Source organism: Pseudidiomarina donghaiensis (genome assembly GCF_900116895.1).
GTDB lineage: Bacteria > Pseudomonadota > Gammaproteobacteria > Enterobacterales > Alteromonadaceae > Pseudidiomarina > Pseudidiomarina donghaiensis.
In genome coordinates this window covers 113,351-159,176 of sequence record NZ_FPCF01000006.1, presented here as the reverse complement: position 1 = coordinate 159,176, position 45,826 = coordinate 113,351, and the positions used below count along the sequence as shown (strand labels likewise).

The window sequence follows — 45,826 nt, the reverse complement described above, 5'->3', positions numbered from 1 at the left end:
CGGTCCCTATCTGCCGTGGGCGTTTGAGAGTTGAGAGGGGTTGCTCCTAGTACGAGAGGACCGGAGTGAACGAACCTCTGGTGTTCGGGTTGTCATGCCAATGGCACTGCCCGGTAGCTACGTTCGGAATCGATAACCGCTGAAAGCATCTAAGCGGGAAGCGAGCCTCAAGATAAGCTCTCACTGACATGTAATTGTCCTGAAGGGTTGTTGGAGACTACAACGTTGATAGGCGGGGTGTGGAAGCGTAGTAATGCGTTGAGCTAACCCGTACTAATTGCCCGTGAGGCTTAACCATACAACACCGAAAGTGTTTAGGGCTGTATGCCAAAAGACACAAGTTCGAGCTTTTATTAAAATGGATGCTACGTCAGACGTAGCCCGGCGTTACACGCCGGGGAGCGATGCTCCAATCATGTAGAGTGGTCATCATTACCTTATACAGAATACAATCAGCCTTCATATTGTTTAACAGTTTATGCCTGGCGGCCATAGCGAAGTGGAACCACCTGATCCATTCCGAACTCAGCAGTGAAACGCTTCAGCGCCGATGGTAGTGTGGGAGTTCCCATGTGAGAGTAGGACACCGCCAGGCTTTAATTACGACGAGACCCCGAGCTAACGCTCGGGGTTTTTTCGTTTTGGGAAAGCCAAAAGCGTGATTCGTCCGCTGCGCTGCTCGCTAATATCCAATATCTAATATCGCCTTCGCTTTTAATTCATTCTATTTTTTCGAGCTTAATCATCTAAACTACTCGATATTACTAATTCAAAACTCCGCTAAAATGATCAAAGTCACAACTAACGAGCAGCGAACATGATCAAGAACACAACAGCAAGCTACGGCTGGCTAGCCATAGCAATTCACTGGCTTAGTGTACTACTCGTTATCGGGTTGTTTGCACTTGGCTATTGGATGCTAACGCTAAGCTATTATGACCCGTGGTATCGATTAGGGCCATGGTGGCATAAGTCCATCGGCATTAGCTTATTATTGCTTACCCTTGTGCGCTCAGCGTGGAAGTTCTACACCGTTTCTCCTAAGCCTTTAGGCGCGAGTTGGGAGCAAAAAGGTGCTCGGTGGGGACATGGAATTATTTACGCATTGTTATTTGTGACCATGATTAGTGGTTACTTAATTTCAACGGCGGACGGCCGGGGGATCTCGGTATTTGATTGGTTTGAAGTACCAGCGCTCATTACCGGGATACCCAATCAAGAAGACATTGCCGGTGAGGTTCACTGGTACACCGCTTTAGCGCTAGTTATCGCTGCTGCTGGGCACGCGTTAGCAGCGCTTAAACATCATTTTATAAACCGCGACGCCACTTTGAAACGTATGTTGGTTAGCAAACCAAATCACGATTAACGATATAACTTAGGAGATTTACCATGAAAAAATTAGCTTTAGCAACATTGATCACCGCGTCAGTATTGGGCGCAAGCCAGGCACAAGCTGCTGATTATGTTATTGATACAGATGGTGCGCACGCATTCGTACAATTCAAAATTAGCCACTTAGGTTATAGCTGGTTACTTGGTCAGTTTAATGACTTCGAAGGCACATTTAGCTATGACGAAGCCAACCCAAGTGCAGCGAAAGTCAATGTCACTATTGATGTTGCCAGCCTTGATAGTAACCACGCCGAGCGTGACAAGCATTTGCGTAGCGGCGATTTTTTTGATGTCGAAAAATACCCGCAAGCCAAGTTCGTTTCAACCAGCTATGCCCCAAATGGCGACGGCACCGGCGTACTCAAAGGTAACTTTACCTTGCACGGTACCACTAAAGAAATCGCCATTGATGTGAAGGAAATTGGCGCAGGACAAGACCCTTGGGGTGGATTCCGTCGCGGCTTTGAAGGCGCAGTGACGTTAACGCCGGCCGAGTTTGGTATGGACTATGACTTAGGCCCAGCTTCTGAAACGGTAGAAATTTTCCTATCTATCGAAGGTATTCGTCAGTAAGCCATCGGTTACCTGAATAAACAATGCGGGCTAGCTAAGCCCGCATTGCTTCACGGTAACACTGCAATGCGTTGGCGGTATCGCCAAGTGCATCGTAAGTCACCGCTAAATCTAACCACACCCGTTGTGAAGGCGCTAGTTCAGCAGCGCGGCGCAAAGCACGTTGAGCTAATGCGTAGTCTTTCGTGGTCAATGCCATTTGGCCAATGGCTTGTAGCAAAAATGCATCGTCGGGCTTTTTCTTCAAGCCGTCTTGCACAATGTCACGCAATTCAGGGCCGGCAACTAACAAATTATTCTGCAACAAGTCAGCAATATCGAGCTCGCCTCGCTTCAGTGCGCGTGCTGCAACTTTGTCAGCGGCTTTGGTGTGATCAAATGTGACCAAAGCACGTAAGTATGCCCGGCGAATAATCGCATCACGGCGCTCATCGCGGCGCAGACTTTGCCAGTAGTCTTGCAGTTTTGTGGCACCTTGGCGCCCTGCCGCTAACATCAAGGCGTAATAAGTTTCTTCCTCAATCGCTGCATACTGGGTGTCGCTAAATAGCTTCAACTCGCGTGCAACTGGTAATAAGCCGACTAAATCATCATAACGATGTAACCGTTGATACCCCATAATGGCTGCACGAATAAGCTCAGGATGTCGTGGGTAATCGCGCAGAAGGGCTTTTAAGTCGGTTAAACGTGACGAGATGCTGTCTGGATTGTCGCGTAACGCATAGAGCATTTCAGAGACGGCTAAGTCCGCGGTTTTACCACTATGAGTTAGCCATTCTCGCGCTTGTTTAAGGTCGCCAATGTGCTGCGCCGAATACGCCGCGAGTAGGGCATCGTTTGGCTGCTTGCGGAGCTGCCAAGCGCGATTTGCAGCACGCGAACTGCCTGCATAATCACCGTCATTCAATGCGACTAGAGCCTCGTGAAAGGCCGTTTCAGCTTTTTGTTGGCGGCGCTCACCAAACCAGCGCATGCCCCATTTGGTGCCGCGCACAAGGCGTGCGATAAAGGCAAAAACCACACGCAGAACGAGTATGGCAATAACCAGTAGAATAAGTGCTGCGACAACGCTGGTTTCAACGGTCCATTGGCCTATAGATAACAGAACGTAGCCAGTATTGCCCGACCACAATGGCCCCACCAATAAGCCAACGACCAGCAGTACAACAATAACGAGTGCGGTTTTCATACCATTAACCCCCTACGTTTTGTTGGCGAACAAGACGTTCCAGCTGGTTTGTTGCTTCTAACTGGGTTGGGTAATCGGGGCGCAGCGTTACTTGCGATAGCTCGGTAAGTTGCTTCACAACATCAGTAATGCTGGTATCTGTAATTTGCCCTTCAAGTACTTGCAATTGGTTGATCGCTTCTTCGAGCGTGGTTTCGAAAAGCGTTTGCTCACCTTGCATAGCGGCTTGTTGGGCCAACTGTAGTTGTAGCAAAAGGCGTTGTTGCACCACGTCAAAGTAAGCGTCAGCAATCAAGGGCTCAACGGGCGTGTCACGACGCTGTACTCGAACAAACTGCTGCAACAAGGTATTGGCGCTGCGCTTTAAGTTGGCTAACCAAGTGTCGTCTGCGGTTGGAGCCTGTTCCTTATCCGTCATGGCCAGTTGTTGATACCACGTACTGCGGCTAATGCGGTCACGCAGTGCACCTAAAGTTAAACTCACGTCAGTCACTTGCGCTTCTGGCAGTTGCTCAAGGGCAGCTATATCATTGGCTAACGCTTGGCGCGCCGCCATATGTGCTGGGTTATTCAAGGCGACCAAGTGTGATTGGGCCAACCGCAAGAATGCTAAACTTGCTTGTGGGTCTTGTTCTATCCACAGTTTGGTTGCGGCTCGGCCAGTCAGTTCGTGGGCTTCAAAAATGCGCCAATTTGACTCTTGCGACATATCTAGGTTGGCTAGCTCAGCTTGCACTGACTCTACCGCCAACCGATAGTCGGCAAGTTGTGATTGTTGTGCTTGCAACTGTTGACGCAGCTGCTGCTCTTGTGCGCTTAGCGCCTGTTCAAGCTGCTCATTAACTTGGCCCGACGTACTTTCAAGCGCTTGTTGTAATTGTTCCAATTCTGCTTGAGTTGCGGTTTGCTCGTTACGCAAGTTTTCCAGCGCTTGTTGATGCTGCGTATGCATAGGTACTAAATGACGGTAGCCAAACCAACCAGCGGCAGCAATGACAAGCAGAAGAATGAGTACCACCAACCAGGGCACTAGGCTGCTAGAGCGCGACTTAGTTGCGGTAGCAGATACTGGTGACTTGGTCGCCGTGTCGTCGTGATCAGCAACCGGCGTTGATGATTCTTGTTGTTCTAATTCGTTAGACGTGGACTCACTCATAAATCTTCCTTTTTTATTAACCTTTGCCAAGCATCGGCAAGCGCAAATGGCGTGGCGCTATCGGCAATAACAACTCGTTGCCGCATGGCAACCGGTAACAGCTTCGCAAGTCGCTCGCTAGCAAGCACCCAATAACACTGTGATAGCCAATGTAGCGCGTGCTGTGGTAACGCCGCAAGAAAATAACCCAACTGTTCAGCACTGCTAACCACAATGCCGTGAACCTGCTGCTGCCACTGTTCAATAGTCGACAGATCAACCTTGCTTGGCACGCGCTGGTAAACCTCTAAATAAGTTACTTGTGCGCCGCGTGCACGTAGGGTGTCGGCGACCAGCTCACGGCCACCGCGACCGCGAACCAGCAACCACTGTTGGCCTGCAACCTGTTGTAGCTCAGGTAACTGCAACAAGGCGTCGCTGTTGTGTATGCGCCATGGGCAGGTCACGGGCCGCTGCACAACGCGGGCTATGGCCTGGGCACTAGTTGGCCCCACCGCAAACCAACGCGCTATTGGCATGGCGTACTCTGGCGCCCAAGCCTGAGCTTGTTGCGCAAAGTAATTGGCAGCATTCACGCTAACCATTAAACCGCCGTGCCAAGTTTGCGACAAAATATTCCGTAAACTGTGATTGGGGTCGTCATAGCAACCAATGCTGACCATACTGTGTACCAAACAGTCCGCTTGAACGCCCGCCGCGGCGGCGCGTTGCTGCAGCATGGCGACTAACGAACCCGCTTGGTCTTCTGGGCGCAACAGCAGCAATTGATGCATCATGACTGCAAGTCATTCTCCGCATACACGTCTTTTAAAATTTTGCCGGCGCCGCGGGCGAGTAAGTACTCAGCGAGCTCAGTACCTAAAGCTTCCGCGTGGTCACGGTGCCCTTTAATGTCGCCTTCAACAATTTCGCTGCCGTCAGGGCGCCCAACTAAGCCGCGCAAATGAATTTGGTCGCCGTGCAACTCAGCGTAGGCACCAATGGGAACTTGGCAGCCGCCTTGCAAACGTCGATTCATAGCGCGCTCGGCAAGTACACAACTGCGCGTATCGGCGCAGGTTAACGGCGCTAGTAGTGCCTTTGTGGCTTTGTCGTCGCTGCGGCATTCAATGCCAAGTACGCCTTGACCATTTGCTGGCAGACACAAGTCCGCCGGAATACGTTGTTTAATGCGATCGGTTAGCTCCAGGCGAATCAGCCCAGAAGCCGCCAAAATAATGGCATCAAACTGGCCTTCGTCGAGTTTGCGCAAACGGGTTTGCACGTTACCGCGCAAATCATGCACCACTAAGTGCGGGAAGTTTGCCAAAATTTGGCATTTGCGGCGTAGGCTGCAGGTACCGACAATAGCCCCTTCCGGCAACTCTGATAATTGTGCGTAGTTATTGGACACAAAGGCGTCACGTGGGTCTTCGCGTTCGCAAATTCCGAACAGCTCTAGACCTTCTGGAAACTCAACCGGCAAGTCTTTCATTGAGTGCACAGCTAAATCAGCTTTGCCTTCTAACATGGCTACTTCGAGTTCTTTAACGAACAAGCCTTTACCGCCAATTTTGGCCAGTGGCGTGTCCAAAATAACATCGCCTTTGGTGCTCATCGGCAGTAACTCAACCGAAAGGTCGCTGTGCAACTGCTCTAAGCGGGCTTTAATATGTTCAGCTTGCCACATGGCGAGTAGGCTTTTACGGGTGGCAATCGTCAGTGTTTTACTCATGTACAGGGCCTATGAATCCGCAGGTGATAAAGAAATAGGGGTTTCGGCTTGCTTGCTTGCGGCTTCGCTTAGCAAACTCCATAGCTCACTGCCGGTGCGGTTATCAATCCACTGGCCATCGCGCCACTCAAAATGATGCCCATTAAACTTGGTAGCTACCCAGAGCTGGTGCAACGGCGGCTGCTTGTTGATCACCATTTTGGTGTTGTTTGGAAAGGTTAATTCCAAAATGTCGCCACCTGACTCACAATCAATGTCAACGCCGCAGGCTTCGACTGCTTCTTCAATGGCTAATATGGTTGATTCAGCTAATTCGTGGTATTCGTGCTCTTGCATGTCAACTCCTGATAATGACATTTGCGCGTCTCAATGCGATGATAGACACAACAACAATTTTAACCGTAATAATTAGGTACAGTTTACCGATGTTTAACTTGAAAGTAATGCGTCTGATCATTGTAGCAGGAACGCTCGGTTTTATCGCCGCGTGTGGACAAAAAGGGCCGTTAGAATTACCTCCTCCACCCGAGCAGAATCAACCCGCTGAGCAGGCTGAACAGGCATGAGTTTTGATTATGTAAATGGCATTTTGCATGCCGATCAATGCAACCTGAATGAGCTTAGCGATACCTACGGCACGCCTTTGTACGTGTATTCGCAAACTTTGATCACCGCCAACTGGCAAGGTTTCGCGGCGCATTGGCCTGCACCGCACAAGCTGTGCTACGCGGTAAAAGCCAACAGTAACTTGGCGGTTTTGAATTTATTGGCCCGTTTAGGCGCCGGGTTTGACATTGTTTCCGGCGGGGAGCTGGCGCGGGTGCTTGCGGCGGGTGGTAAAGCTAAAGACGTGGTGTTCTCTGGGGTAGCCAAAAGCCAAGAAGAAATGGCTTATGCCCTTGAGCAAGGTATTTATTGTTTTAATGTCGAGTCGGCCGCTGAACTTGAGCGTTTGAACCAGGTTGCCAACGCGCATGGCGTTATGGCTCCGGTATCGCTGCGGGTAAACCCAGATGTTGATGCGCAAACCCACCCGTACATTTCAACTGGGCTAAAAGCCAATAAATTTGGTATTGCGATGCAAGATGCGCGAGCCGTCGCTAAGCGCGCAATGGCACTGCCAAACATAAAATTACAAGGGCTCGATTGCCATATCGGCTCGCAAATTTTAACGCTAGAACCCTTTCTAGATGCCGCTGATATTATGCTAAACCTGATTCATGAACTTCGTGAAGAAGGTATTAAAATTACCCACCTAGATATGGGGGGCGGCATGGGCATTCCATACCAGCAAGAGCTTGCGCCAGATGTAAGTGTTTACTTACAAGCGCTTTTAGAGCGGGCGGAAAACATGGGTAACTTAACCATGCTACTGGAGCCAGGCCGTGCCATTGTTGGTAACGCGGGCACGCTAATCACCACGGTAGAGTACTTAAAGTCGGGCGAAGACAAAAACTTTGTGTTGGTTGATGCCGCAATGAATGACCTTATGCGCCCTGCTCTGTACCAAGCGTATCATGACATTATTCCAGTGCGTCAGCATGATGCCGACAAGGCTATTGTTGATGTGGTGGGGCCGGTATGCGAGACCGGTGACTTTTTGGGGCATGCGCGACATTTATCGGCGCAAGAAGGTGATAGATTGGCAGTGATGAACGCTGGCGCCTATGGTTTTACCATGAGCTCAAATTACAACACGCGCCCTCGTGCTGCGGAAGTGATGGTGAATGGGGGGCAAGTTCAAATCATACGTGAGCGTGAACGGCTAGAAGACTTATGGAAAGGTGAACACCTGTTGGAGACGCCTGAATGAATTTTGCCAAAATGCATGGGCTCGGCAATGACTTCATGGTGATTGACGGGGTAACCCAGAATATTTATGTGAACCCTGAGCAAATACGACACTGGGCCGATCGCCACCGTGGCATTGGCTTCGACCAACTATTGTTAGTTGAGCCGCCCTATGACCCCGACTTAGACTTTCATTATCGAATTTTTAATGCCGATGGCAGCGAAGTGTCGCAATGCGGTAACGGTGCACGCTGCTTCGCTTTGTTTGTGAAACTAAAAGGCCTGAGCAATCGCAATCATCTGCGGGTGAGCACCAAAGCTGGCAAAATGGTCTTGCACCATGAGCGCGATGGGCGTATTACGGTTGAAATAGGGCAGCCGCAGTTTAACCCTAGCGACGTGCCTTTTAAGGCCAACAAAGAAGAGCTGACCTATATTCTGCGCGAGCAAGACCAAACTATTTTGTGTGGGGTCATGGGCATTGGCAACCCGCATTGTGTGATTGAAGTGGACAATATCGACACCGCACCGGTAGCTTCCTTAGGGCAAGCGATTGCAACACATGAGCGCTTCCCTGAGGGTGTTAATGTCGGCTTTATGCAAGTGATTGATCGCCAGCATGTGAAGCTACGAGTTTATGAGCGCGGCGTGGGTGAAACCCAAGCTTGTGGAAGCGGTGCCTGTGCTGCTGCAGTAATTGGCATGCGCCAAGGTAAGCTCGATGAACAGGTCACCGTTGAATTACCGGGTGGGCAACTGAGTATTCGCTGGCAACCAGGCCAGCAAGTGCGTATGACAGGCCCTGCTGAGCATGTATATGATGGATACCTAAAATTATGACGACGGACGTTAAAGCAATACCGAACCCTGTGGTTGATGACACGCTGATAGCGCAGTATTTGGCCGAGAACCCAGACTTTTTTGAGCATCATCCGCAGCTACTTAAGCAACTGAGTTTGCGCCATCAAGAGCGCGGCGCGGTGTCGCTCGTTGAGCGTCAGCAGCAAGTATTGCGCCAACGCATTATGCAGCTTGAAGAAGAAATTACCGACTTGATGGTCACTGCACGGCGCAACGAAGAGCTATTTCGTGCGTACAGCGATTTGTATGTGGCATTGCTTGCTTGCACCCATTTGGCTGAAGTGATGGATGCACTGCAAGAAACGTTTTCAACGCAACTGAATATGCCAGCGTTGTCATTGAAGTTTTTTGATAGCCCAATTGAGTTGGACGAGCAGTTTACCTTTGCGGCCGACACGCACAAGAAACTATTGAGCAAGCGTTTTCAGTCGGCCAATGTGTACTTGGGCCGGTTAACCGAAGACGAAAAGAAATTACTCTTCCCCAATGAGCCAATTGCTTCAGTGGCACTGATTTTATTGGGCGACAAAGGCGAATTGGGTATGTTGGCCATAGGCAACCATGACGCTGGGCATTTTGAACCGGCAATGGACACCCTCTTAGTGCGTCAGCTACAAGCCTTACTCACCAAGATTTTGCCGCCATTGCTTGCTCATCAGGCAAGTTACCAGGCACAGAGCGATGACGCTTGATGCGCTAAGGCAATGCTTTCTTGATCACCTAGCCGGCGAGCGAGGGCTCGCCGAGCACACTTTACGCAGTTATGGCGCTATTTTAGCGGACGACCTGGTCGAGCTATCAAGCAGCCAAGTGACAGAACCGAAACAGCTTACATTACCGGTGCTCGAACGCTTATTTATTAGCTGGCGCCGGCGTGGCTTGGGCGATGCGTCGCTGGCATTGCGTTTAGCCGCATGGCGTACCTTTTGTAACTATTTAATGCGCGACCAGTGGTTGCTCGACAACCCAGCCGCACAACTTAAAGCTCCGCGCGCCGCCAAACGACTTCCGAAAAACCTTGATGTGGATAGCATTAGTCAACTGTTGCAGTTGCCCCAAGATGATCCGCTCGCCATACGTGATGCAGCAATGATGGAATTGCTGTATGGCAGTGGTTTGCGTTTGGCAGAATTAGTCGCTTTAGACATCGATGCCATTCATAGCCGTCACCGCGAGCTACGTGTGCTGGGTAAAGGCAATAAAACGCGCATTGTGCCCTATGGCCGTTGCGCTGCCGAAGCACTGGAGCGTTGGTTACCCGTGCGCGCGCAGTGGCTTGGGAGCAAACTAGACGAAGTGGCATTATTCATATCCCAACGCCAACAGCGTATTAACCCACGTACCGTGCAAGTACGCTTGAACTTTTGGGGGCAGCAACAAGGGCTCAAAGGCAACTTACACCCTCATAAACTGCGTCACTCGTTTGCTTCGCATATGTTAGAATCGAGCGGTGATTTACGCGCAGTGCAAGAGCTACTTGGGCATGCTAACTTGAGTACCACACAGGTATATACCCACTTAGACTTTCAGCATCTTGCCAAGGTTTATGATGGCGCCCATCCGCGCGCCAGAAAGAAAAAATAAAGGCTTAACATGCAGTTTTATCGACGCCTCATGCCGGTTCAAGCGCTAAGCTTTGATCTTGACGACACCCTTTATGACAACGTGCCCGTTATGCTGCGAGCCGAGCAGGCGGTGCGCGATTTTGTCGTGCGAGAATTTCCCCAAACCGCAACCTGGCAGGCTGCTGACTGGTCGGCACACCGCATGGCGCTTATGCGCCGTGAGCCCGATTTGGCAAGTAACATGACGCAATTGCGCTTACGAGCACTGACCGCTGGTTTGCAATCATTCGGTATTGGCGACGACGAGGCTCGTGCTGGCGCCGAGGCGGCCTTTGCCCACTTTATGGCGCATCGTAATGCAGTTGATATAGCGCCTGCGGTACATGGGCACCTTGCAGCGCTTGCTGAGCGTTATCCGTTGTACGCACTAAGTAATGGCAACGTGAATGTCGACGCTATTGGCCTGGGTGCTTATTTTCAAGGGGTATTGCAGCCTTCCGATAGCCTTCGCGGCAAGCCATTTGCGGACATGTTTCAAGCTGCGGCAGCCATGCAACCACAGCTAGCCCCCTATAATTGGTTGCATGTGGGTGATAGCCCAAGCGCTGATATACTTGGGGCGCACCGAGTTGGCTGGCAAAGCGCTTGGTTTACTGGCGGTTTGGGGCGTGCTGAGCACTTACACATATTGCCGACATTGGCCTATCACGACTTAGCGAAACTCACACAGTTTCTATTAAAAATGGCATGATAACTGGTTGCATATACAGTACTCAGCCACTACACTGCAATTTTGAATTTTTGGTGACTTTCCATGCATGAGCATCCTTTACTCGCCCCATTGAATGACAAACAGCGCGAAGCCGTTGGTGCTGATGAGCGCCATATGTTGGTGCTTGCTGGCGCTGGCAGTGGCAAAACACGGGTGCTGGTGCATCGTATTGCGTGGCTTATTCAAGAGCGCGGTTTGTCACCGCATAGCATTATGGCGGTAACTTTTACCAACAAAGCCGCGGCTGAAATGCGTGGGCGCGTTGAGCAGCTGTTAGGTAGTTCGGTGCGGGCCATGTGGATGGGCACCTTTCACGGATTGGCCCACCGTTTATTACGCGCGCATTATATGGATGTTGGATTGCCGCAGAACTTTCAAATTCTTGATAGTGACGACCAACAGCGCTTGATTAAGCGCACCATTAAAAGTCTAAACCTAGATGAAAAGCGTTGGCCACCTAAGCAAGCACAGTGGTTTATTAATGCCAAAAAAGATGAAGGCCTGCGGCCGCATCACTTAGACGGCTACGACATTAATGAGCGCACATTCAAAGAAATATATGACGCCTACCAAGTTGCCTGTGATCGCGCTGGGCTTGTTGATTTTGCTGAGTTGCTATTGCGAGCACAAGAGCTGCTGCGCGAGAATCGTCACGTCCGTGAGCATTACCAACGCCGTTTTCGGCATATTTTGGTGGACGAGTTTCAAGACACCAACACCATTCAATATGCATGGATTAAACTGCTCTCCGGTGTGGGGCAAGAAACCGAACACAATAATTATGTGACCATTGTGGGCGATGACGACCAATCTATTTATGGCTGGCGCGGTGCAAAAGTTGAGAATATTCATCAGTTTTTGCGCGACTTCCCGAATGTGCTGACCATTCGCTTAGAGCAGAATTACCGTTCTACCAATAATATTTTGACCGCAGCCAATGAAGTTATTGCCAACAATGACGGGCGCTTAGGCAAAGAGCTCTGGACAGAAGGTGCTTCTGGCGAGCCAATTGATCTTTACGCAGCGTTCAATGAAATGGACGAAGCGCGGTATATTGCCGGGCGCATTGAACAATGGAACGAACATGGTAATGCGCTACAAGATGTCGCCATTTTATATCGTAGTAACGCGCAATCACGAGTGCTCGAAGAAGCGTTGCTGCATGCGCGAATTCCTTATCGTATTTATGGCGGTTTGCGCTTCTTTGATCGCCAAGAAGTGAAAGACGCACTGGGCTATTTGCGCTTACTAGCGAGTCGCAATGACGACGCTGCACTTGAGCGCGTGATCAACACCCCCACACGCGGCATCGGTGACCGCACCCTAGATATTATTCGCAGTGGCGCGCGCGAACGCGGCTTACCCATGTGGGAGGCAGCGAAGCAGTTAGTGCACGAAAAAGTGTTGTCAGGTCGGGCCGGCAACGCGGTCAAAGCTTTTTTAGATTTAATTGACCAGCTTGAAGATGAAACCGCCGACTACCCACTTGGGCGCCAAGCTGACACCGTGATAAAAAGCTCTGGTTTAATGGCCATGTATGAATCAGAAAAAGGCGAGAAAGCTGAAACACGGGTAGAAAACTTAAAAGAGCTGGTAAACGCCTGTGACAACTTCAATACCTTAGATGATGTGATTGAAGATGATATGACACCGTTAAATGCCTTCTTGGCCCATGCTGCGCTTGAGTCTGGCGAAGAGCAAGCCGATGCGCACCAAGACGCGGTGCAACTGATGACCTTGCACAGTGCCAAGGGCCTCGAGTTTCCATTGGTGTTTATGGTGGGCGTAGAAGAAGGTTTATTCCCATCACAAATGTCGTTGGGGGAAAGTGGCCGCTTAGAAGAAGAGCGCCGCTTGTGTTATGTCGGTATGACGCGCGCTATGCAAAAGTTAGTGATTACCTATGCCGAGCAGCGCCGTATTTATGGCCAAGAACGTATTAACCGCATCAGCCGTTTTGTGGGGGAAATGCCGCCCGAAATGCTCAACCATGTGCGTTTGCAAGCCACAACCAAACACCATTCGCCGGCATTAGGGCGTTTTCATAGTGGCGCTAGCCATCAAGCCTTTGAAGAAACCGGCTACAGCTTGGGGCAACGTGTGCGCCACACTAAATTTGGCGAAGGCACGGTGTTGAACTACGAAGGCACTGGCCCACAAAGTCGTATACAAATTAATTTCGACGATGTGGGTAGCAAATGGTTGGTGGTTGCTTACGCGCGCTTAGAACGCTGCTGAAATAGCAGCGTGTCGACGCTGTAAATAGCTAACGCAAGCCAGATAATACCGAAGGTCACTAACTTATCCGTGGCTAACGGTTCGCCATAAACCCACACCGCCAGAATGAACATGATGGACGGCCCAATGTATTGGAAAAAACCAAGTGTTGAATAACGAATACGTTGGGCGGCGGCGGTGAAACACAACAGCGGAGCGGTGGTGACGACGCCAGCGGCAATGAGCAGGGTATTAATCTGCCAAGTGTTCTGGGTCATATCTGCGGCACTTGAGCTAGCAAAAAGTACCATGTAAATCAGCACTGCCGGCAATAAAATCAAGGTTTCTAGCCATAAGCCAGTCATTGAATCAATTGGCAAGCGTTTACGAATCGCACCATAAATAGCGAAGCTGCACGCGAGTGCCAATGCCACCCATGGCACCGAGCCAAACGATATCACCTGAATAAGCACCCCAGTTACGGCAAGTGCAATCGCAACTAGCTGCATATTGCGCATTCGCTCACCAAAGAACGCCATGCCAATCGCCACATTCAACAGCGGGTTGATGTAATAACCCAAGCTGGCGTCAAGAATATGGTCGTTATTAATGGCCCAGATAAACAAAAACCAGTTACCGCCAAGTAAGCAGGTGGCTAATGCTAAGCGCAACATTTGCTTTTTGTTCTGCAGTACGGGTTTTAAACGGCCACCACGACCTAATACCAGAATAAGTGCTAGCACCAGAATAAATGACCAAATAATTCGGTGGCTGAGTATTTCGAGCGCCGGGACAGACTCAAGCCACTTAAAATACACAGGTGCAATGCCCCACATAGTGTAAGCAGCGATCGCAAAAAACACTCCTTGGCGACTACGGGCAGCGTCATCGGTCATGAATATTACATCTCACAGTTGAATTGTACGAAAAAACAGCAGCCACCAGCAGAATATCACGGATTTACCATCATGTAGGTGGAGCTTCGCAAGCGGGATGCATACAATAGGGTTTTCCATAGCTTGCCGTCAATTGGAGACGCTATTTTGTCTGACTCTACGCTGTCACAACTTCTTGCCGATGTATTTGGCTATACCGCGTTTCGCGAAGGCCAATTACAGGTCATTGAAGCCGTGCAGCAAGGGCATGACGCGTTAGTGTTAATGCCCACAGGGGGAGGCAAGTCACTGTGTTACCAACTACCGGCGCTAGCTGGAAATGGCTTAACGGTGGTTATTTCCCCGCTGATCAGCCTGATGCAAGATCAAGTGGAAGCTTTGCAAACTATGGGGGTGGCCGCGGCGGCGCTGAATAACAGTTTAACGCCAGAGCAAAATACCACGGTGATGCAACAGCTACATAATAACGAGATTCGGTTGTTGTATGTTAGCCCCGAACGCGCCATGCAAAGCTTTTTTATGCGCCAACTGCAACAATGGCAAGTTAACCTAGTGGCCATTGACGAAGCGCATTGTATATCGCAATGGGGTCACGATTTCCGTCCAGAGTATGGGCAGCTTGGGCAATTGCGAGAAAGTCTGCCTAACGTCCCTTTTATGGCGCTAACCGCAACCGCAGATGCAGCAACCGAGTCGGATATCATTTCGCGCCTGCATTTGCATCAACCGATTGTTTATAAAGGCTCGTTTGATCGCCCCAATATTCGTTACGTGGTGGAAGAAAAGTACAAGCCTTATAAACAGGTGACCGACTATATTAAAAAACAACGCGGAGCCTCGGGTATTGTCTACTGTGGTAGTCGCAAAAAAGTTGAAGAGCTTGCCGAAAAGCTACAGCGCGAGGGGTTAAGGGCCGCGGGTTATCATGCCGGAATGGAGCATGAACAGCGCGAATTTGTGTTACGCGGCTTTGTGCGCGATGACATTGACGTGGTGGTGGCAACGGTCGCTTTTGGCATGGGTATTAACAAGCCGAACGTGCGCTTTGTGGTGCATTTTGACGTACCGCGCAGTGTTGAGGGCTATTACCAAGAAACCGGCCGCGCAGGGCGCGATGGCCTGCCCGCTGAAGCCGTGTTGCTGTATGACCCTTCAGATGCTGGTTGGATTCAAAGCATTATTTTACAAAACCCAGACGACGAACGCCGGCGTATTGAGCAGCACAAATTTGCAGCCATGCAGTCCATGTGCGAAGCACAAACTTGTCGCCGTTTGGTACTGCTCAATTACTTTAGCGAATACCGCGACAAACCCTGCGGTAACTGCGATATCTGTTTAGACCCGCCGCGTCAATATGACGGCACGGTAGACGCACAAAAAGTACTGTCTTGTGTTTATCGCGTTGGGCAAAGGTTTGGTGTTAACCACGTGATTGATGTTTTGCGAGGCAGCAAATCACAGCGCCTTATGGAGCTGGGTCACGATAAACTATCAACTTATGCACTGGGTGCTGAGCATAGTCACGAATATTGGCTTGGTGTGGTGCGTCAGCTCATTCACCGCGGTTTGTTAATTCAAAATGTGCAGCAATATGGCATTTTGCAGCTAACCGAAGCCGCGCGCCCCGTGTTGCGCGGTGACATTGCCCTGCAACTAGCAGAGCCGCGCATTAACTTGGTGGTTAGTAAACCCCGCGTGGCAGACCGTGGAGACTACGACAAGGTGTTATTCCGTCGCTTGCGGGCCTTACGAAAAACGATTGCCGATGCCGAAGAAGTGCCGCCATTTGTGGTATTTAACGACACCTCGCTGGTTGAAATGTCGATTAACTACCCGATAGACGAAACCGCAATGCTCGCCATTACCGGGGTTGGGCAAAAGAAACTAGAACGCTATGGCCACGAGTTTATCGCAGCCATTAGTGCTTATTTAGATGCCGATGACGAACCGGTTAGCCGTTTTTAACGAGATTTAACGCGCTAAGCCGCTGGCGCGAAATAAAAATGCCAAAGCTCAAGCACCACCGGCACAATAGATAGCACTAAAATAAGCGCCATGGTGATATTAAACACCCGCTGCATAATGGGGTTGGTTAGCAACTTGCGCAGTAACGAGCCAAATACCAACCAAACCCCAACGCACGGAAATGCCATTAAGAAGAACGCTAAGCTAATAGCCAATACTTCAAAAAACGGCGACCCTTGCACTGTGGTGAATGCCGCAACAGCCCCTGTCGCCATAACCCACGCTTTCGCATTCACCCATTGAAACAACGCCGCTTGCCAAAAGGTGAAGGGCTTTTTCTCGCCGCGCTTAATAGCTTGTGGCTCGGCCGTGCCAATGTGCCAAGCTAGCCACAGCAAATACAGCACCCCAAGCACTTTAATCAGCTGGTGCAAGTTGGGGTAACGATCAAAAATCACCCCAAAACCAAGCCCCACCAACAGCACCATGACAGGAAACCCAAAACAGATACCGAAAAAATGTGGCAAGCTGTTCTTAATGCCGTAGTTCATGCCCGAGGACATGATCATGACGTTGTTGGGCCCAGGGGTGATGGTGGTCGAGAAAGCAAAAAATAGAACCGCAATAAAAATCTCAAGCATGACAAGGCCGTTATTCGTTGTTCGAGCGCTACGCTTTTCGTCCGCTACGCTTTTCGTTGAAGATACAACACTATAAATCAATGACAGTCTATACTCCATTAACGAATAACGAACAGTGAACGAAGTGAACGCACGAACAGCGTAGCGTACGAACAACGAGGTGTTTATGTTGGCAATGACTTTGGCTTTAATGATGGCTGGTGATGCTCCGGCTTATGCAAAATTGGAGATCACCGAATGGCAAGTGCCGTGGGAGAATTCGCGGCCGCGTGACCCCTACGTGGCAGCGCCTGATGAAGTGTGGTTTGTTGGGCAGCGATCTGACTACGCGGCAGTGTTGAACCCAGAAACGGGCGAGTTCGAGCGCATTGATTTGCCCAAAGGTGCGGGGCCGCACAACATTATTGTTGACGATCGCGGTGCTTGGTACGCCGGCAATAAAGGCGCTCATATTGGCAAAATTGACCGTGAAACCTACGAAATAACCCAATATCCGTTACCAGGCGATGGGCGCCGTGACGTGCACACCATGGAGTTTGATTTCAATGGTGATATTTTTTTCAGTGCCCAAGGGGCTAATCAAATAGGCCATATGGACGCCGAAACCTATGATATTACCCTGTGGGATGTGCCGACAAAAAATGCGCGACCCTATGGGCTTGTGGTGTTTCAAGGAAAGCCTTGGGCGACCTTGTTTGGTAGCAGTAAGTTAGTCACCTTAACCGACGATAAGAAAATTCAAGAAATTGAATTGCCACGTAAAAATGCGAACCGCCCGCGTCGAATTGGTGTCGATGCGCAAGGGCATTTCTGGTACGTTGATTATGCGGGTGGTTATTTAGGGCGATGGAACCCTGCTACTGAGGAGATAAATGAGTGGCCGATGCCGGCTGGGGTACGTTCAATGCCCTATGCCATGGCGATTGATCATCGCGGCTATGTTTGGGCCGCTGAAACCGGCGTGCAGCCGAATCGGATTGTTGGCTTTGACTCGGTTAGCGAAACCTTTACTAAGCCATTTGAGGTTGAAAGCGGCGGCGGTACTATTCGACATATGGTGTTTGATCCACAGTCGCAAGCATTATGGTTTGGTACCGACGCAAATACGATTGGGCGCGCAACCATTCGCTATTATTAATGCGACCGGCAGGCACTTCAGTGCATAAACACAAGGACACGGCAATTATATGACCACGGAAAATTATTGGCGAGTCATTCGGCTGGCTGAATTTGAACGGCCTGATGCGCCGGCCAGTACTCGCTTGCAGCAATTTTTGCAGCACATTCGTAGCTTATTTCCGAAAAGTGAAGAGGTGGATGAAGACGAGCCAAAAGACGATTTTCCGGGTTACCGCGAGTTTGATGTAGCGCCTGCGGTGGTAGCGTTAGATGAAGCCTGGCAAGAGTGGCTAGACGACAGCGAGCCCGGTGTGAAGTTTTTGATTAGCCCGCCTTTTAGCGGAACGGCCAACATCGCCCGAGCTTGGGCCAAACAGCATGATTGGCAGCAACTACAAGCGCCGCAAACTGAGCTGCTAAGCGGCGTGCAAGTGGACGACTGGTGGCAGCCCCAAGCTTCTGAGCATTGGTTGATAGATAGTTTGTCCGATTACTGGCAACGCCACACCAACGGCTTGTCCTTTGTCAGAACGCTGTTGCCGAAGTTAATCAGGGGCGAGTTAGGTCAAGGGGTGGTGGTGTGTGATAGCTGGAGCTTTGCATTTTTACAGCGTGCGTGGCCAGCAAGTTTGCCAAATGTGTATTGTTTTGCCGCAGCCGAAGAAAAGCTGCTGAAACAAGTCGGCATACATACCACTCCGAAAAAGCTAAAAGCGCTTGCGGCACGATCGTTCGGCAACGTAGGTCTTGCGCTTGCGTTGTGGGCCGTGGAGCGTAATGCGGAGCACAGCTTGCCAAGTATTCCCAGTGACTGCGGTGACGAGACCGCTTTTGTGCTGTATGCATTACTGTTGCATAACGGTTTACCCGGGCAGCAGTTGCAACGCGTATTACCCACCCTGGCGGCCGATCAGCTCGATGTGCAATTGCTCCAACTGCAGCAAGCGCGACTCATTGAATGCAAGAGCGAGCATTGGCGAATTACTGTCTACGGCTACCTAGCGGTGCGTGATTTTTTAAAAAGTCGCGGCTATTTCGTTGACGCGTTTTAACGGAGGCATCAGCAATGGAAACAGAAAAAATCATCGGCTTATTTAAAACGGTCACTAGTGATGCCGTTATTGAAATAGCGCTTGTTATCGCGTTTTCAGTCGCAATTATTTGGTTAAGTCAGCGGGTATTACCCTGGCTTGCTGAGCATCTGCACGGCACACAGAGGCTGTTTGTATTAGCGCTTATTCCAACCACGCGCGTTATTGTATTTATACTGGCGACCATTTGGATTGTGCCCATGGTAATTGAAACCACGGTACAAAACATGATTGCCATATTAGGCGCTGCTGGCTTAGCCATTGGCTTTGCCATGAAAGATTATGTCAGTAGTTTAATCGCCGGCATTGTGGCGGTTTACGAGCTACCCTATCGCCCCGGAGATTGGATTGAAGTGGATGGCACCTACGGCGAAGTAAAGCACATAGGTATGCGCGCGGTAGAAATGGTGACACCCGACGATACCGTGGTGTTTGTGCCGCATTTAAAGCTGTGGAGTCATCTTATTCATAACGCCAACAATGGTGGACCAAGCCTCATGGTGGTCACGGACTTTTATCTGAGCGCCGACCATGATGCTCATAAAGTAAAGCAATTGCTTGAAGACGTGGCACTAACCAGCCCATATGTGCAGCTGAAGCAGCCGATTGTGGTGATCATTAAAGAAGAGCCATGGGGTACGCATTATCGGCTAAAAGCTTACCCCATAGACCCACGTCAGCAATTTCAATTTATGACGGACTTAACCGCGCGCGGCAAAGTGTGCCTGCGCGCCATCGATGTTAAGTTTGCGAACCTGTCACCAGAGCACGCTGTTCCGGTAACCCCATAGCTAATACATACGGCGCGTGCGCTTGCTGGCGCGCCGTGAACTCAGCCTTGCTATTTAAGCCCTGCCAGTTCATTTCTATGAGCGCCTGTGCCACCGCGCCACCAAGCCCAGCGCCTGGGCCCAGCAGAATAATATGGTCGGGAACAAGCTCTTTGACCGCCGTTTGTATGGCTTTGGTGAAGTCATAGGTTTGGGTTACTTGGTGCCCTAGCGTGTATTGCTGCAAGGCTGATTTATCGACAATGTGCGGTGACCAAATGTGACCTCGGCCATCAATTAAAGGCACCTGCGGCGCTCGAAATGCAGCCGCAGGCCATAACTCAAGGGCTTGTTCAGAGGCTTGGCTCATAAAATGTGTGTGAAATGCCGCATGGCCGGGCAGTATCATTGGGAACCGGTCGTCTACACGCGGTAATGCTCTCACTGCTGCAGTACAAGCTTCTTCAGAACCGGCTAGTACCGCATAGCCACCGTAGCGAATCGACATTTTCAGTTCTTTAGGAAAACGCTCCAGTTGCTGATTCACAGCGTCGATATAACCTTGGTGTGGTCGCCAATCAGCGTCCACAATGGGGTAAATAAACTGAGCACCATCGCCGCCAGCGGTCAGTTGCGCCATATTGGTCACCAACTTGGTGCTGGTTTCAATGTCCCAACAAGCAGCGCTAGCCATGGCCGTATACCAACCCATCGAGTTACCGGTGATGCCGACAACATCAAAGCGCGACGCGTCAATGGCTAAGTAATCCAGGTACCCGCCGGCATATATTAATGCGGCAGCGTTCTCAGGTTTTTGATGGAGCGATGTTTTAAACAGCGGCGCCTGATCAAGCTCCGATACCGTTGGTAGCCTGAGTTGGTTGCGAACGTCGTCAATTTTATGCATAACATCGGCTAAAGTTGGCTTATTATCGCCGATTTTCTGTGATGTTTGAGCCGAAACTGAGCCCCCAATTGATCCCAGTTCTGGTTTGTTGTAAGTGCCGCGCCCAGGGCAAACAACCAGGGCGGTTTTACGTTCTACGGCCATTAGTTTGCCTCCAGTAAACGCTGCGCCTGCGCAATAATCTGTTCAGTTGATGGCAATACGCTATAAGCGGCCTTGCCAAGCGGAATGAAGCTATCTTCGGCGTTTAGGCGTGAAACCGTAAACAGCCCTGGCTTAGTTTCATGTAGTGCTGTGAATAACTCCTCGCTAAGCGAACCACGGCGTCGACATTCGTCCACAATAAGCACTTTTTTACAGCCGCCCAGTGCATCAATAATTTTATCCACATGCAGCGGCACTAGGCAGCGTAAATCAAGAACGCGTACTTTGTGGCCTTGCTTCGCCAGCTTGGCTTCTGCCTGGCGGCTTAAATAATAGCCATTACCGTACGAAATAATGGCCAAATCTTCACCCTTGCCATGTATGGAAGGTTCGCCAAGTGTCGGCGTCGGTTCTTGTGGATCTGGATATTCGCTTAACCAGCCACCGTCACCTTCTTGGTGCAAGTCGCGGGTCATATACAGTGCAATAGGCTCAAGCATCACCACCACGCGCTGCTCGCGAGCAGCTAACTCAACCGCTTGACGCATGAGTAGCGCGCCATCGCGACCATTCGATGGGCACAATAATACAATGCCTGGAATATCACGAAACACGGCAAATGAGTTATCGTTGTGGAAGTGACCGCCAAACCCACGCTGATAGGCAAGCCCAGCTATACGAATAACCATCGGGTTGGTGTATTGGCCATTGGAGAAAAATGACAAGGTTGCGGCTTCGCCGCGTATTTGATCTTCTGCGTTATGCACATAGGCCAAAAATTGAATTTCTGGCATGGCAATAAAGCCTTGCTGAGCCATGCCAATAGCTAGCCCCAGAATACTTTGCTCATCGAGCACGGTATTCAACACGCGGTTCGGGCCAAAAGCTTCCATCAGGTGCTGCGTAACGTGGTACACACCGCCTTTTTTGGCAATATCTTCGCCACACATAACAATGTTTTGATGTTGCGCCATCAGGTCATGCAGCGCCAAGTTAATCAGCTTGGCCAAATGTTGAGGCTTGCCGGCGTTATGCTTGTCCCATTTGAATAAGTTGGTGCGTTGTTCACCGTCAACAGGTTTCGGCAGTTGGCCTTGACGAGCCGGTGGCACAATAGATGCCATCACCTGTTCAGCGCTTTCTAATTTCGGCTGCTGCGATGCCTGTGTGGCAATGCGTGCTATACGCTGTTGCTGCTGTTGTACGTAATCAATTAATTGCTGGTGGTCGAATAACCCCCGGCTTATTAACGCAGCACAGCTATGTAGTAGCGGATCACGCTCGCTATCAAGGGCAATTTCCTGCTTGCTACGATACGCCACTTCGGCGTCAGCACCGGCATGACCAAACAAGCGCACAGTACGTAAATGAAGTACCGCGGGCTTACGTTTTTGACGCACGTAGTCAGCCGCTTCGCGCGCTACCAGATAGGTCTCGGCTAAGTTACTGCCATCGGCAAAAAAATACTTTAACGAAGGGCGTTGGCTTAATTGTTGTTGAATCCAGCCTTTTGGCGTATGGGTGGAAATACCCAAGCCGTTGTCTTCGCAGACTAACAACAGAGGCATTGGAATTTGCTGATACGCTGCCCAACTGGCCGAATTTATCGCGCCCAGTGCCGTAGAGTGGTTGGCTGAAGCGTCACCAAAGCTACACACAGTAATAGCGTCGTGCGGCCAGGTACCCTGGTGGTTCAAGCGTTTCGATAAGCCAATAGCAAACGCGGTGCCCATGGCCTTGGGAACATGCGAAGCAATGGTGCTGGTTTGCGGTGGTACATTTAAATGCAAGCTGCCGAGTACTTTGTGGCGCCCGCCGGCAATGGGTTCATCGGCCGAGGCGGCAAAGCTAAGCATCATGTCATACAGCGGGGTTGAGCCTGGCGCCTGTTTCGCGCGCTGAATAAAAAAAGCGCCGCTGCGATAATGCAAGAACGCCGGGTCAGTCACGCGCAAAGCCTTTGCTACTGCCGCGTTGCCCTCATGGCCTGCACTACCAATGGTGTAAAAACTTTGGCCCGCGGCCTGCATCAAACGTGACTGCAAATCAAGTAGGCGGCTGTGTAACTGCGACTCGAATAAATCGAATAAATCAGCGTCGCTTAATACACCACCGGCAGCATGTGCCGGCGGTAAACGACGGTCGTCAATACGCTGGATAAACTCGCCCAGCCACGGGTGCATTGCTGCAGCCATAGGGAAACCTCCTGCGACCGAATGAGTTTAGCCGAACGCTTGCAAACCAGTTTGTGCACGGCCCAATATCAGTGCATGAACGTCGTGCGTCCCTTCGTAGGTATTCACGGCTTCTAGGTTCATCACATGGCGAATAACATGGTACTCATCAGCAATCCCGTTGCCGCCGTGCATGTCACGAGCCACACGAGCAATATCTAAAGCTTTACCGCATGAGTTGCGTTTGATCAGCGAGATAGTTTCTGGTGGCAGTTGGTCTAAGTCCATTAAGCGGCCCGCTTGCAAGCAGCTCAGTAAGCCTATGCTAATGTCGGTTTGCATATCAGCCAGTTTCTTTTGAATCAGCTGGGTTGCCGCTAACGGGCGGTTGAATTGATGGCGGTCTAAGGTGTACTGACGCGCCGCATGCCAGCAGAATTCTGCTGCACCCAAGGCACCCCATGCAATGCCGTAACGCGCTTTGTTGAGGCAACCAAATGGGCCTTTCAGGCCGCTAACATTTGGCAGTAGGGCGTCTTCAGGTACTTCTACGTTATCCATCACAATTTCGCCGGTAATCGACGCACGAAGTGAGAATTTACCCTCAATTTTCGGCGCTGAAAGGCCTTTCATGCCTTTTTCCAACACAAAACCACGAATGTCGCCGTCTAACTTGGCCCAAACCACAAAAACATCAGCAATCGGCGAGTTGGTGATCCACATCTTGCTGCCTTTGAGTACATAGCCACCGTCAACTTTCTTCGCCGTGGTGCGCATGCTAGCAGGGTCAGAACCCGCATCCGGTTCGGTTAAACCAAAACAACCTACCCATTCGCCGCTTGCTAACTTCGGCAGGTACTTCATGCGTTGTTCTTCAGTACCGTAGGCATAAATTGGGTGCATCACCAAACTCGACTGCACACTCATGGCGCTACGATAACCGCTATCAACACGCTCAACCTCACGGGCAATAAGGCCGTAACACACGTGATTCACTTCTGCACAGCCATATTTTTCCGGCAACGTGGCACCTAATAAACCCAGCTCACCTAACTCGTTCATAATTTCACGATCAAAACGCTCTTCGCGGTTTGCGGTTAACACGCGCGGCATCAGCTTTTCTTGGCAATATTGATGAGCGGTATCGCGAATCATGCGCTCTTCTTCGCTGAGCATGTTGGAAAATTGGAATGGGTCTTGCCAGTCAAACGGAAAACGAGCCATGGTAAATCCTCTGTTAAATTCGTGATTCGTTGTTCGTGCGTTCGTTTCACTCACTGTTCGTCCGTGCTACGCACTATTCGAATAGCGCAGCGGACGAACAGCGAAGCGCACGAATAACGAACAACGCTTTTTATTTGTTCTCACTTTACTCTTGTTTGTTGTAAAGTTAAATCATATAAAAACTACATCAGGTATAGCTTTTAACTATGGACTTGCGCCAACTCAATTATTTCGTCGCCGTGTATGAAAACGGCAGTATTAGTGCCGCTGCGCGGGCTTGTAATGTGGCACAGCCAAGCTTGTCGAAAGCCTTGCAGCAACTGGAGGACGAGCTTGGTGTAGCGTTGTTTTCGCGGCAATCACGTGGGGTGATTGCTACCGAAGATGGCGAGCGATTGTACGGTCATGCTGGACGTATGCTCAGCCAAATGCAGTCGTTGCGGTCGTCGTTTCGGCAAAGCGTCAAGCGGGTACAGTTTCGTTTGGGCTTAATTCGCGCGCTGGGGGTGGAACGTATGAGCCAATTGTTGCGCGAGTTCAGTGCTGGGGTGGAAGGTTTAGAGCTGCACTTGGTGGAACCGGAGGATGACTCTGACGCGCGTATTATTACCCCCAAAATGCTAAAAGCCGGTGAACAGTTTCTGCCGATATGGACCGATCATTTTTTGGTTGCGCTGCCGGCTGGGCACCCGTTGGCCCTCAAACAATATCTGCAATTGGAAGATTTTGATAGGCTGGCACTCATCAAGCGAACGCCGTGTGACGCATGGTCACAGTTTTATCCAGAGTTAATTCGCAACGGTATTCAGCCTGACATCCGCGCCGATATTCACACTATTGAATATGCTCTTGGCCTTGTCTCAGCTGGCGTGGGCGCAGCCTTGGTGCCCGACTTTGAGGTACTGCGTGAACGGCAAGATGTGGTATTGCGGCCGCTTGAAAACATGACTTTGCAACGAACAATCGGGCTAGCTTATCCTCGCTCAAAATCTGGCCAACCCGCGCTCGAATGGCTGCGCAACTTGTGCCAGCAGCGCAGCCACGAGCTGCCTTAGCCTAAGTCAACATGAGGGTCGGTTTTGTTTGTGGTGTAAAACGCGCAATAAATAAATGTCATCGCCGTTTATATAGTAAGACACGACTAGGGAAATATCGGGAATAATCAAAAGCCGGCCGGGCATTCCGCTGCGACTCAGGCCTAATTCTGGATGTTGGGCGAGTAGCTCAATACGGCTAACCAGTAGGTCGTCAGCTTTATCAGCCACCAAGGGGTTAAAGTCGTAGAGAAATTTATATAAGTTCTCACGATCATTAAGGGCATCCGCTTCCCAGAAGATCATGGTTAATCCTTTTGTTTTAGCTGTTTTTTAAACGCCTGCATGTGCGCTGCAGCGTCGGCGTGAGCTATGAAGTGAGTTTTGCCATTCGCTACTTTGGCGAATGCTGAGTTTACCTGCTCGGTTAGCCATGCATCTTGTTCATTTGCGAGGCGCTGTTCAAGCGCAAGCTTTTCGGTCAACTCGCGGCAGGCATCACTTAAGGTACGCCCCTGACTTTCGGCGCGCAACTGGGCAAGTCGTTTGGTTTCTTCATCAACGCGAAACTGAATGCGAGCATCCATTGAGAGCTGTCCTTGTGTAAAATAATGCTTTTGTGCTAACAGATGTTAGCACAAAGTCAGCCGGCCACAAGTGCTGCAATACAAATTCTCTAACTCGGTACGAGTACCATGCATTCAATGGGGCACACGGGGATACAAGCGGGTTCGTCGTAAAAGCCTTCGCACTCAGTGCATTTGTTCACATCCACTACGTAGTGCTCTTTGCCCATCGAAATGGCGTCGTTTGGGCATTCGGGTACGCACATGTCGCAGTTAATGCAGTCACTTTCAATCAGCACCGGCATTTTTTACCTCCACATTTTTATCGATCACCGGAATAACTTGTTGTGGCGCTACAGTAGACAGCTTGATGAGCATGGCAAAGCTGGCGTCATGGTCATTCAAAGCTTCGGGTAAACGAACGCCAACCTGACGCCCGGCACCGGCAGCACGTGCTAGGCGCTCACCTTTGTCGTCGGCCATGGCTTGTAGGGTAAAGGTGATATTGCCCGAAGGTTTCATCAGAATCAGGGTGTCGCCCACCGCGAAAGCGTTCTTCACGTCGACGATTGCGTTTGCGCCGTCCACACTGAGTATTTCACCAACCAGTAGTTGTTCGCCGAGGCTGTGGCTCGTTTCGTAGTTTTGCGTGTCGCTCGGTACATGGCGGCGCAAAAAGCCTTCGGTAAAACCGCGGTTGGCCATGCCTTCAAGCTCGGCTAACAGCTTGCGGTTAAATGGTTTTCCGGCCACGGCGTCATCAATGGCTTGGCGATAAATTTGAGCGGTGCGGGCCACGTAATAAGGCGACTTGGTACGGCCTTCAATTTTTAACGAATGCACGCCCATTTTCGCTAAGGCGTCAACGTGCTCAATACCGCGTAAGTCTTTGGAATTCATAATGTAGGTGCCGTGCAGGTCTTCGTCCATGAGCATGTATTCGCCCGGGCGTTGCGGCTCGGTTAGCAGTACCGGTGTATCAATGGGGTTGAACTGGCCAACGGCGTCTTCTTCGGCGTCGTGAACTTGATAAGGCCAGCGGCATGAATTGGTGCAGGCGCCTTGGTTGGGGTCTCGCTTATTGAAATAGCCAGATAGCAAGCAGCGGCCAGAATAAGCCATGCACAGTGCCCCATGCACAAACACTTCAAGTTCCATGTCTGGGCAGTGTTGACGAATTTCTGCAATTTCACGCACTTCTAATTCGCGCGATAAAATAACCCGCTCAATGCCCTGCTGCTGCCAAAACTTCACGGCTGCCCAATTCACGGTGTTGGCCTGCACGCTTAAATGCAAAGCCTGCTCAGGGTAGTGCTCGCGCAGCAGCATAACAACACCGGGATCAGACACAATCAGCGCATCGGGCTTTAGCGCCACAACCGGTGCCATGTCTTCAACAAAACGCACTAGTTTGGCGTTATGCGGCGCAATGTTCACCACCACGTAAAGCTTTTTGCCGAGCGCATGAGCCTCGTCGATACCTTGCTTCAAGCGTGGTATATCAAATTCGTTGTTACGAACGCGCAAGCTATAGCGTGGTTGGCCGGCATAAACGGCGTCTGCGCCGTAAGCAAAGGCAAGACGCATGGCTTTTAAACTGCCGGCGGGACTCAATAATTCAGGTGCTGGATACTGCATAAAACCTACAAGCGGGTAAGCGAAAATGGTGGGTATTTTATACCTTGCTGACACCGCTTATATTGATCGTGGTCAAGCTTTCTGCGAAGTCACTCAGGCGTTTAGTACGACTGTTTTCCGGTAACCAAACATCAATTAAATAGGCGTTGTCATGGTCGGCCCAAGCTTTGGCGAAGCTTTCTAAAAAGCTTTCTGCGTTATGTGCGCGCAGGCTTTCAATACCCATTGCTTTGGCAAGCTCAGGGTAATGCCACTGCTGCAATGCGGTGCATTTCAACGTTGGAGAAAAAGCCGCAATCATGTCCCATTTGTGATTGTTCAAAAGCACCACAATGGGTTTACAGCCATAGCGTAAACAATGACCGAGTTCGAGGCCGGTCATCAAAAATGCACCGTCGCCAACTAAAATAATGGGGCGCCGGCGCGTGGCGACAAACACCCCTAACGCAGCGGGTACGGAATAACCCATAGAGGCGTAATAGGCTGGCGCCAGAAAGTCGGTTGGGCTAGCTTGCAGCGAGGCGAACAGGCAATCACCCACATCGCTAATCAGCGGCACGAGTGCGCGCTGTTGAGACAGTTGTTGGTGCATGACTTGCACAACACTATCGGCATTAAATTCGTTTGATGGTGAAACCGCCATTGGCGATATATCACGTGTTTCAAATAACGGTAAAGGCTCGCTAGCTAAACGCGCGCACCATGCTTTGAGCGACTGGGTCGGGAAATCAATTCGGTAAAAATGTGCGGCGTTTATGAGCTCGCGGTGCGCACTAAAGTTACTGTCGGTATAAACCACACCAAATGCAATAATCAGATCAGCTTCATACAGTAACTGGCTAGCTCGAGTTTGCGTGTCGCCGCAAAATACGCCGGCATAACAACTGTGCGATGGGCTGACTGTCGCACGCCCAAGCAAGGTAGTTACTACCGGAATATTAAACTGCTCTGCAAAGCGCTCTAGCGCTCTTTGAGCGCCACTTCGGCGCACATTAATGCCGCTTAAAATAACCGGTCGGCGCGCGGTGGTTAATGCCGTGGCAAGTTGGCGGTATTGGTTCTCATGAATAGGCGGGTTGGCAAACTCGATGCTCATGTTTGGCATCGTCGGCAAGTCGAAATTGGTGGCATCGCGAGGTACCTCGATAATCACCGGGCGCGATTTTTGCCGACACATTTGTAACGCAAAATTGATATTTTCTATGGCCGTTTCTGGGTTGTCTAACCGTACCTGTGCACAGGTAATTTCACTAAAAATTGCGCGTTGCGAGTCGACAGTTTTTGCTTGATGGTGAATTTGCAGACCACTGTTGATTTCTTTTTGGCTCGGATAACCAGCCAAAATAATCAATGGCACGTATTCTTCATAGGCTTGCGCAACGGCATTCACACCATTTAGAGCGCCCGCGCCATAAGTAAGTGCTACTGCCGTGGGGCGATTGGCCGCTCGTGCGGCCGCGTCGGCTGCGTAGACAACCGCCGGTTCATGGGTCATATAGTAAAATGGCAGGGCATCGGGTTGTTCTTGCAGCTGTTGTAGCAATGGCAATATAAAGTCACCTGGAATGCCAAACAATTCCTGTACGCCTTGATTGCGCAAGGCTTGAGTGAGAAGTGCGCCTAATTGCATGATGGCCCCCAAAGAACATAAAAAAACGACCCAACAGTGTGGGCCGTTTTTTCATGGAAAGCCTTGATGCGAATCAATAACTCTATTGGTCTTGGTTGACCATCCAAACCGCAGCTTCAACGCGAGAGCGCAAGCCTAGCTTTTTCAGTAAGTGCTTAACGTGTACTTTCACGGTGCCGTCGGAAATATCCAGTTCACGGGCAATAACCTTGTTGCTCATGCCTTTGGCAATTAATTCCAAAATTTCACGTTCGCGGTTGGTTAAGCCGTCTAACTTGCTCTTAGTTGGCGCAGAAGGTCGGCGCAATGCGGTTGCCAGAACTTCTGTAATGGCCTCGCTGAGTACCATTTTACCTTCAATAGCACGCGAAATTTGCTCCAGCAGCATTTCTGGGTCCATGTCTTTTAACAAATAACCATCGGCGCCGTTGGTAATGGCGGTAACCACGTCTTCGTCGGCATCGGACACAGTGAGCATGACAATACGCGAGGTCACACCGTTATCGCGCATACGTTTTAAGGTTTCTAGGCCATCCATGCCTTGCATGTTCAGGTCTAGAATAATTAAATCGGGGTCGAGCTCCTCAGCTTTGACCAATGCATCGGCACCGTTGCTGCATTCGGCAATAACTTCAAGACCGTCTTCCAGCGAAATCAATTGTTTAAGGCCTTTGCGCAAAAGCGGGTGGTCATCCACAAGCATAATGCTAGCTGGGCTGTCCGACATGTCGTGCTCCTTGTTCTTGTTTTCTTGCGTATTCTTTAAGGTATCTCAGTATCTATTGCGCTGTATTCTTACACAATGTCGTTGTTTAGGGTACAGCTTAGCGCAAACTACCTCATTTGGGGTAGTTTTGGCTGCCCATTCTGCGTTGCCGATTATCACTCTCGCTGAATTGTTGTCTTGCGCCAGATCACGCATAGTTTACTCACTAGGAAACCTTAAGGAGTGGCGTGTGAACACGGTACGGGTATCATCAACGGTCGATAAACCAACAGCAATCAATTTGATTGTTGGCATGGCGCTGTGGATGAGCTTAAGTGTGCTGGTGGTGCAACTATTTACCGTTGACGCTGGGTTCACGTTTGCGCAATTGTACCGACTACTCGCTATTTCTGGGTTAAGCGCCACCATTTGGCACTTTGTGTTCTTTTGGTTAGGTGAACGCGCCATGCAAGCGCGTTTTATTTACTTAACCACTGCCGCCTTGGTTATTCCGGCCGGCATGACCATTTGGGTATTCACCAACCCACCCCTTTCGTATACCGAGTTGCAGTGGCTAGCTGCCGCGTATGGTTTAGGTGGCGCTCAATTCATTGCATTTACTCGAAGCGAAAAAGTCGATACCAGCGGTATTGGCTGGACCTTAGCCGTTAACGCCGGTGTGGCAGGTATTGGCATTGTCATTGCCCAAGCGGCCTTGCCGTATTTAACCACGATTGACTTATTTGGTATGGCAAGTGGCGCATCGTGGACCACGGTGCACGGTAGTGGCGATATTGTCGGCGTTATTGCGCCAGGCGCTAAGCTGTGGCTTGGCAACAGTGGCTGGTTAACCATTGCTGCCATTATTCTAGCCACCGTAACTTGGCAGCTTGCGCGCCCAAGCGCATCGCCTCAAGCGCCGTTAGGTAGCGTGACCAACCGCGATCATTACGCCGCTATTTTGCGCAACAAACACACTTGGCTTATGACGCTACTATACGTCATGGCATTTGGTTCGTTTATTGGTTTTACCATTACCTTTCCGTTAAGCCTGCAAACATTTAGCACCACTTATTCGCCAAGCGCGCTAACCTACGCCTGGATAGGGCCGCTGTTAGGTGTTTTAGCAAGGCCTTTTGGCGGTTGGTTAGCTGACTTATTTGGCGGTGCAAAAGTAACGCTGTGGTGTGCCATTGTGTTAGCGCTGAGCTGTGTAGCGGCTGGCGTCATTACCTACAATGCCATGAATAGCCCGTTGCCAGAGCAGTGGTTTTTGGGGTATTTATTGGTTTTCTTGGTTATTTTTATTGCCACCGGCGCAGCAAGTAGCGCAATTTTCCGTAGCGTCAGTGTGGTGCTGCCGCTTGATCAGCTGCCGTTGGCACTGCGTTGGCTAACCACCATTGCAACCGCTGGCGCGGCTTATATTCCAACCCTTTGGTATGTGAACAGCACTACCCAAACACCGGCCTATGCGCTGTTTGTGTTCGCCGCTTTTTATGTGGTGTGCGCGGTGCTGGTCAGCTACATGTACTTGCGTAACCGCGCCGAATTTTATAACCCATAAAATTAGGCTTACGGGTATTTCACTGTTATAGCTGAGGTGGCCAATGCCTTTATCAAACTGCAGCGCTAACAAGTACATGTCATCGTCAATGACACAGGGTTATCATGGGTTGTCACCGAACAACTCACGTAGCTCGTCAAGCTGTGGCACATCTTTGGTTTCTTCGATAATGGCGATACGCAATTGCAATAAATCTAGGTATTTACGTAAATACTTAATCCCGCCGGTAAACGTGCCTTTCTCCATTGCGATGATTTGATTGCGACTCAGGCCGGTGCGTTCACTTACATCAGCCTGCGTCCAACCGCGAGCTTTGCGTTTACGCTCAAGTAATGCGCCACCGTACCATTGCACTAGGTACTTTGAGTTTGTTGGCTGAACTGTATACACAAGCATCTCTCAAAACCGCAAAAAGTTAATATATGTTACCTTTTAACGGTTATCAAGGCTGTTTGTAAATATATATTAACTTTTAGGCGGGGTATGGCTCGCTTTGTCGTTCAAGTATGTATTGCGGGGTAAACTCGAAATACACACCGGTACCGCCCTGTTTTCTGCGCTCAATACGAATATGACCACCCAAATGGCGGCTTCGTTCTTGCATGATCGCGAGGCCGTAATGATTCAGCTTCTCAGCATTTTCTGGAATACCGACGCCGTTATCTTCAATACTCAAATGAATGCCGTTTTCCGCATCTTGCGACAGCTGCACCACCACGTCAGAGCCTTGGCTGTGGTGAATGGCGTTCTGGCAAGCCTCACGAATTATTTGCAGCAAATGAATTTCTTCATGCGGCACTAACGGCGTGCTTTCTAATTGATAGTCCAAACGGAACGCAATGTCAGACTGCTCGCTAAATTGACGAATCGTGGTTTGCAGTGCATGTAGCAACCCGGCGCCGTCAACTTTCAAACGGAACGTGGTTAATAATTCGCGTAACTGACGGTAAGCTGCATTGAGGCCTTCTTTTAGCTCTTCGGCAACGTCTTCAATCACTTCGCGATTATCTTTTTCAATGGCTTTATTCAGCCGCGTAACCTGAATCTTCAAGTAAGATAATGCCTGCGCCAACGAGTCGTGTAGTTCACGCGCGATAACCGTGCGCTCTTGAATAAGTGCTAAGCGACGCACTTGTTCTTCTTCTTGCTTCAAGCTTAAGGCCACAGCCAACTGGTCAGCCACCGACTGTATTAACTGCTGTTGCCAATCGCTGATCTGCTCAGAGAGCGGGCAGCGCGCGACCACCACACCATAGTTGTGATCTTCGCGCTCAATGGTGAAGCGATAAATACGCTGGCCGTCTTGTACCGACACCCCGCTACCGGCATTCACGCACTGGCTGCAATCCACCCCTTCGCACGGGTCTTCTGGCGCACCCACAGGCTGTACTTGTAAATAAGGTTTATTGCCAGCTTCAGTAATTAAGCAAAGCTCAATATCGTCAACTTCAGAGGCAACCTTCAAGCCATTTACTATTTCTGTGAAGTCGTGGTAACCGGGCGAATGCTCGATGATCATGCGGGCCGTGTCGTACAGAAATTGTAGTCGTACGTTTGATTGTTGAATGGCACGAGTTTGCTCATCAACTCGCTTTTCTAAGTTGCCGTACATAAAGCCAATGGCTTCGTTCATTTTGTTCAAAGTGCTAGCCAACACGCCCAGTTCGTCTTTCATCGGGTGTTTTACCCGCGCGGTAAAGTCGCCTTGCCCAATGCGCCGCGCAGCTTGCGTGAGCACCTCGAGCGGATAGCGGACGCGGGTACGTAGCCAGTAAAAAATGACAAATGCTAAACCAATACTGGTGAACAAACTTAATACTTGAATAGAGCGAATAGAGCGAATGCGCTGTTCGGCGTCTTGTTGAATAGCACTCACAAAGGTATTGATTTGATCAATTTGTGGCTGAATTTCTACCATCAGGTTGTTTGCAGGTATAACGCCTTGCTCTACGCGCTGCTGAAACGCTAGCCAGTTAGCTTGGGTGTTTTGGTATAACGCCGTTAGCTCGCTCTGCTCGTGTTCAAAGCGATTAAATACACTGTGATTCCAGCTGTCCTTTAGGGCTTGTGCCACCGCAGGTGCCTGCTCAGGCGAGTGCATCACGTGCCAGCTGTATTGGTAAGCCTGATAACGCAATGAGCCGGCAACGTTAATGGCCAGCGCATCGTGGTCGGCCTTTTCCGAAAGCCAATACGACGCCAAAAGCGTCAAAATGGTTAGGGCAACCATTGCACTCAGTGCAATACCGATACGTGTGACAATAGAAAATTTATTCATAAAGCCTTATTTCAAGAGCACCCGCGCCATTCGCTTGGTGGTTTTAAATCGTTAGCTGTATAGTTTACAGCCAAATCATTAGATGTGCGAATAAGGAGTACGCCATGGAGCATGAATTTTGGCACGAGCGGTGGAAGAATCGAGAAATTGGCTTTCATCGTAACGATGTGCACCCGTTGTTAACTCAGCATTTCAAGCCGATAGCCAAGCCGGGCGTGACGGTTTTTGTGCCACTGTGCGGCAAGTCGCTCGACATGAAATGGCTGCTTGAACAGGGTTATCAAGTACTCGGAATCGAACTGAACCAGTCGGCTATTGAAGAATATTTTGCTGAGCAAAACCTCACGCCAAGTGTGCATCAAGAAGGCCCTTTCCAAGCTTACCGAGCGCCGGGCATTACCTTATATCAAGGTGACTTTTTTGAACTAACAGCCAAGTATTTGCAAGGCGTAAACGTTTGGTACGATCGCGCAGCTATGGTGGCGTTACCACCAACCATGCGCACGGCTTATGTCGAACATCTTTTGAAAATTTTACCGCAACATAGCCATGGCCTGCTCGTTACTGTGGAGTACCCCGAGAACTATTGGAAAGGCCCACCATTTTCTATTTCTGAGCAAGAGGTTATGAGCGCGTATAGCTCGATGTTTACTGTAGAAGCATTGTGCACAAATTCGGGCTTTACACTGAATGGCGATTCGCAGGTTAGTGAATATTGTTATAGGCTTAAACGTTAAAACATCGTCTTAAACAGTCCATAGAGGAGGTTTAATGTCTGATTTTTTAATCAGTTGGGGGAATGCTGCTTATACCAGTGTCGGCTTTTTCTGGATGGCGCTGTGGGCTTTTGTGTTGGGTTACTTTATTAGTAGCCTCATTCAAGTGCTTATTACCAAGCAGCGCATGCGCTCGGCTATGGGCACTAACAGCCTAAAATCAATTTCATTAGGTACGTTTTTTGGCTTTATCTCAAGTTCTTGCAGCTTTGCTGCACTCTCCACTACGCGAGCTTTGTTTAACAAAGGGGCCGCATTTAGTGCCTCGATGGCATTTATGTTGGCCTCAACCAACTTGGTCATCGAGCTCGGCTTTGTTATTTCAATTTTTCTAGGCTGGCAATTTGTTGTCGGTGAATACGTCGGTGGGTTATTACTGATTCTTTTCGTTTGGTTGTTTATTACCTTAACTAACCCAACCAAGTTAATTGAGTCTGCGCGAGAGAGTGATAGCGATGACAGCCAGCAACAAGAAACAACCTTAAGCGACTTGCTTAGCAAAGATACTTGGCAAAAAGTCAGCCAAAAATATGTCATGGAATGGCAAATGGTTTGGCAAGACATTCTCATCGGTTTTACCATTGCCGGCGTGGTGTCGGCCTTTGTGCCTAGCGCGTTCTTTGAATGGTTGTTTCTTGGGGTCGGCAGTAACCAAGAAGTTGGTTTCGTGTCGTTATTGCAGCAAGCTGTTGTTGGGCCAATCGCTGCATTTTTTACTTTTATTGGCTCGATGGGCAATATTCCGCTAGCGGCCATTTTGTATGGTGAAGGTGTTGCTTTTGCTGGGGTCATGGCGTTTATATTTTCTGATTTAATTGTGCTGCCAGTGTTGAAAATAAATGCGCGCTATTATGGCTGGAAAATGGCACTGTATATCGCACTTATGCTATTTGTCTGTTTGGTAGCTGCCTCACTGCTTATGCATTACGGATTACTGGCATTCGACTTACTCCCAAACGCCAGCAACTGGAGCTCGCCAGCTGAGCAAGAGTTCTTTCAATTAAATTATGGCTTGGTGCTTAATGGACTATTTTTGGCGGTAAGTGCAGTGCTGATGATTCTGTGGTCGCGGTCGAAAAGCGATGACCATTCGCACCATGATCACAGCACTTCAGTGGGCGATAAATTGATGAATGGCCTGTGTGTCATGAGTGGGCTGTGGTTAGTAGGTGGTTTATTTGTGCACTATGCATAAAAAAAGCCCGAGGCGGTTGGGAGGCCTCGGGCTAACATCACCGTGGGGTTTCCACGGTCAACAACATTTTTTTACGTGTGTTATGTCACGTACAGTTATTTAACTGTTACCGGTTTGGCATCTAATTCAGCGTTTTGCTGTTTGCCCCACAGGCCAATAACAACCTGATAAGCAACCGCCAAACCACCGATAATGAATACCACGTCGCCTACGGTACGAATCCAGCGCAAGCTCTGTAGCAACGGCTGTTGCATGAACTCTTCGCTACGTGCATACCACAAGCCTTCAGAGGCTGAAGCAAAGAACTGGATAAAGCCAACAGGTAACAAGCTAGTGAACAACATGAGGCATAGGCCGATGTTTAACCACCAGAAACCAGTTTTCATAATCTTGTCGTTGAACGCGAAGTTCGGACGAATATAGCGCAAGATTAATAATACGAAACCGATAGCTAGGAAACCGTACACCCCAAACAGTGCTGCGTGAGCGTGAGTCGGTGTCGTGTTCAAACCTTGAATGTAGTAGAGCGCAATTGGTGGGTTAATCATGAAGCCCAATACGCCGGCACCCAAGAAGTTCCAGAACGCTACCGCAACGAAGCACAATAGTGGCCACTTAATGCGTTGCATCCACTCTGCTTTGCGTTGCAGGCTCCAGTTTTCCCAAGCTTCGTAGCCAAGTACAACTAAAGGTACAACTTCAAGCGCAGAGAAAGTCGCGCCTACAGCCATAATTGGTGTAGTAGTACCTGAGAAGTACAGGTGGTGGAAAGTACCTGGTACGCCACCCAACATGAATAGTGACGCTGATGCTAATGAAGCAGCAGTAGCCATACGGCGAGACACTAAGCCCATGCTGTGGAAGATGAATGCCAAGGCTGCGGTTGCGAATACTTCAAAGAAGCCTTCTACCCACAGGTGAACAATCCACCAGCGCCAGTATTCCATGATAGAAATGTGAGTACGTTCACCATAGAAGAAGCCAGCGCCATAGAATAGGCCAATAGCAACCACTGAAGCGGTTAACAAGGCTAACAAGTTCTTGTCGCCAGGCTGTTTGAACGCGCCAACAACGCCGCGCAACATTAAGCCTAACCAGAACACGATGCCTAAGAACTTACCAATTTGCCACAAGCGACCAAGGTCGACGTATTCATAACCTTGGTGACCTAACCAGAAGCTCAGGTTTTCAGGCATGATTTGCGCAATGGCTAAGTAGTTACCAATGAACGAGCCGGCAACAACAACAACCAAGGCCCAGAACAAGATATCAACACCAAGCTTCTGGAACTTCGGATCTTTACCGCCATTAATGATTGGCGCTAAGAATAAGCCTGCAGCTAAGAAGCCGGTGGCAATCCAGAACAAGGCAGCTTGTATGTGCCAGGTACGTACCAGTGAGTACGGGAACCACTCAGATACGTTAATGCCATAGAAAGTTTGGCCTTCAACGGTATAGTGAGCAGTAAAACCACCCAAGAAAATTTGCACAATAAACAGGGCCATAACCAAGAACAGGTATTTGCCTAGTGCTTTTTGTGAAGGGGTTAAATTAACCAAGCTGATAGGGTCTTTGGCTGGCGCTGCAGGTTCTTCTTCGTCGTGATCACGCAAGAATGCCCAAGCCCAGATCAAGCCACCAACACCGGCAATTAACAGAATAATAGACACCAATGACCAAATAAGATTTTCAGTACTTGGTTTGTTATCAATTAACGGCTCATGCGGCCAGTTGTTGGTATAAGTTACGTCGCTATCAGGGCGCTCAGTCGCGGCGGCCCAAGCAGTCCAGAAGAAGAACTGAGTCATGACTTCGCGGCGTTCTGCGCTGGGTAATGTATTCTCTTTCATGGCGTAGTTTTCGCGAGTGCTGCGTAGTGAAATATCATCACTAAACAAACGGCTGTAGTACTCAGCGGTTTGCGCCATGGCTTCTGCACGAACAGCGCTTACAGTCAAGGTATCGGTTTCGGCATCGTATTGTGATGATGTGCGATACTCTTCTTTTAGCGCAAATTGCAGGCCGTTTTGCTCAGCCGGTGATAAGCTTTCATAGCTTTGCCCATACTGGTTTTGTGCACTAATTTCCAACCACGCTAACAGCTCGCGGTGTAACCAGTCAGCAGTCCAGTCTGGAGCTTGATATGCACCGTGGCCCCAAATAGAACCTAATTGCATACCACCGACAGATTGCCATGCGGTTTGACCATCTAGAATCGTCTCTTCCGTCATCAGTAATTGACCCGACTCGGTCACCACTTGATCAGGAATCGGCGGAGCGACACGGTAAACTTCTTTACCGAAATAACCAAGGACACCAAAGGTGATCGCCAAAATGGCAATTAGTATCCACCATAACTTTTTATAACCGGCCATTTGGCACCTCCGGCTGTTGATGTTGTTGCATGAGTTGATTCTCCCTTTAATCAAGATTGCGTTTTCTTTCGCTAGTTGGTGCGCAAGCAAAACGCTCACCCCGTCTCTTTAGCAAGCTCCGTGCCAGTTTTTACCTGACTGAAAACCCACGGAAAATTCATTTTTGTGGGTTAATTCAACCCAGTTCTTCTGCGGTGAAATACACCACGTCGGTAGAAATTACCCGGGTACAAGAATCGCATGTAGAGCGTCTATAGAAAATTGCGCTGAAGGGGTAATGCAGAGGTGCATTGGGGGTATACCCATTGTAGGTAGTTTTTATTGATCTAGATCAATGCATGTTCGTGTGTGGAGACTATGCTGAAACACAAGATATGGTGTTAAATAAATAACCACACACAATATATAGGTATTTCATGTTGCGATACAGTGCTGAACAAGTGGTGTTTCAAGAGGTTCCGGGTGAAGTGTCCCTTGCCTACACCATCACCGGCTGTCCAGTGGGATGCAAGGGCTGCCACAGCGTTGATAGTTGGCCAGTTGGAAGTGGTGAGGCGCTTACTTCCGACTACTTCACAACGCGTTTGGCACAGTATCGCAACCTGATTACCTGCGTATTGTTTTTAGGCGGCGAATGGCAACCAGAAGCGCTCATCGCCCACCTAAAGCAAGCCCGAGAAGCTGGGCTTAATACCTGTTTATACACTGGCTACGACGATGTGTCTTTGGCAATTAAAGAACAATTGACGTACCTCAAAACGGGGCCTTGGATTGCACAGCTTGGTGGCCTTGATAGCCCCACCACCAACCAGAAGTTTTATGACTTACGCAACCAGCAGCTATTGAATTGCCGGTTTGTTTCTTAATGCAAGAAACTAACGCCGTGCGCGAAACCGGAACCATAAATAATAATCAAGGAGAACACTTATGTTGCGCTTACACCCAGATCAAGTTAACGCGAAAATGGAATTCATTAACCAGTATGTTTCGGCCCAAAACGCGGCCGATGGTTCGAAAATGGATGCTAATGCCAATGTGACGCAGAAGAATATTGCGACACTTGAAGCAGAACTCATGAAAGACTTTTTTGTGCAGATAAACCGCAAGCAGGTTAGTACCAAAATTAGTGAGTTGTTTGGTGCCGACTTAGGCCAAGAGTATATTCGCCAAATTGAAGATCATGAAATTTATGTGCATGACGAAACCAGCTTAAAGCCTTACTGCGTGTCGGTAACCATGTATCCGTTTTTGCGTGACGGTTTAACCAAACTTGGTGGCGAGTCAAAAGCGCCGAAGCACCTTGAAAGTTTCTGCGGTACCTTTGTGAACTTTGTTTTTGCGGTTAGCTCGCAGTTCGCTGGCGCAGTAGCGACGGTGGAGTTTTTGGCGTACTTCGACCATTTTGCGCGTCGCGATTATGGTGACAACTACCTAGAAACCCATCGCCACGAAATTGAAAACCATTTGCAACATGTGGTGTATGCATTAAACCAACCTGCTGCAGCACGTGGCTACCAGAGTGTATTCTGGAATATCTCGGTGTATGACCAGCATTATTTTGACAGCATGTTTGGCGACTTTGTGTTCCCAGACTTTTCAAAAAGCAGCTGGGACTCGGTTAGCAAATTACAAGACTTCTTCTTGCACTGGTTTAACGAAGAGCGCAAGAAAACTATCTTAACTTTCCCGGTAGTCACCGTGGCGATGTTAACCGACAACGGCCAGTGCAAAGACCAAGAGTTTGCACGCCATATTGCCCATGAATTAGCGGACGGCAACTCGTTCTTTGTTTATCTGTCGCCAAATGCTGACTCGTTAGCATCATGCTGCCGTTTACGCAGTGAAATTGCCGACAACACCTTCTCGTATACGCTGGGCGCGGGCGGCGTGGCAACCGGCTCTATTAACGTCATCACCATTAATATGAACCGTTTGGTGCAAGACGGCCGCGACTTGAACGCCGAAATTGAGAAAATTCATAAGTACCAGGTGGCTTACCGCCGCATTATGGAAGAATACAAAGAAGCGGGATTGCTCACGGTGTACGACGCTGGTTTTATTTCGCTCGACAAGCAGTTTTTAACCATCGGCATTAACGGCATGGTAGAAGCCGCTGAGTCACAAGGGCTAACAGCAAGCAACAATCGCGATTACATTGAATTTGTACAGCGCCATTTGAAAGTGATTTATGACGCAAACAAACGGGCCAAACAAGAATACGGCTACATGTTTAATACTGAGTTTGTGCCAGCTGAAAACTTAGGAGTTAAAAACGCCAAGTGGGACCGCGAAGACGGCTACTTTGTTCCACGTGACTGCTACAACTCGTATTTTTATGTGGTTGAAGACGAAAACACCAACTCGCTCGATAAATTCGTGATGCACGGCAACGAGTTGATTGAATTTTTAGATGGCGGCTCGGCGTTGCATTTGAACCTTGATGAGAAACTCACCGAAGACGGCTATTTATCCATGCTCAACATTGCTGCCACGACCGGCTGTAACTACTTCTGCATCAATGTGAAAATTACCATCTGTAACGACTGCGAGCATATCGACAAGCGTACGCTGTGCGAGTGTTCATCGTGTGGTTCAGCGGATGTGGACTATGGCACGCGTGTGATTGGTTACTTAAAGCGGGTGAGCTCGTTTAGCCAAGGGCGTCGCAAAGAACACCAAGCTCGCCATTATCACCGTAAACAGCAAGACACCAGTATTGCCGGTGCTCGCGCCCAAGCCAACGCACTGAAACAGGCCAGCTAAAGCAGGCAGCTAAAGCAGGCAAGTAAGGCCTGCTTCAGCAGAGTTTGTCAGCGAAAATAAGCGTTGCGTTACACCACTTTGGAGTAGCGCGGCGCTGTTGCTGCGTCATCTAAGTAGGCATCAAAGCAGGCACAAATACTGCGCACCCACAAACGGCCCAAGGTGGTCACTTTTAAGCTGTTGTCATCAAGCTCTACCAAGCCATCTTCAACAAATGGCGCCAGTTTACGCTTGGCATCGGCAAAGTATGTCCAGAAGTCTTCCATGTTCCAGTCGTTTGCAAAGGCCTGAATATCTAGGTCAAAGTGACAGATCACTTGCGAAATTAGGGCCGCACGTAATTTGTCGTCGCCGTTTAATTCAAAACCCTTCACAATCGGCAAGGTGCCGCTATCAATGGCTTTGTAATACGAAGGTAATTCTTTCACGTTCTGCCAAAGCACACCGTCTATTTGGCTAATAGATGACGCACCAATACCGAGCAAGGCGTCTTGGCCCGAGGTGGTATAGCCTTGGAAATTGCGTTGCAGCTCGCCACGCTGCTGTGCTTGCGCCAAGGTGTCGTCCGTTTTGGCGAAGTGATCCATGCCAATAAATTGATAGCCAGCGGCCGTAAATTTAGTAATACCTAGCTGCAATAACTCCAGTTTAATTGGCGCTGTTGGCAAGCTTGATTCGTCAATTTTACGCTGGCCCGCAAAGCGTGACGGCAAGTGCGCATAGCTAAACAGTGACACACGGTCGGGGTTTAGCTCAATCACTTGGTCAATTGACGCCGCAAAGGTTTCAGGCCGCTGATACGGCAATCCGTAAATAAGATCGAGGTTGATTGAGCGAAAACCGAGCTCTTTGCTTAACGCAATTTGGTGCTTGATCATGTCGGTGTCTTGTACGCGATTAATGGCAATTTGCACCTTGGTGTCAAAATCTTGTACGCCATAACTGACACGATCAAAACCAAGCTTGCGTAAGTGGCGCAGCTTGTCATCACTGCAGCTGCGTGGGTCAATTTCAATTGACCATTCGGCATCGTTCGTGAATTCAAAATGTTCGTGCAACAAGTCCATGAGGCGCGACAATTGGGTCTCGCTTAAAAACGTCGGCGTACCACCGCCCATGTGCACGGACTCAAACTTGCGCTTGCCCAGCAGAGCTTTGTACATTGCCATTTCTTTGGCTAAGTAATCTAAGTAAATATCGGCTTTGTGTTGGTGGCGCGTAATGACCTTGTTACAACCACAGTAATAACAAAGCTTGATACAAAACGGTAAGTGAATGTACAGGCTGAGTTCATCTGGTGCGCTGGCTAGGGTTTGCTCCATGGTGCTTAGCGGAAACTTATTGTGCAACGCCAAGGCGGTTGGGTACGACGTATAACGCGGCCCGTTAATATTGTACTTGTCGATGAGCTCTTGGCTCCAAACAATTTGATTTGCGCTGCTAGTCATTGTCGTACCTCGTGGGGGTGTACCCCTTACCTGTGAATTTCTGAGTGCAGTTTATATGATGCAGATCAGAAAATTGATACATCTGAAGGGGTATAACCATGCGTTTTTGGCACGACTTTTAGGTACGTGTTTATGTAGCCATTACCGCAGTTCAGGCCTTGCAACAATGGCGTCGGCAGTGGCTTGGGTAAAGCGAAATAATGACTTGGGTAAACGCCCCTCAAGCTCAATGGTGTCGAGCAAATTTTTGACCTCTAAGCCCAGCTCTGTATCGCCTTTGATCATCAGCTTACGCCGGAAAAACAAGGTGTCTGGGTCTACCTTGCCACTAATCATTAGCAGTAACGATGCACTGTTACCACGCATGGTTACTGCGGCGGGTTGTGGTGCTAACGAAGCCCGTAAACGCCCTTGTTCAGTGAGGGTTACCGAAAAATGAAAGGCTAGGTCGGGCACCTCAATACGAACCCATTGTTTTGGCAAAAAAGCAAAGCGCTGCTGCTTAATTTCGGCCTGCAAAAGCTGATTCAAAGACAGGGTAAGTAATTGTTCTAAAATGGGTTTTGGTGTTACTCGCGCCATAACGCCAAGGCCGCTAATAACCCGTGACCAGTTGTCTACCACTTTGGGGATAACCATAAGTTGCCGTCCATTAATGTCCCGTAAAATTCTCAGAAGATTATAATACTCATTACGAATGCATGTTTATCGACGGGATCAATAATTATGGAACTTCTGTGCCCAGCAGGCAGTATGCCCGCCCTCAAAGCCGCCATTGAACATGGTGCCGATGCCGTTTATGTCGGATTGAAAGATGAAACCAATGCGCGTCACTTTGCTGGCCTAAATTTAGATCAAGCCGGTTTAACCGAGGCTGCGCGCTATGTGCACCACCACGGTAAGAAATTGCACGTGGCAATTAATACCTTTGCCCATGCCGATACGTTTGAACATTGGCGCCGCGCGGTTGATATGGCCGTGAAAGCTGGTGCCGATGTGCTTATTTTGGCAGACATGGCGGTACTGGCCTACGCGGCTGAGCGCTATCCGAAAGTGGAAGTACATTTATCGGTACAAGCCTCAGCAACCAACGCCGCTGCCATTGAGTTTTATAAGCAGTTTGGCGTCAAGCGCGTGGTGTTGCCGCGCGTGCTGTCTATGAACCAAGTACGCTCAATTGCGCGCACCACCGATATGGATCTTGAAGTATTTGCTTTCGGTAGCTTGTGCATTATGGCCGAGGGGCGCTGCTACTTAAGTTCATACATGACAGGCGAGTCACCGAACACCGCAGGTGCATGCTCGCCGGCCAAGTTTGTGCGCTGGGACGAAGCCGATGACGGCACCCTCGAGTCGCGCTTGAACAACATATTGATAGACCGCTTTGCACCGCATGAAACCGCCGGCTACCCAACCTTATGCAAGGGGCGCTTTACGGTTGGTGAAGACACCTACCACGCGCTCGAAGAGCCGACCAGCTTAAACACTTTAAGCTTGCTGCCCGAGCTTTATAAAGAGGGCATTGCGTCGCTCAAAATTGAAGGTCGGCAACGTAGCCCAGCTTATGTGGCGCAAATTACGCAGGTTTGGCGCCAGGCCATTGATTCGGTGATGAGCAAGCCGGACAACTTTGAAGTACAGCAGCAATGGGACCATGTGCTGGCTGGCTTATCTGAGGGCAGCCAAACCACGCTAGGTGCCTACCATCGGAAATGGAAATAATTGGGAACTGATATGAAATTTTCTCTTGGAGCCATTCAGTATTTTTGGCCGAAGCAAGTGGTCGAAAACTTTTATCAACAGGCTGCAGACTCATCTGTGGATATCGTTTATTTGGGTGAAACCGTTTGTAGTAAGCGGCGCGAGCTGAAATTTGATGACTACATGCGTATTGCCCACATGTTACGGGAAGCCGGCAAACAGGTATGTTTGTCGACCATGACCTTACTCGAGGCGCCTTCAGAGCTACGCGAGCTGCGCAAATACTGTGACAACGGCGATTTTATTGTCGAGGCAAACGACGTTGGCGCAATTCCTTATTTGCAGGAGCATCAGGTGCCTTTTGTCGCAGGTGCGGCCATTAATTGCTACAACCAACACACGTTGCGCAAATTAATGAGTATGGGCATGAGCCGCTGGGTTATGCCGGTAGAGCTTTCTCGTGAATGGTTAGCCAAACTATTGGCTCAGCCCATGGTGAAAGACGTACGCGATTGTTTTGAAGTTGAAGTATTTGCGTTAGGCCATATGCCGCTAGCGTGGTCAGGGCGATGCTTTACCGCGCGCTCAGAAAACCGCGCCAAAGATCAATGCGAACTTTGTTGCATTAAGTACCCCGAGGGGCGCGAAGTAACCAGCCAAGACGGCACCCAAGTGTTTGTGCTCAATGGTATTCAAACTCAATCTGGCACCCGTTATAACTTGGTCAATCAACTACCTAACATGCAAGGCTTGGTCGATGTGGTACGCTTAAGCCCACAGTTAACTGGAACCTTTGACTGGTTAGAAAAGTTTCGTGCTAACAGCCAGGGTGATCACCCGCAGCAGCTTGCCAAAAATGACAGCAATGGTTATTGGCTAGCCCTCGCGGGCCTGGTGCAGCAACTCGACTAAAGGCGCGAAAACAAAAGAGGAATACCCATGCTACAAATTACTGACTTACAAGTAGAACAAAAAATGTGGCCGTTGTTACGCCAAGCGTTTCGCCCTATGTTTTTGCTGGGTGCAAGCTTTAGCGCACTAGCTATGTTGTTATGGATTCTAGCGCTTGCCGGTACCATTACTTTACCCGTGTATGGCAACGTGTTGGTGTGGCACAGCCATGAAATGATTTTTGGTTTTGTGGCCGCTATTGTGGTGGGCTTTTTGCTGACCGCCGTGCAAAACTGGACCGGCCTAAGAGCGACCCATGGCCGCGCTTTAGGTATTTTAACCACGGTGTGGATTTTGGGTCGCTTAGCATTTTTGTTTGGTGCGCACTTACCGGTTTGGTTAGTTGCCGCTGTGGACTTATTGTTTTTACCACTCGCTGCAATCTTATTAGCTGTGCCGCTCATTAAAGTGAAGCAACAGCGTAACTTGTTCTTTGTGCCGGTATTATTTTTGCTCACGTTCTGTAACGCGCTGATGCACTACGGTTTAATAGAAAACCGTTTCGACTTGCAGCAACTAGGTAGTCAAAATGCAGTTTGGCTAGTTACCTTACTCATGGCCATTGTTGGTGGCCGCGTGCTACCCATGTTTACCGCCAACGGCACCATGACCAAGAAGGCTGAGCCCATTGAGTGGCTAGATCGCATTGCACTAGGTAGCTTGTGGTTGATTTTTGTACTGAATATTACCTTATTTAGTGCCCAGCTGCCGAACGAAGTGATGGCGGCCGTTTATGGCATTTGTGCCGTGTCATTGGCAATTCGCTGCTTACGCTGGCGTATCTGGATTACCTTAAGCGTGCCATTGTTGTGGTCGCTGCACATTGCTTATTTGTTTATTCCCGTTGGCTTGGCGTTATTTGCATTGCGCGAGTTAGGTTTTGATGTGAGCAACTCGGTGGCCATTCATGCACTAACTGCTGGCGCTATGGGTAATATGATTTTAGCCATGATTGCGCGGGTATCGTTAGGCCATAGTGGCCGACCTCTGCAACCAAAAGCGATTATGTCCGTGGCATTTTTGTTGGTGTTTAC

The 45,826-nt window shown here is 49.5% G+C and carries 43 protein-coding genes and 2 rRNA genes (1 of these 45 only partly in view); 24 read left to right on the top strand and 21 right to left on the bottom strand.

The genetic code is table 11. From position 1 onward, the window contains the following. The 4 genes from BM334_RS10635 to BM334_RS10620 form a co-directional block, all read left to right on the top strand. Positions 1-298, top strand: a 23S ribosomal RNA gene (locus BM334_RS10635); the annotation flags it as partial. Positions 299-481: 183 nt separating this feature from the next. Next, positions 482-595 (top strand): 5S ribosomal RNA (gene rrf, locus BM334_RS10630). 222 nt (positions 596-817) lie between these two features. Beyond that, positions 818-1,369 carry a cytochrome b gene (locus tag BM334_RS10625; RefSeq protein WP_092841556.1) on the top strand — a complete coding sequence of 184 codons (552 nt, stop codon included), beginning with the start codon at positions 818-820 and terminating at the stop codon, positions 1,367-1,369. 23 nt (positions 1,370-1,392) lie between these two features. Further along, positions 1,393-1,968, top strand: a complete 576-nt coding sequence (locus BM334_RS10620) for a YceI family protein (RefSeq protein WP_092841555.1) — start codon at positions 1,393-1,395, stop codon at positions 1,966-1,968. A gap of 34 nt (positions 1,969-2,002) precedes the next feature. Here the strand turns inward: BM334_RS10620 and BM334_RS10615 are convergent, their stop codons facing one another. Genes BM334_RS10615 through cyaY form a run of 5 tightly spaced genes read right to left on the bottom strand, consistent with a single transcriptional unit; the run spans position 2,003 to position 6,363 of the window. After that, positions 2,003-3,157, bottom strand: a complete 1,155-nt coding sequence (locus BM334_RS10615; protein WP_092841553.1) for a heme biosynthesis HemY N-terminal domain-containing protein — start codon at positions 3,155-3,157, stop codon at positions 2,003-2,005. A 4-nt stretch (positions 3,158-3,161) separates the two neighbouring features. Then, positions 3,162-4,313 (bottom strand): uroporphyrinogen-III C-methyltransferase, encoded by a 1,152-nt coding sequence (locus BM334_RS10610; RefSeq protein ID WP_092841551.1) that lies wholly within the window; start codon positions 4,311-4,313, stop codon positions 3,162-3,164. After that, positions 4,310-5,089, bottom strand: coding sequence for a uroporphyrinogen-III synthase (locus BM334_RS10605; RefSeq protein WP_092841549.1), 780 nt, complete (start codon positions 5,087-5,089; stop codon positions 4,310-4,312). The genes BM334_RS10610 and BM334_RS10605 overlap by 4 nt, the downstream gene beginning before the upstream one ends. Then, positions 5,086-6,027, bottom strand: a complete 942-nt coding sequence (gene hemC, locus BM334_RS10600; protein ID WP_092841547.1) for a hydroxymethylbilane synthase — start codon at positions 6,025-6,027, stop codon at positions 5,086-5,088. Before hemC ends, BM334_RS10605 begins: the two co-directional genes overlap by 4 nt. Positions 6,028-6,036: 9 nt before the next feature. Continuing rightward, positions 6,037-6,363: an iron donor protein CyaY gene (gene cyaY / locus BM334_RS10595; protein ID WP_055439121.1), complete on the bottom strand. Its 327-nt coding sequence runs from the start codon at positions 6,361-6,363 to the stop codon at positions 6,037-6,039. A 14-nt stretch (positions 6,364-6,377) separates the two neighbouring features. Between cyaY and lptM the strand changes: the two genes are divergently transcribed. From lptM to uvrD, 7 genes are all read left to right on the top strand, one after another. Beyond that, positions 6,378-6,593 (top strand): LPS translocon maturation chaperone LptM, encoded by a 216-nt coding sequence (lptM, locus tag BM334_RS12975; RefSeq protein ID WP_082432493.1) that lies wholly within the window; start codon positions 6,378-6,380, stop codon positions 6,591-6,593. Next, complete coding sequence (gene lysA / locus BM334_RS10585; protein WP_092841545.1) at positions 6,590-7,840, top strand: diaminopimelate decarboxylase; 1,251 nt, start codon at positions 6,590-6,592, stop codon at positions 7,838-7,840. The genes lptM and lysA overlap by 4 nt, the downstream gene beginning before the upstream one ends. Continuing rightward, a complete protein-coding gene (gene dapF, locus BM334_RS10580) occupies positions 7,837-8,658 on the top strand; it encodes a diaminopimelate epimerase (protein ID WP_092841542.1) in 822 nt (273 codons plus the stop codon). The genes lysA and dapF overlap by 4 nt, the downstream gene beginning before the upstream one ends. Beyond that, positions 8,655-9,371: a DUF484 family protein gene (locus tag BM334_RS10575; RefSeq protein ID WP_092841540.1), complete on the top strand. Its 717-nt coding sequence runs from the start codon at positions 8,655-8,657 to the stop codon at positions 9,369-9,371. Before dapF ends, BM334_RS10575 begins: the two co-directional genes overlap by 4 nt. Continuing rightward, positions 9,361-10,263: a tyrosine recombinase XerC gene (locus BM334_RS10570; protein ID WP_092841538.1), complete on the top strand. Its 903-nt coding sequence runs from the start codon at positions 9,361-9,363 to the stop codon at positions 10,261-10,263. The genes BM334_RS10575 and BM334_RS10570 overlap by 11 nt, the downstream gene beginning before the upstream one ends. Positions 10,264-10,272: 9 nt before the next feature. Next, positions 10,273-10,995, top strand: coding sequence for an HAD-IA family hydrolase (locus BM334_RS10565; protein ID WP_092841536.1), 723 nt, complete (start codon positions 10,273-10,275; stop codon positions 10,993-10,995). A gap of 63 nt (positions 10,996-11,058) precedes the next feature. Next, entirely contained in the window at positions 11,059-13,254 is a 2,196-nt protein-coding gene (gene uvrD, locus BM334_RS10560; protein ID WP_055439115.1) for a DNA helicase II, read from the top strand. On the opposite strand, the gene rarD is transcribed toward uvrD, so the two are convergent. Beyond that, a complete protein-coding gene (rarD, locus tag BM334_RS10555) occupies positions 13,230-14,129 on the bottom strand; it encodes an EamA family transporter RarD (RefSeq protein ID WP_092841534.1) in 900 nt (299 codons plus the stop codon). The genes uvrD and rarD overlap by 25 nt on opposite strands. 147 nt (positions 14,130-14,276) lie before the next feature. Between rarD and recQ the strand changes: the two genes are divergently transcribed. Further along, positions 14,277-16,094, top strand: a complete 1,818-nt coding sequence (gene recQ / locus BM334_RS10550; RefSeq protein WP_241970921.1) for a DNA helicase RecQ — start codon at positions 14,277-14,279, stop codon at positions 16,092-16,094. Between the two features lie 14 nt (positions 16,095-16,108). On the opposite strand, the gene BM334_RS10545 is transcribed toward recQ, so the two are convergent. Then, the gene (locus BM334_RS10545; RefSeq protein ID WP_092841530.1) at positions 16,109-16,735 is read right to left on the bottom strand and encodes a LysE family translocator; all 627 of its coding nucleotides are present in this window, start codon (positions 16,733-16,735) and stop codon (positions 16,109-16,111) included. Positions 16,736-16,901: 166 nt separating this feature from the next. Here BM334_RS10545 and BM334_RS10540 point away from each other — a divergent pair, with 166 nt between their 5' ends. Genes BM334_RS10540 through BM334_RS10530 form a run of 3 tightly spaced genes read left to right on the top strand, consistent with a single transcriptional unit; the run spans position 16,902 to position 19,736 of the window. After that, the gene (locus BM334_RS10540; RefSeq protein ID WP_177215085.1) at positions 16,902-17,873 is read left to right on the top strand and encodes a Vgb family protein; all 972 of its coding nucleotides are present in this window, start codon (positions 16,902-16,904) and stop codon (positions 17,871-17,873) included. 49 nt (positions 17,874-17,922) lie between these two features. Beyond that, positions 17,923-18,906 (top strand): hypothetical protein, encoded by a 984-nt coding sequence (locus tag BM334_RS10535; protein ID WP_092841526.1) that lies wholly within the window; start codon positions 17,923-17,925, stop codon positions 18,904-18,906. Positions 18,907-18,920: 14 nt separating this feature from the next. Beyond that, positions 18,921-19,736 (top strand): mechanosensitive ion channel family protein, encoded by an 816-nt coding sequence (locus BM334_RS10530; RefSeq protein ID WP_092841524.1) that lies wholly within the window; start codon positions 18,921-18,923, stop codon positions 19,734-19,736. On the opposite strand, the gene BM334_RS10525 is transcribed toward BM334_RS10530, so the two are convergent. Genes BM334_RS10525 through BM334_RS10515 form a run of 3 tightly spaced genes read right to left on the bottom strand, consistent with a single transcriptional unit; the run spans position 19,687 to position 24,164 of the window. Continuing rightward, positions 19,687-20,766, bottom strand: coding sequence for a malonyl CoA-ACP transacylase (locus BM334_RS10525; protein WP_092841521.1), 1,080 nt, complete (start codon positions 20,764-20,766; stop codon positions 19,687-19,689). The genes BM334_RS10530 and BM334_RS10525 overlap by 50 nt on opposite strands. Next, positions 20,766-22,961 (bottom strand): thiamine pyrophosphate-dependent enzyme, encoded by a 2,196-nt coding sequence (locus BM334_RS10520; RefSeq protein WP_092841519.1) that lies wholly within the window; start codon positions 22,959-22,961, stop codon positions 20,766-20,768. The genes BM334_RS10525 and BM334_RS10520 overlap by 1 nt, the downstream gene beginning before the upstream one ends. A gap of 27 nt (positions 22,962-22,988) precedes the next feature. Next, a complete protein-coding gene (locus tag BM334_RS10515; protein WP_092841517.1) occupies positions 22,989-24,164 on the bottom strand; it encodes an acyl-CoA dehydrogenase in 1,176 nt (391 codons plus the stop codon). Positions 24,165-24,370: 206 nt separating this feature from the next. On the opposite strand from BM334_RS10515, the gene BM334_RS10510 reads away from it, so the two are divergent. After that, positions 24,371-25,219 carry a LysR family transcriptional regulator gene (locus tag BM334_RS10510; RefSeq protein ID WP_092841515.1) on the top strand — a complete coding sequence of 283 codons (849 nt, stop codon included), beginning with the start codon at positions 24,371-24,373 and terminating at the stop codon, positions 25,217-25,219. Between the two features lie 6 nt (positions 25,220-25,225). Here the strand turns inward: BM334_RS10510 and BM334_RS10505 are convergent, their stop codons facing one another. The 6 genes from BM334_RS10505 to narL form a co-directional block, all read right to left on the bottom strand. Then, entirely contained in the window at positions 25,226-25,504 is a 279-nt protein-coding gene (locus BM334_RS10505; protein WP_092841513.1) for a type II toxin-antitoxin system RelE/ParE family toxin, read from the bottom strand. 2 nt (positions 25,505-25,506) lie between these two features. After that, a complete protein-coding gene (locus BM334_RS10500; RefSeq protein ID WP_092841511.1) occupies positions 25,507-25,785 on the bottom strand; it encodes a damage-inducible protein J in 279 nt (92 codons plus the stop codon). A gap of 89 nt (positions 25,786-25,874) precedes the next feature. After that, on the bottom strand, positions 25,875-26,069 hold the full coding sequence (locus BM334_RS10495; RefSeq protein ID WP_092841509.1) for a YfhL family 4Fe-4S dicluster ferredoxin: 195 nt from the start codon (positions 26,067-26,069) through the stop codon (positions 25,875-25,877). Further along, positions 26,053-27,402 carry a prephenate-dependent tRNA uridine(34) hydroxylase TrhP gene (gene trhP / locus BM334_RS10490; protein WP_092841508.1) on the bottom strand — a complete coding sequence of 450 codons (1,350 nt, stop codon included), beginning with the start codon at positions 27,400-27,402 and terminating at the stop codon, positions 26,053-26,055. Before trhP ends, BM334_RS10495 begins: the two co-directional genes overlap by 17 nt. Positions 27,403-27,439: 37 nt before the next feature. Beyond that, positions 27,440-29,032: a thiamine pyrophosphate-binding protein gene (locus BM334_RS10485; protein ID WP_092841506.1), complete on the bottom strand. Its 1,593-nt coding sequence runs from the start codon at positions 29,030-29,032 to the stop codon at positions 27,440-27,442. Between the two features lie 82 nt (positions 29,033-29,114). Beyond that, positions 29,115-29,759 (bottom strand): two-component system response regulator NarL, encoded by a 645-nt coding sequence (narL, locus tag BM334_RS10480; RefSeq protein ID WP_092841504.1) that lies wholly within the window; start codon positions 29,757-29,759, stop codon positions 29,115-29,117. Positions 29,760-29,988: 229 nt separating this feature from the next. On the opposite strand from narL, the gene BM334_RS10475 reads away from it, so the two are divergent. Beyond that, positions 29,989-31,305: an MFS transporter gene (locus BM334_RS10475; RefSeq protein ID WP_092841503.1), complete on the top strand. Its 1,317-nt coding sequence runs from the start codon at positions 29,989-29,991 to the stop codon at positions 31,303-31,305. Positions 31,306-31,407: 102 nt separating this feature from the next. Here the strand turns inward: BM334_RS10475 and BM334_RS10470 are convergent, their stop codons facing one another. After that, on the bottom strand, positions 31,408-31,695 hold the full coding sequence (locus BM334_RS10470) for a helix-turn-helix domain-containing protein (protein WP_157981865.1): 288 nt from the start codon (positions 31,693-31,695) through the stop codon (positions 31,408-31,410). An 82-nt stretch (positions 31,696-31,777) separates the two neighbouring features. Then, positions 31,778-33,583, bottom strand: coding sequence for an ATP-binding protein (locus BM334_RS10465; RefSeq protein ID WP_092841500.1), 1,806 nt, complete (start codon positions 33,581-33,583; stop codon positions 31,778-31,780). Positions 33,584-33,687: 104 nt separating this feature from the next. On the opposite strand from BM334_RS10465, the gene tmpT reads away from it, so the two are divergent. Both tmpT and BM334_RS10455 read left to right on the top strand, forming a co-directional pair. Then, a complete protein-coding gene (tmpT, locus tag BM334_RS10460; protein ID WP_092841498.1) occupies positions 33,688-34,320 on the top strand; it encodes a thiopurine S-methyltransferase in 633 nt (210 codons plus the stop codon). 34 nt (positions 34,321-34,354) lie between these two features. Beyond that, positions 34,355-35,554 carry a permease gene (locus BM334_RS10455; RefSeq protein WP_092841497.1) on the top strand — a complete coding sequence of 400 codons (1,200 nt, stop codon included), beginning with the start codon at positions 34,355-34,357 and terminating at the stop codon, positions 35,552-35,554. A gap of 95 nt (positions 35,555-35,649) precedes the next feature. Here the strand turns inward: BM334_RS10455 and BM334_RS10450 are convergent, their stop codons facing one another. Next, positions 35,650-37,929, bottom strand: a complete 2,280-nt coding sequence (locus tag BM334_RS10450) for a nitric-oxide reductase large subunit (RefSeq protein ID WP_092841495.1) — start codon at positions 37,927-37,929, stop codon at positions 35,650-35,652. Between the two features lie 416 nt (positions 37,930-38,345). Here BM334_RS10450 and nrdG point away from each other — a divergent pair, with 416 nt between their 5' ends. Further along, positions 38,346-38,795, top strand: a complete 450-nt coding sequence (gene nrdG, locus BM334_RS10445) for an anaerobic ribonucleoside-triphosphate reductase activating protein (protein ID WP_092841493.1) — start codon at positions 38,346-38,348, stop codon at positions 38,793-38,795. Positions 38,796-38,856: 61 nt separating this feature from the next. Next, on the top strand, positions 38,857-40,692 hold the full coding sequence (gene nrdD, locus BM334_RS10440; protein ID WP_092841491.1) for an anaerobic ribonucleoside-triphosphate reductase: 1,836 nt from the start codon (positions 38,857-38,859) through the stop codon (positions 40,690-40,692). 68 nt (positions 40,693-40,760) lie between these two features. Here the strand turns inward: nrdD and hemN are convergent, their stop codons facing one another. Both hemN and ubiT read right to left on the bottom strand, forming a co-directional pair. Continuing rightward, complete coding sequence (hemN, locus tag BM334_RS10435) at positions 40,761-42,140, bottom strand: oxygen-independent coproporphyrinogen III oxidase (protein ID WP_092841489.1); 1,380 nt, start codon at positions 42,138-42,140, stop codon at positions 40,761-40,763. 141 nt (positions 42,141-42,281) lie between these two features. Continuing rightward, entirely contained in the window at positions 42,282-42,779 is a 498-nt protein-coding gene (ubiT, locus tag BM334_RS10430; RefSeq protein ID WP_092841486.1) for a ubiquinone anaerobic biosynthesis accessory factor UbiT, read from the bottom strand. An 87-nt stretch (positions 42,780-42,866) separates the two neighbouring features. Between ubiT and ubiU the strand changes: the two genes are divergently transcribed. The 3 genes in view from ubiU to BM334_RS10415 are tightly spaced (at most 27 nt apart) and all read left to right on the top strand, a layout consistent with a single transcriptional unit that may run on beyond the window. Then, the gene (ubiU, locus tag BM334_RS10425) at positions 42,867-43,862 is read left to right on the top strand and encodes a ubiquinone anaerobic biosynthesis protein UbiU (protein WP_092841484.1); all 996 of its coding nucleotides are present in this window, start codon (positions 42,867-42,869) and stop codon (positions 43,860-43,862) included. 12 nt (positions 43,863-43,874) lie between these two features. Beyond that, positions 43,875-44,753, top strand: a complete 879-nt coding sequence (locus BM334_RS10420; RefSeq protein ID WP_092841481.1) for a U32 family peptidase — start codon at positions 43,875-43,877, stop codon at positions 44,751-44,753. A gap of 27 nt (positions 44,754-44,780) precedes the next feature. Next, positions 44,781-45,826, top strand: the 5' portion of a protein-coding gene (locus BM334_RS10415) for an NnrS family protein (RefSeq protein WP_092841479.1). The gene runs 160 nt beyond the window's last position; the window shows 1,046 of its 1,206 coding nt (coding positions 1-1,046); its start codon is at positions 44,781-44,783; the stop codon falls past the right edge of the window.

What these genes read in the sequence shown, in the direction of transcription:
- tmpT (WP_092841498.1), top strand. Translation starts at nt 33,688, where the DNA reads ATGGAGCATGAATTTTGGCACGAGCGGTGGAAGAATCGAGAAATTGGC.
- BM334_RS10495 (WP_092841509.1), bottom strand. Translation starts at nt 26,069, where the DNA reads ATGCCGGTGCTGATTGAAAGTGACTGCATTAACTGCGACATGTGCGTA.
- BM334_RS10520 (WP_092841519.1), bottom strand. Translation starts at nt 22,961, where the DNA reads ATGGCTGCAGCAATGCACCCGTGGCTGGGCGAGTTTATCCAGCGTATT.
- cyaY (WP_055439121.1), bottom strand. Translation starts at nt 6,363, where the DNA reads ATGCAAGAGCACGAATACCACGAATTAGCTGAATCAACCATATTAGCC.
- nrdD (WP_092841491.1), top strand. Translation starts at nt 38,857, where the DNA reads ATGTTGCGCTTACACCCAGATCAAGTTAACGCGAAAATGGAATTCATT.
- BM334_RS10465 (WP_092841500.1), bottom strand. Translation starts at nt 33,583, where the DNA reads ATGAATAAATTTTCTATTGTCACACGTATCGGTATTGCACTGAGTGCA.
- dapF (WP_092841542.1), top strand. Translation starts at nt 7,837, where the DNA reads ATGAATTTTGCCAAAATGCATGGGCTCGGCAATGACTTCATGGTGATT.
- nrdG (WP_092841493.1), top strand. Translation starts at nt 38,346, where the DNA reads ATGTTGCGATACAGTGCTGAACAAGTGGTGTTTCAAGAGGTTCCGGGT.
- BM334_RS10525 (WP_092841521.1), bottom strand. Translation starts at nt 20,766, where the DNA reads ATGGCCGTAGAACGTAAAACCGCCCTGGTTGTTTGCCCTGGGCGCGGC.
- ubiT (WP_092841486.1), bottom strand. Translation starts at nt 42,779, where the DNA reads ATGGTTATCCCCAAAGTGGTAGACAACTGGTCACGGGTTATTAGCGGC.
- BM334_RS10510 (WP_092841515.1), top strand. Translation starts at nt 24,371, where the DNA reads ATGGACTTGCGCCAACTCAATTATTTCGTCGCCGTGTATGAAAACGGC.
- BM334_RS10455 (WP_092841497.1), top strand. Translation starts at nt 34,355, where the DNA reads ATGTCTGATTTTTTAATCAGTTGGGGGAATGCTGCTTATACCAGTGTC.
- BM334_RS10535 (WP_092841526.1), top strand. Translation starts at nt 17,923, where the DNA reads ATGACCACGGAAAATTATTGGCGAGTCATTCGGCTGGCTGAATTTGAA.
- BM334_RS10540 (WP_177215085.1), top strand. Translation starts at nt 16,902, where the DNA reads ATGTTGGCAATGACTTTGGCTTTAATGATGGCTGGTGATGCTCCGGCT.
- BM334_RS10615 (WP_092841553.1), bottom strand. Translation starts at nt 3,157, where the DNA reads ATGAAAACCGCACTCGTTATTGTTGTACTGCTGGTCGTTGGCTTATTG.
- lysA (WP_092841545.1), top strand. Translation starts at nt 6,590, where the DNA reads ATGAGTTTTGATTATGTAAATGGCATTTTGCATGCCGATCAATGCAAC.
- BM334_RS10545 (WP_092841530.1), bottom strand. Translation starts at nt 16,735, where the DNA reads ATGCTTGAGATTTTTATTGCGGTTCTATTTTTTGCTTTCTCGACCACC.
- uvrD (WP_055439115.1), top strand. Translation starts at nt 11,059, where the DNA reads ATGCATGAGCATCCTTTACTCGCCCCATTGAATGACAAACAGCGCGAA.
- BM334_RS10515 (WP_092841517.1), bottom strand. Translation starts at nt 24,164, where the DNA reads ATGGCTCGTTTTCCGTTTGACTGGCAAGACCCATTCCAATTTTCCAAC.
- trhP (WP_092841508.1), bottom strand. Translation starts at nt 27,402, where the DNA reads ATGCAGTATCCAGCACCTGAATTATTGAGTCCCGCCGGCAGTTTAAAA.
- BM334_RS10565 (WP_092841536.1), top strand. Translation starts at nt 10,273, where the DNA reads ATGCAGTTTTATCGACGCCTCATGCCGGTTCAAGCGCTAAGCTTTGAT.
- BM334_RS10610 (WP_092841551.1), bottom strand. Translation starts at nt 4,313, where the DNA reads ATGAGTGAGTCCACGTCTAACGAATTAGAACAACAAGAATCATCAACG.
- narL (WP_092841504.1), bottom strand. Translation starts at nt 29,759, where the DNA reads ATGTCGGACAGCCCAGCTAGCATTATGCTTGTGGATGACCACCCGCTT.
- hemC (WP_092841547.1), bottom strand. Translation starts at nt 6,027, where the DNA reads ATGAGTAAAACACTGACGATTGCCACCCGTAAAAGCCTACTCGCCATG.
- lptM (WP_082432493.1), top strand. Translation starts at nt 6,378, where the DNA reads ATGACATTTGCGCGTCTCAATGCGATGATAGACACAACAACAATTTTA.
- ubiU (WP_092841484.1), top strand. Translation starts at nt 42,867, where the DNA reads ATGGAACTTCTGTGCCCAGCAGGCAGTATGCCCGCCCTCAAAGCCGCC.
- BM334_RS10620 (WP_092841555.1), top strand. Translation starts at nt 1,393, where the DNA reads ATGAAAAAATTAGCTTTAGCAACATTGATCACCGCGTCAGTATTGGGC.
- BM334_RS10505 (WP_092841513.1), bottom strand. Translation starts at nt 25,504, where the DNA reads ATGATCTTCTGGGAAGCGGATGCCCTTAATGATCGTGAGAACTTATAT.
- BM334_RS10530 (WP_092841524.1), top strand. Translation starts at nt 18,921, where the DNA reads ATGGAAACAGAAAAAATCATCGGCTTATTTAAAACGGTCACTAGTGAT.
- BM334_RS10575 (WP_092841540.1), top strand. Translation starts at nt 8,655, where the DNA reads ATGACGACGGACGTTAAAGCAATACCGAACCCTGTGGTTGATGACACG.
- BM334_RS10605 (WP_092841549.1), bottom strand. Translation starts at nt 5,089, where the DNA reads ATGATGCATCAATTGCTGCTGTTGCGCCCAGAAGACCAAGCGGGTTCG.
- hemN (WP_092841489.1), bottom strand. Translation starts at nt 42,140, where the DNA reads ATGACTAGCAGCGCAAATCAAATTGTTTGGAGCCAAGAGCTCATCGAC.
- rarD (WP_092841534.1), bottom strand. Translation starts at nt 14,129, where the DNA reads ATGACCGATGACGCTGCCCGTAGTCGCCAAGGAGTGTTTTTTGCGATC.
- BM334_RS10420 (WP_092841481.1), top strand. Translation starts at nt 43,875, where the DNA reads ATGAAATTTTCTCTTGGAGCCATTCAGTATTTTTGGCCGAAGCAAGTG.
- BM334_RS10450 (WP_092841495.1), bottom strand. Translation starts at nt 37,929, where the DNA reads ATGGCCGGTTATAAAAAGTTATGGTGGATACTAATTGCCATTTTGGCG.
- BM334_RS10485 (WP_092841506.1), bottom strand. Translation starts at nt 29,032, where the DNA reads ATGCAATTAGGCGCACTTCTCACTCAAGCCTTGCGCAATCAAGGCGTA.
- BM334_RS10625 (WP_092841556.1), top strand. Translation starts at nt 818, where the DNA reads ATGATCAAGAACACAACAGCAAGCTACGGCTGGCTAGCCATAGCAATT.
- BM334_RS10570 (WP_092841538.1), top strand. Translation starts at nt 9,361, where the DNA reads ATGACGCTTGATGCGCTAAGGCAATGCTTTCTTGATCACCTAGCCGGC.
- BM334_RS10500 (WP_092841511.1), bottom strand. Translation starts at nt 25,785, where the DNA reads ATGGATGCTCGCATTCAGTTTCGCGTTGATGAAGAAACCAAACGACTT.